This is a genomic window from Aeromonas sp. 602658 (assembly GCF_049173005.1).
GTDB classification, from domain to species: Bacteria; Pseudomonadota; Gammaproteobacteria; order Enterobacterales; family Aeromonadaceae; genus Aeromonas; species Aeromonas veronii_A.
Map to the genome: position 1 here is coordinate 1 of NZ_JAAKRF010000028.1, position 47,908 is coordinate 47,908.

Here is a 47,908-nt window from a genome sequence, read left to right on the forward strand (position 1 = left end):
CTGATATGGCTCAGTCGGTAGAGCGCATCCTTGGTAAGGATGAGGTCCCCAGTTCGATTCTGGGTATCAGCACCATTAAATAGAAAGCCTCCCTGAAAAGGGAGGCTTTTTTGCATCTGTCAGTTTTCTTAATCCCCCTACATTCCCTATTCCCGCAACCCCCTCTGCTTGCAGTCGATACAGTTTATCTGCTGATTTGAGTCCTAATGTGTTACTCATTTGGCTGCTATTGATGGTTTTATCCAGATATTTAACCATGATTGATTGACGTAAAACGTTTTACATGTAAAATCCGGCGCGTTTTGCCTATTACGTGGAGAGAGAGCATGGCGCAGGATAACGAATACTGTTTGGGGGCGGTACCCGCCAAAGGGCGCAAAGGTGTGCTGTCGCTGATGCTGGTGATGCTCGGCCTGACCTTCTTCTCTGCCAGCATGTGGACCGGTGGTGCGCTTGGTACCGGTCTGGTGTTCGATGACTTCATCAAGGCGGTACTGATTGGCAACCTGTTGCTGGGGATCTATACCGCCTGTCTCGGTTATATCGGTGCTTCAACCGGTCTCTCTACCCATCTGCTTGCGCGATACTCCTTCGGCGTCAAAGGTTCCTGGCTGCCATCCCTGCTGCTGGGCGGTACTCAGGTCGGCTGGTTTGGCGTGGGCGTGGCGATGTTTGCCCTGCCGGTGCAGAAGGCGACCGGCATAGATGTGAACTGGCTGATCGCCATTTCGGGCATTTTGATGACGGTGACCGTCTACTTCGGGATCTCTGCTCTGATGGTGCTGAGCTTTGTGGCCGTACCGGCCATTGCACTGCTCGGTGGCTACTCGGTCTGGCTGGCTGTGAGCTCGACCGGTGGCATGGCTGCACTGCAGCAGGTACAACCAAGCAATCCCATCGAGTTCACCACGGCGCTGACCATGGTGGTCGGTTCCTTTATCAGTGCAGGAACCCTGACCGCCGACTTTGTCCGATTTGGTCGCAAACCCTGGGGTGCCGTCATGATTACCATGGTGGCGTTTTTTTTGGGCAACACGCTAATGTTCGTCTTCGGTGCAGCTGGTGCGGCGGTAACGGGGCAGGCCGATATCTCGGAAGTGATGTTGATGCAGGGTCTACTGATCCCCGCCATTCTGGTGCTGGGTCTCAATATCTGGACCACCAACGACAACGCGCTCTATGCCTCCGGCCTCGGTTTTGCCAACATTACCGGCCTCAAGAGCAAGCCGCTCAGCGTGATCAACGGCCTTATCGGTACGGCTTGCGCCCTCTGGCTTTACAACAATTTTGTCGGCTGGCTGGCCTTTTTGAGTACGGCAATTCCGCCGATCGGTGGCATTATCATCATGGATTTCCTACTCAATCGTGAGCGTTACCGTAAGTTTGCCGATCAGCAGTTCGAGACGGTGCGCTGGCAGGCGCTGGTCGCCACGGCAGTCGGGGTGGCTGTCGGCAAGTGGCTGCCGGGCATAGTGCCACTCAACGCGGTATTGGGCGCCGCCTTCACCTATTTCATTCTGGTTCGCCTCACCCAGCGGCCGGTTCTGGTACAGGAAGTTAACAAATGCTGATTCAACATATTCGTTTGGCCGATCGGGCAGGGTTGTGGCAGATCCGCTGTCAGGATGGGGTCATCACAGCCATCGAACCCCATGACGAGCATGCCGTCGCCGGTCGGGTGCTGGACGGGGAGGGCGGTCTGGCGATTGCCCCCTTTATCGAACCCCACATTCACCTCGATACCACCCAGACGGCGGGCGAGCCGAGCTGGAATCTCTCCGGCACCCTGTTCGAGGGGATCGAGCGCTGGGCAGAGCGCAAGGCACTGTTGACCCATGAGGATGTGAAACAGCGCGCCATCCAGACGCTGAAGTGGCAGATCGCTAACGGCATCCAGTTCGTCCGTACTCACGTCGATGTCTCCGACCCCAATCTGGTGGCGCTCAAGGCGATGCTGGAAGTGCGGGAGGAGATGAAGGAGTGGGTGGAGCTGCAGATCGTCGCCTTCCCGCAGGAGGGGATCCTCTCCTACCCCAACGGTAAGGCACTGCTGGAGGAGGCGCTCAAGCTGGGTGCCGATGTGATTGGCGCGATACCCCACTTCGAGTTTACCCGGGAATATGGTGTCGAAAGTCTGCACTACATCTTCGATCTTGCTGAGAAGTATCAGGTTCTGGTCGATGTGCACTGCGACGAGATCGATGACGAGCAGTCCCGCTTTATCGAGACGTTGGCAACCCTGGCCTACGAGCGAGGTATCGGCCATCGGGTGACGGCCAGCCACACCACTGCCATGCACTCCTACAATGGCGCTTATGCTTCCCGCCTGTTCCGGCTGCTCAAGATGGCAGACATCAACTTCGTGGCCAATCCGCTGGTGAACATTCACCTGCAGGGGCGGTTCGATACCTATCCCAAACGCCGCGGTATTACCCGGGTGAAGGAGATGCTGGAGGCGAACATCAACGTCTGCTTCGGTCACGATGACGTGTTCGATCCCTGGTATCCCATGGGCACCGCCAACATGTTGCAGGTGCTGCACATGGGGCTGCATGTCTGCCAGATCATGGGCTACGAGCAGATCAACGATGGGCTGAAGCTGATCAGCAGTCACAGCGCCCGCACCCTGAATGTGCAGGATCGCTATGGTATCGAGGTGGGCAAACCGGCCAACCTGTTGGTCTTGCCCGCCGAGAGCGGCTTTGATGCGGTGCGCCGTCAGGTGCCGGTGCGTTACTCGATCCGCCACGGCAAGGTGATTGCCCAGACCCGCCCGGCTCAGACCGAAATCGTGCTGGGTCAGCCAGAGCCCATCGATTTTCGCCGCTGAGATTTCAATCAGGCTGGATGTCGATTAGTTCCGCCTCTGGGCACAAGGGCCGCCATTGCGACATAATGGCGGCCTGACCCTGAGGGAGTGACACCATGCAAACCTGGTTCTATGTTGCTGCAGGGGGCGCCATCGGCGCCTGCCTTCGTTTTGGGATTGCCGAACTGATGGCCTTGCTGCTGGGGCGCCACTTTCCTTACGGGACTCTGGTGGTCAACGTGGTGGGCTCTTTCATCATGGGGGTGGCATTCGCCCTCATCAGTCATGGTCATGTGGTAGAACACCCGATGAAGCCGCTGCTGATGGTGGGGATCCTCGGTGCCCTGACTACTTTCTCTTCCTTTGCCCTCGATACGGTAGTGCTGGCTCAACATGGGGCCTATCTGAAAGCGCTGCTCAATATCGGTCTCAATCTCTTCCTCTGTCTGGCCATGGTGGTGCTGGGCATGCAGTTGGTTGCGAGCCGGGTTTAAGGTGTCCGGACGCCAGTGGCTCTGGTAAACTGGCGGCCATTCTTTGCTCTATGGGTGTTTAAGGGATGTCAGAACAAGCAACGACAACGCATTTTGGCTTTAAAACCGTGGCCGCGACCGAGAAGGAAACTCTGGTAGCAGGTGTCTTCCATTCGGTGGCAGCCAAGTATGATCTGATGAACGATCTGATGTCGTTCGGCATCCACCGCCTGTGGAAGCGCTTCACCATCGACTGTTCCGGTGTGCGCAAGGGCCAGAAGGTGCTGGATCTGGCCGGTGGTACCGGTGACTTGACCGCCAAGTTCTCCCGCATCGTCGGCGAGACCGGTCAGGTGGTGCTGGCGGATATCAACGACTCCATGCTGAAAGTGGGCCGCGACAAGCTGCGCAATCTGGGAGTCGCCAACAACGTCTCCTACGTGCAGGCCAATGCCGAGGCTCTCCCCTTCCCGGATAACCACTTCGACGTCATCACCATTGGCTTCGGCCTGCGCAACGTCACCGACAAGGACAAGGCGCTCGCCTCCATGTTCCGGGTGCTCAAGCCGGGTGGCCGTCTGCTGGTGCTGGAGTTCTCCAAGCCGGTCAGCGAAGTGATCGCCAAGCTCTATGACCTCTACTCCTTCAAACTGCTGCCGAAAATGGGCGAAATCGTCGCGAATGACAGTGAAAGCTACAAATATCTGGCAGAGTCCATCCGCATGCACCCGGATCAGCAGACCCTGGCAGGCATGATGGAAAATGTCGGGTTCGAGCAGGTGGAGTACTTCAATCTGACTCAGGGTGTGGTCGCCCTGCACCGCGGTTACAAGTTTTAAGGTTGCCTATGCCGATGGATGCCATGGTCACCGCGGTGATCGAAACCAGCCTCAACCAGTTGCTGGCGCTGGACAAACAGAGCCCGGAGCGGCTGCGCAAACTGGTGGGCAAGGTGCTCAAGCTGGAGCTGCGTGAACTCAAGCCGCTCTGGTTTGTCTTCTCCGAGCGTCGGCTGGATGTGTTGGCCCAGCATGAAGGGGAGGCCGATGCGGTGCTCAGCCTGTCGCTGACCGCCCTCGGTCTGCTGAAAGACCCGTCCGCCCTGACCCGCTATATCCGCGAGGAGAAGCTGGATCTGAGCGGTGATCCCCAGCTGGTACAGGCATTCAGCGTGCTGCTGGGTGAGCTGGATATCGACTGGGAGGAGGAGCTGTCGCGCTATACCGGCGACGTGCTGGCCCACACCCTGTTCAGCGGTGCCCGTCAGGCGCGTCGTCTGGTCGGTCGCGAGCTGTGCCGCACCCGCAGCCAGCTGGCGGAATATCTGACCGAAGAGGCCCGCCTCGCCCCCGGTCCGCTGGAGGTGGCGAGTTTCAACGATGACGTCGAGGTGCTGGCCCAGCAGCTCAAGGCCGTCGAACTGCGGCTGGCCCGCTTCGAACAGCAGGTGACCTGATGACCCCGAAGGAGTTCAAACGCCTCTATCGCATCATCACCATCCTGCTGGAGCAGGGCATCGACGAACTGGTGCCCGCCCGCTATCAACCCTGGCCGGGTCGTCTGGCCCGTCGCTCCCTGTTCTGGCTCAAGAACAAGCAACCGGATCTCAGCCGCGGTGCCCGCATTCGCCTCGCCTTCGAGGCCCTTGGCCCCATCTTCATCAAGTTTGGCCAGATGCTCTCGACCCGCCGAGACCTGCTGCCGCCGGATATCGCCGAAGAGCTGGCCCTGCTGCAGGACAGGGTGCCCCCCTTCTGTGGTCAGGCGGCGCGCCAGCAGATCGAGCTGAGCCTGGGTTGTCCCATCGAAACCCTGTTTGACGACTTCGACGAGACGCCGCTGGCGTCGGCCTCCATCGCCCAGGTGCATACCGCCCGCCTGAAGGAGAGTGGCCGCGAGATCGTCATCAAGGTGATCCGCCCCGATATCGAGCCAGTCATCGAGGCCGACCTGCGACTGATGCAGGCGCTGGCCCGTCTGGTGGCCCGCTTCGTGCCCCAGAGCGCGCGGCTGCGCCCCATCGAGGTGGTGGAGGAGTATCGCAAGACCATCCTCGACGAGCTGAATTTGATGCGCGAGGCGGCCAACGCCATCCAGCTACGCCGCAACTTCACCGGCTCCGAGGCGCTCTATGTGCCTGAAATCATCACCGATCTCTGCCGCGAGCAGGTGCTGGTGATGGAGCGCATCTACGGTATTCCGGTCTCCGATATCCCGGCGCTGGAAGCCAACGGCACCAACATGAAGCTGCTGGCCGAGCGCGGGGTAGAGGTCTTCTTCACTCAGGTGTTCCGCGACAGCTTTTTCCACGCCGATATGCACCCGGGCAACATCTTCGTCTCTTACGAACACCCGGAAAACCCGCTCTGGATCGGCATCGACTGCGGCATCGTCGGTACCCTCAATCGGGAAGATAAACGCTATCTGGCTGAGAACTTCCTCGCCTTCTTCAACCGCGACTATCGTCGGGTGGCAGAGCTGCACGTGGAGTCGGGCTGGGTACCGGCAGACACCAAGGTGGACGAGTTCGAGTTCGCCATCCGCACCGTGCTGGAGCCCATCTTCGAGAAGCCGCTCTCCGAGATCTCGTTCGGTCACGTGCTGCTCAACCTGTTCAACACCGCGCGTCGCTTCCATATGACGGTGCAGCCGCAGTTGGTGCTGCTGCAAAAGACCCTGCTCTATGTGGAAGGGTTGGGGCGTCAGCTCTACCCGCAGCTCGATTTGTGGCAGACCGCCAAGCCGTTCCTCGAAAACTGGATGCACGAACAGGTCGGGCCCAAGTCGGTATTGAACGCTATCAAGGAGAAGGCGCCATTCTGGGCGGAGAAGCTGCCGGAGCTGCCGGAGTTGGTCTATGAGACCCTGCGCCAGACCCGTCATCAGCAGCGTCATTTCGACCAGATGTTTGCCGAGTTCCGCCGTCACAGCCGTCGGCAGGGGCAGGCCCGCTACCTCTTAGGGGTTGGAGCCAGCCTGCTATTGGCGGGTGTATTCTTGCTGACCCAAAAACAACACATTGAGTGGGGACAAGCCAGTCTCGCCGGTGCAGCCCTCTGCTGGCTGGTCGGCTGGTTGCGAACCCGTTCCCATTAATCAACAACCGCGCCGTCAGGCGCCTGTTCTGGAGAGAAAATCATGGGTGGTATCAGTATTTGGCAATTGTTGATCATTGCAGTCATCGTCGTGCTGCTGTTCGGTACCAAGAAACTGCGCGGCATTGGCGGTGATCTGGGCGCGGCGGTCAAAGGGTTCAAGAAAGCCCTCTCCGACGAGCCGGCTGATGCCAAGGCCGAGCAGAAAGATGCCGAGTTTCCCCCGAAACAGCTGAACGAAGCGGCCACTCAGAGCAGTGAGACCGCCAAGCAGAAAGACAAAGACCAGGCCTAAGCCATGTTCGATATCGGTTTTTGGGAGCTGGTCGTTATCGGTGTGGTAGCACTGGTGGTACTGGGGCCCGAGCGGCTGCCGGTTGCCATCCGCACGGCTACCCACTGGATCCGCCTCATTCGTTCGACCGCGAACTCGGTCAAGTCCGAGCTGGAGCAGGAGCTCAAGTTGCAAGAGCTGCATAACGACCTCAAGAAGGCCGAACAGTTGCAGATGAGCAACCTGAGCCCCGAGCTGCAGGAGTCCATCGAACAGCTTAAAGCGGCGGCCCAGTCGGTCAATCGCCCCTATCAGGTGGAGAACGAGATCCGTCCGCCGCGCCCCGAGCCGGTCGCCCAGGCTGAGCCTGTCACGCCGGTGGAGCCTGTGGTGCAGCTGAGCCACGACGTGCCGCCGGTCAACAGCCAGCGGGAGAGCGAGCCGGTGCCGGTCAGCGACTCCGCAGTAAAAGGGGAGGTGAAGCCATGAGTCAGGCCGAACAACCCCTGATCAGCCATCTGGTTGAGCTGAGAACCCGTTTGCTGCGCTCCATTACCGCCATCCTCGTGGTGTTTCTGGCGCTGATCTACTTCTCCAACAACATCTACGACTTCGTGGCCCAGCCGCTGCTCAGCCAGTTGCCGGAAGGGACCAGCATGATCGCGACGGATGTGGCGACCCCCTTCCTGACGCCGATCAAGCTGACCCTGGTGGTCTCCTTCTTCGTGGCGATCCCCTATCTGCTCTATCAGGCCTGGGCCTTTATCGCCCCGGGTCTGTACCAGCATGAACGGCGGCTGATCATGCCGTTGGTGGTCTCCAGTGCCCTGTTGTTCTATGCGGGGATGGCGTTCGCCTACTACGTGGTGTTCCCGCTGGTGTTCGGTTTCTTCACCAGTACCGCACCCGCCGGGGTGACGGTGGCGACCGACATCGCCAGTTATCTGGACTTCGTACTGACCCTGTTCTTCGCATTCGGGGTGGCGTTCGAAATTCCGGTGGCCACCATACTGCTCTGCTGGACCGGCGTGACCACACCGCAAAACCTGAAGGAGAAACGTCCCTACGTCATCGTCGGGGTGTTTGTGGTCGGCATGTTGCTGACACCGCCTGATGTCTTCTCCCAGACCCTGCTTGCCATCCCGATGTGGGCGCTGTGGGAGATAGGTCTGTTCTTCGCCCGCTTCTACGTGAAGAAAGAGGATGAAGAGCAACAGGAACAACCGGATGTGGAGAGCTGAGGCTCTGTTCGTCACCTGTTTGCCAGACGGTGAGAGGATGACGAAGTCCGCAGGAATAGCAGAACGAGGGGAGCTGAGGCTCCCTTCCTCTTTTCATGCTCCCGTTCGAGGCGTATGGTAAGACCCCATTCGGTAGATGGTTTTCAAATACCTGATATGTATTCCTTTTGTTCGGAACGTCTCATTCCATGATCGATATCGGTTTAAACCTGACCAGCAGCCAGTTCGCCGGTGAACAGCCTGAGCTGGTGGCCCGTGCCCGTGCCGCCGGAGTGGAGGCGCTGATCCTCACCGGTACCGATCTGACTGGCAGCCGCGAGAGCGCAGAGTTGGCCGCCCGCTGGCCGGGCTACTGCTTCTCTACCGCCGGGGTGCATCCTCACGATGCCAAGAGTGTCGATGAGGCGACCCTGCCCGCCTTGCGCGAGCTGGCGGCACTGCCGCAGGTGGTGGCCATCGGCGAGTGCGGCCTCGACTACAACCGCGACTTCTCCCCCCGCCCGGTGCAGGATGCGGTATTCGACGCCCAGCTGGCGCTGGCCGCCGAACTCGGGATGCCGGTGTTCCTTCACTGTCGCGATGCGCACGCCCGTTTTATCGAGATCCTCCGTCCCTGGTTGCCGAAACTGCCGGGAGCCGTGCTGCACTGCTTCACCGGCTCCGATGAGGAGCTGGACGAGTGTCTGGCGCTGGGGCTGCATATCGGGGTGACCGGCTGGCTCTGCGATGAGCGCCGCGGCCAGCTGCTGCGCGAACAGGTGGCTCGCATTCCGGCCGGTCGGCTGATGATCGAGACCGATGCCCCCTATCTGGTGCCGCGGGATCTGAAACCGCGCCCGAAACGCAACGAACCCGCTTTTTTGCCGCACATCGCCCAGGTGGTGGCGGCCTGTCGTGGTGAAGCGCCCGAGGCCTTGCTGGCCCACACCCGGGCCACCTCCGCCGCGTTCTTCCAACTTCCTCTCCAGGAGTGATTCATGGCTACAACTCTTCCGGGCGCCTTTCCGGGCCGCCGCCTGCGCCGTCTGCGCAAACATGATTTCAGCCGTCGTCTGGTGCGCGAGAACGTACTGACCGTCAACGATCTCATCTATCCGGTGTTCGTGCTGGAGGGGGAGAACCGTCGGGAAGCCGTTCCCTCCATGCCGGGGGTAGAGCGTCTCTCCATCGATCTGCTGCTGGAGGAAGCCGCTGAACTGGTGGAGCTGGGCGTGCCTGCCATTGCCCTGTTCCCGGTGACCCCGCTGGAGAGCAAGAGCCTGATGGCGGAAGAGGCCTACAACCCGAACGGGCTGGCCCAGCGCACCGTGCGTGCCCTCAAGGCCCGCTTCCCGGAGCTGGGGGTCATCACCGACGTGGCACTCGACCCGTTCACCACCCACGGGCAGGACGGCATCATCGATGATGAAGGCTATGTGCTGAACGACATCACCACCGAGATCCTGATCAAGCAGGCGCTCTCCCACGCCGAAGCCGGGGTCGATATAGTCGCGCCGTCCGACATGATGGATGGCCGCATCGGCGCCATCCGCGCGGCACTGGAAGAGAACGGCTTCATCAACACCCAGATCATGGCCTACTCCGCCAAGTACGCTTCCTGCTACTACGGCCCGTTCCGTGATGCGGTTGGCTCTGCCGGCAACCTCGGCAAGAGCAACAAGGCCACCTATCAGATGGATCCGGCCAACAGTAACGAAGCCCTGCACGAAGTGGCGCTGGATATTCAGGAAGGGGCCGACAGCGTGATGGTCAAGCCGGGCATGCCCTATCTGGACGTGGTTCGTCAGGTGAAGGATCAGTTCGGCGTGCCGACTTTCGCCTATCAGGTCAGCGGCGAGTACGCCATGCACATGGCGGCGATCCAGAACGGCTGGCTGAAAGAGAAGGAGACCATCATGGAGTCCCTGCTCTGCTTCAAGCGGGCCGGGGCCGATGGCATCCTCACCTATTTCGCCAAGCGCGTGGCGCAGTGGCTGAAAGAAGATGCCCGTTAAGCCGGGTTGAAGAGATAAACGAGAGGGGGAGCCGATGGCTCCCCCTCTGTCGTTATGGCTCTCTTTTGGTCACGAGCGGATGATTACAGCTTGATCCAGGCATCGCTCCAGTGGCTGCCGGTACCCGGTGCATAGTGGCTGGTCGAACCGCCACACCAGCCACTGTAGGGCCAGGGTTTGCACTCGTAGTTGCCACCGGCATTGCTGACCCGTTCGCCACTCTGATAAGCGGTGCCCGCAACATAGGCCGGGTAGCTGCCGTTACCACCGTCACTGTCACCACCCGGAGCCTGTTCCACCAATGCCAGGGTGAAGCGGCGCTCGAAGCCCTGCTTGCTCCCCTCAGCCATGCCCGCCAGCAGCAGCTCGTAACTGCCGGCCGCAAGGCCCGGCTGCGTCAGCTGCAGGGAACCCTGACCATCGATCAGGGCGCTGCCGGTGGCGACCGGATTGCCATCCTGCAACAGGGTCGCGGTGACGGTCACCGGGTTGGCGGTGGTCAGCGTCAGGCTGAAGTCGAGCGTGCCGTTGACGATGAGATATTCGGCCGCCAGATCGGTGACGGTGAAGTCACTGCTGCTACCGGTAGTGGGCAGAATGAAGTCTCCGCTCAGGTAGGTCAGACCGGTCCAGCCGGAGCTGGTCAGCCAGTGCTTGCCATTGGTCTGATAGACGTTGGGCAACTGGGTGCACTGTTTGTTGTCATTGACGAAGCCGATACCGTAAAAGCCCGCCACATTCTTGTAGCAGAGCTGGCGACCATTCTGGTGCAGCACTGGCTGATCCAGCTTGCCCTTGTGGTGGAGTGACAGCCAGTCAAACTGGTTGATGGCCGAGACCAGCGGCACAAACTGGCCATCGGGCTGACGATAGCGGATCAGGGATCCGGCATCACAGAGCAGACCATCAGCCTGCTGTTCGACGTAGCCGTAATACTGCTCGCCATCCTGGAAGGTGAACCGGCAGAGATTGCCTTTTTCCGACTCCTTGGGGATCCAGCCCATCAGCAGTCGCTCCTGATTGTTCAGGGCCGCCAGCTGCCCAACACTGAAGTCGCTGCCGTTGGCTACCCAGCCTTGCGGCATGGTGGAGAATTGCATGAAGTAGTGGTCGGTATAGTACATGTGGCTGTCAGCGCGGTGCTTGCGAGCCCCCTGACTGACCGAGTTGTAGCGATAGATGTCGTTTTCTGGCTTGTGGAAGCCGTTGAGATCATCGTCCAGATAGGGTAGGTCGCCCTTGCGGATATGGTAGTTGGCTATGCCCGTCATCAGCGGATGCCAGCCGTGGCTGCCACGGGCAAACGCGCTCTCATGGCTGTAGGACTTCCCATCGAAGCCGTGGCCAAATTCGTGGGCAATGATGCCCCAACTGCCGTAGTAGTGGCTGACAAAGTTAAAGGTATCGACCCCGGTGATGCCACCACTCCCCAGCCCGCCCCCCATGGCGGTGATCCCCAGGTTGAGGTAGGGGCGCTTCATCAGGCTGTGGTAGTAGTAGTCATAATCGGCTGCCGTAAAGATCCCGTTCGGCACATAGCTGTTGCCGCCATTGCCGAACATCTCGTAGCCGTTCACCGCCTTGAAGTTGTACCAGACGTGTTTGAACTCCTCGGTCGAGACCATGTAGGCCAGGTTGGTGGCGATGATCAGCCACTCGCGGGCGTAGAGGGCATTGATGGGGCGCCAGGAGCCGCTGGTGTTGGTGGCGAAGCGCACGTTCCAGCTTGGCTTGAGGCGTGCCAGCTTCTGGGCAAACGGATCCGAGTTGGAGCTGAACCTGTGCTCGAACTGGGCAGGCAGATTGATGCTGTTGTCGAGCAGGTTGTTGAGATCAAACACTCCGTCGCGGCTGGCGCTGTTGAAGCGTCCCTGCTCGCCAAAGGCGCTCAGTGGCAGGGTGATTTGGGCATAGGCGGGCAGGCGATCGAGCTGGCCCAGGATCAGCCACTTGTTGATACCGTTCAGGCGTGACTCGATATTGATGTCATGCAGCTCTCTGGCGGCATAGTTGGTAATGCGCACCGTGTCGTTATCAAGCAGCTCAGTCTTGACCAGCGAATTGATGTTGACCGAACGCTGGGCGCGATCGATCAGTACCTCGTAGGGTTCGTCATTGCGCAGTATGTAGCTGACTGCGGTCGGCATCAGCTGATCGAAGATCAGCGGGCGAGCCGGCAACTGCTCGTCGGCCGTGAAGCTGATCTCCTTGCTCAGTAGCTGGTTGAAACCCAGGCCGCGTTCGTTGGCGGTGACAAGCGCCGAGCCCGCCAGCTGGAGATCTTTCAGCGCCGCCACGGGCTGCTGGTTGATCTCTCGGACAGTAAAGGTCGGGTTCTTGAACTGAAAGTCGTTGGCGATCAGGGTATCGGCATCATGCCACTCGATGCGGTCCTTGAAGTTCACCACCAGCCGATCGCCATCCATGTCGATTTTTTGCAGATTGCTGTCTGCGATCACCTGCTCAGGCGCCAGCGGGGTGTTGCTGGCGATGGCATCAGCCAGTTTGCGCAGGTCATAGATGTAGTAGTTTTTGCCTGCGGTGTGGGCCAGGAGATAGTCACCCACCTGATGGAGTTGCACCAGACGGTGGCTGTATTTTCCTTCAAAGGCGAGCCGACCGGCGATGGGGGTCTTGAGGCTGTTCTCCGGCGTCACATCCTGCTGGCGGTAGACCTTGATCTCGCTCAGCGCATCGGCCACCAGCACGTAATCCTGATTGGCAAAGACGGCCTGGGCGCGGTGCAGGCTGTTGCTGCCGGAATCCCGACCGGTTCCCAGGGTGGTGACATGGCGATGTTCATCGGCCAGATCGAAGATATCGACCCGGTGCGAGTAGCGCGAGACCACGTAGAGCTTGTTGTTGCGGACAAACAGTTCGCTGATCTGGTTGTAGGCCGTAGCACTGCCGGTTGCGGTGCCGCGGATCTCGCCAATCTGCTGGCGGCTCGGGATATCGATAATGGCCACATGGCCCGGATTGCCGTTCTGGCTGACATAGAGCCGATCCTGATAGCGCTCGACCGCCGTGATCAGGCTGGCGTCCAGCCCCAGCTGGTCGGCCGTCAGCTCCTCGCCTTTGTCCAGATATTGCAGCGAGGTGGCAAACGAGTTGACGCTGCAGGAGCTGGTCTCCATCACCACACGGGTGCGTTCGCCATTCTGGATCTGGCCGTGGGGGAAGTACTCCAGCAGACAGCCGTTGCCGTAGTCATAGTTGCCAAAGCGCTTGTTGACCGCAACGACCCCACCGTCGTACCAGGTCAGCTCCCACTCCTCATCGAAGAAATCAAAGACGTTACGAATGGCTGTTTCGTCGAAAAAGTGGGGTTTGGGCAGATCGAACAGGATGTGGTTATCCGCCGTCAGCGGGTAGAGCAGGCCGTTGATGGCAAGGTGGCGCTTGCCATCCTTGATGATCACGTTCTGCTCGTCAGCCGCACTCTGATGCAGCGCGGCGAGGCGCGCCGTCATCTGTTCGTAGTGCTCCTGATAGGTTTGTTTGAAATAGGCTTGTTCGCGCTCATCGGCCACAACATGGGCCGACAGCAGCAGACCGAGCAGGGTGGCAAGCTTGGTGGTTCTTGGCATGGTGATTTCCTTATCTTGGTTGTTGTTGGATGTTTTTGGGTGGTTGGCAAGCATGTAAAAGAGAGGGGCTAACCCGTCCGGGTCAGTGCATCCTGCCCATCGGCAGCGTGGCCGACGGGCAAGATATGGGCGGGGGCCTGTCGGCCCCCGTTAGTGGTTGGGGAAAGGTCAGAGCTTGATCCAGGCATCGCTCCAGGCGCTGCCGGTACCCGGCGCATAGTGGCTGGTCGAGCCGCCACACCAGCCGCTGTACGGCCAGGGTTTGCACTCGTAGTTGCCACCGGCATTGCTGACCCGATCACCGGCCTGATAGCTGGTGTTGGGGGCGTAGGCCGGGTAGTCACCTTCGCTACCGCCGTTGCTCTCTTCGGTCAGCGCAACTTGGAAGCGCTGCACCACCGGCTGTTGGCCATCTGCCAGACCGGTGATCACAACGTCGTAGCTGCCATCGGTGACATTGCTGCCCTGCAGTACCAGGGTGCTGGTGCCGTTCACCTGGCTGCTGGTGGTACCGTGGTTGCGGCCGCTCTGCTCCAGAGTCGCGGTGATCTGTACCGGGTTGGCGGTGGTCACGTTGAAACGGATGCTGACCTGACCGTTGACTATGGTGTACTCGCTCGCCATGGCGCTGACGGTGAAGTCGCTGCTGCCTTCGGCGGGTGGCGTTGTGCCGCCGCAGTCGCTGTCGCCCTGTACGCGCCAGACGCCCCAGTCACCCGTGGTGCCCGGCTCTTCGTTCTGGGTCCACCAGCCAGCCAGCCAGTTCTTGCCGTTGTGGCTGACGATGTCGCCGCCCACGTAGACCTTCTTGGCATCCCAGCTGTTTTCACAGACGGCGCCCTGCTCCCTGACAGTCACGTTGCGCTGCTGGGTTACCTGCTGACCGGCGCTGTCGCTCACCTGATAGGTGAGGGTGTAGCGGCCGACCTTGCTGCTGTCGACGTTGCCGCTGACCTTGATTTGGGCGGTCAGGTCGCCATCTTCTTCATCATGGGCGCTGACGCCGGTCATCGGATCGAAAGCGGTACCCAGTTCCAGCGTGGTGTCGGTGACACCGCTGAACACCGGCTTCATGCTGTAGACCTCGATGGTGCGTACCTGCTCGGTGACGTTGTTGTCGCGATCGCTCACCTTGTAGGTGAGGGGGTAGAGGCCGATGCGCTGGCTGTCTACCGATCCTTCCACCTGGATCTGGCCAGTCAGGTCGCCATCTTCCTTGTCGTTGGCGCTGACCCCGGCCAGCGGATCAAAGGCAGTACCCTGCTTGATGCGGGTATCGCTCAGGCCGCTGAACACCGGCTTGCCGTTGTCGACCGGGGGCGTGATCTCCTGATCGTGGATGAAGGGGCCGTAGCTCTTTATGAAGGATTCGTTGTAGGACTGACCGGCGGCGTTGCGGCCCATGTCCCAGTTGATGGACCAGGTCATCACGCCACGCAGCGGTTGCCCCTCGCTCTTCAGGCGGTTGAAGGCGTTGTAGAGCTTCTGCGGATCCTGCACATAGCCAGTGGCTGCGGCGTCAATGTTGGTCGGAATACCGAACACCAGCTTGTCATGGGGGATCTTGTAGAAGCCGCGGGTACCGTTGCTCAGCGAATCCGCCATGTAGTAGATGAACTCTTCTTTCAGGGCATCGTTGTTCTGGGCAATCCAGCCGATGCCATCGATGTAGATACCGTCGCCACCCTGGTTGTAGAACTGGGGGTTGATCCAGTCGTAGTACCCTTCCAGATTGCGGATATAGGGGATGTAGGCGCCAGTCTGGGTCAGATAGGGGAACTCCGGCGCCATGGTGATGAGGAAGTTTTTCCCCTGGGCGCGGTAGTGATCCTTGACCAGACGCAGGGCTGCCGGGATCACGGTCTGGTTGTCGGCGGCGGTGATGGCGGCCTGTTCCAGATCGATATCCAGCCCGTCGAAGCCGTAGGTCTCCACCAGACGGATGATCTCGTCGGCAAAGGCCTGCTCCTGACCCTTGCGCAGCTCGATGTGTGCATCGGCACCGCCCAGCGCCAGCAGCACGGCACGGCCCTGACGGTTCAGCTCGGCGATCTGCTCGATAAACTGGCTTTCGCTCATGCCGATGGCCGGGTCGAGTTTGAAGGTGGGGATGGGATCGCTGCCATAGACCTTCATGAAGGAGACATCGACCACGTTGTATTGCGGGTTGACCTGATCGAGCTTGACGCAGGGGGCGATACCGCCCTTGTAGCCCGAGCCGTCACACCAGTTGTGCCAGTAGCCGACCACTACGCCGGACTGGGGGTTGACCATCGCCTGACCGGCACTGGCGGCATATGCCATGGGGGGGCCCATGCCGAGCAGGCAGCCAAGCAGGGATAATTTGAGTTTGTTCATTGTCTCTCCGTACGGTGCAAATAGGGCGTCGGTTGTGACCGGACGTCCCCGGGGGCAGCCCCGCTGTCATAGGTGTTTTCCCTTAGACCGGTGGCTTTGCGTCGCGCCCTTTCGGGTCACTTTGCCTTTTTCACCCGATTTCTGTGCAGCACAGAGAATCAAGTGACCTGCATGGCAGGCTGCCTATGATAGATGCTTGAAAATAAATTAATCAATAGTTGGTTTTGATTCTAATTAACTGAAATATATTGATAATTTGTTACGCCGCCCACATTCAGTCAGTACCCCTGATTGACCATTACAGTGCCTGGCAAGCAGCGGTGGCGTCGGTAAATGGCGACTTGTTGCCCCTTTAAAGTAGCGGTAAGAGCCAAAAAAGCTCACAGATTCATCCTGTTACTGACTGTTGATGACAAAACAGCGGCAATGGCAGAGATCCGGGTCGCAATGGCTGGAAAAGTACAGGGTTGTGGCGGATTCCCGCTTGATTATTGCGTGGCTTGGCCACATGTTAGAAAGCCATACAGAGCTGCTAAAGCGGTCTGTTCAAGACCAAACAAGAGGTAACCGGGATGAATAACCCTTTGCTGACAATGGATTCTCTGCCCCCTTTCAGCCAGATCAAGCCGGAGCAGGTTCAGCCTGCCGTGATTCAGGCGATTGCTGACTGCAAGCAGAAGATCAGCGATGTGCTGGCCCAGCGTGATCCCCATACCTGGGATAGCCTGATTGCCCCGCTGGAAGAGGTAAATGACCGCCTGTCACGGATCTGGTCACCGGTCAGCCACCTCAACTCCGTACTCAATAGCGAAGCGCTGCGCGAGGCCCATGACGCCTGCCTGCCGCTGCTCTCCGAATTCCAGACCTATGTTGGTCAGCATGAAGGGCTCTATCAGGCCTATCTGGCCCTCTCCCAGAGCGATGATTTCCCGCTGCTGAGCGGCGCCCAGCGCAAGGAGATCCAGAATACCCTGCGTGACTTCCGCCTCTCTGGCATCGGTCTGCCTGCCGAGGCGCAGCAGCGTTACGGCGAAATTCAGGCCCGCCTCTCCGAGTTGGCCTCCCGTTTCAGCAACAACGTGCTGGATGCGACCCAGGGCTGGCACAAGCTGGTGGGCGATGAAGCCGAATTGGCCGGTCTGCCCGACAGCGTGCGTGCCGCTGCCCGTCAGATGGCTGAACTTAAAGGCAAAGAGGGGTGGCTGTTCACGCTGGATATCCCTTCCTACCTGCCGGTGATGATGTATGCCGACAACCGCGAGCTGCGCGCCGAGATGTACGAAGCCTTCACCACTCGCGCTTCCGATCAGGGCCCCAATGCGGGCAAGTGGGACAACTCCGCCATCATGAGCGAGCTGCTCACCCTGCGCCGCGAACTGGCCCAGCTGCTGGGGTTCGCCAACTATGCCGAGCTCTCCTTGGCCACCAAGATGGCGGACAAGACCGAACAGGTGGTGAGCTTCCTCACCGATCTGGCGGCCAAATCCCTGCCACAAGGCAAGGCTGAGCTGGAGGAGATCCGCACCTTCGCCGCCGAGCAGCATGGTCAGAGCGAGCTGGCAGCCTGGGATCTCGCCTACTACGCCGAGAAGCTCAAGCAGCACAAATTCTCCATCTCCGACGAGCAGCTGCGCCCCTACTTCCCCGCCAGCAAGGTGGTGAAGGGGCTGTTCGAAGTGGTGAAGCGGGTGTTCGGCATGAAGGTGCGCGAGCGCCTCGGCATCGACACCTGGCACCCGGACGTGCGCTTCTACGACATCTTCGATGCCGACGACGAGCTGCGCGGCAGCTTCTATCTCGACCTCTACGCCCGCGAGCACAAGCAGGGCGGGGCCTGGATGGATGTCTGTCTGGGTCGTCGCTACCGTCAGGATGGCTCGCTGCAAAAACCGGTGGCCTACCTGACCTGCAACTTCAACGGCCCGGTGGATGGCAAGCCTGCGCTGTTCACCCACAACGAAGTGGTCACCCTGTTCCATGAGTTTGGCCACGGCATTCACCACATGCTGACCCGCATCGACGTGGCCGGCGTGGCCGGTATCAACGGCGTGGCCTGGGATGCGGTGGAGCTGCCGAGCCAGTTCCTCGAGAACTGGTGCTGGGAGTCCGAGGCGCTGGCCTTTATCTCCGGCCACTACGAGACCGGCGAGCCGTTGCCTGCCGATCTGCTGGAGAAGATGCTGACCGCCCGCAACTTCCAGGCGGCGATGCAGATGTTGCGCCAGCTGGAGTTCGCCCTGTTCGACTTCCGTCTCCATCAGGAGTTTGACCCGGCCAATCCGGCACAGCTCCCGGCGCTGCTGGACGAGGTACGCAGTCAGGTAGCAGTGATGACGCCACCGGCGTTCAACCGCTTCCAGCACAGCTTCTCCCACATCTTCGCGGGCGGCTATGCGGCGGGCTACTACAGCTACAAGTGGGCCGAGGTGCTCTCTGCCGATGCCTTCTCCCGCTTCGAGGAGGAGGGGATCTTCAACCCGGCCACCGGCCAATCCTTCCTGAAGAATATTCTGGAGAAGGGGGGCTCGAAGGAGCCGATGGAGCTGTTCCGAGCCTTCCGTGGCCGTGAGCCCAAGGTGGATGCACTGCTGCGACACAGCGGGATCGCTGCCTGAGATTCCTGACCCGCCGCCTGTGTGAGCTTCAAGCAGGTACACTGTTTTGCGGCATAGTGGGATCGAGTCGTGATTTCTGCGACAAAAAGGGACCTTTTGGTCCCTTTTTTCAAGGCTTTTTAATATCTTGCTGATTGCATATTTGCACTGCCCACGGCTCTTCAGTAGAGTCGTGTTCTAACCTTCAAGGAGAGAAAGCCACTTGCCATGAGGCGAGCACTCGATTCCGTCTATCAAATCATCTCCAGTCTGGCTCATTCGAGCGGCCAGGGATATTTCGATACCTTTGTGAGTGAAATCGCCGCTGCTGTGATGGCTGATGTCGTCCTGATCGCCAGCAGGGAATCAAATGCTACCCACCTGACGGTTCAGACCGCCTATCCCTCCTCCCTTGACACCGATGCCCTGACGCTGCCACTGACTGACTCTCCCGATGCCATTACCTGGCAGGAGGGGGAAGCCTGGTTCAGCGATCGTCTGCTTCAGCTCTTTGCCAACGTTCCCCTTGCACAGGAGTGGCAACCTCAGGCCTATGCCGGGATTGTCCTCAGGAATGCAGATGGCGAGACCATAGGTATCTGCGCCCTGCTTTATCGTCAGCCGCAGGCCAATATGAGCAAGGTGATTGGGTTACTCCGGTTGCTGGCTCCGTTGGCGGGTCGTGAGCTGGCGCTGATGCTGCAACGACAGCTGCCCCCCCCTCTGCCTGAACCGTCCCATGCATTGCAGAGCATGCTGTTCCAGGCTCCGGTGGGGATCGGTAAGCTGGATCTGGCTGGCCGTATCCTCTGGGCCAACCCGGCCATCGAGCAGATGCTTGGCTATCCCCTCGACGAGTTGCTGCAGCGATCCATCTCCGACATCAACCATCCCGAGGATTGGCAGGGCAGCCTCGTTTGCTACGAAGAGATCCGCCGTGGCGAGCGCAGCAGTTTCACCCGGGAGAAGCGCTACTTCTGCAAGGGGGGGCAGATCCTGTGGGGGCGGGTAACCGTCACCCTGATCCGTGACAAGCAGCAGCAGCCGGACTACCTGATGGTGCTGCTGGAGAATATCGATCCTCTCAAGCGCCATGCGGAGCAGCTCAAGCTCTCCCACCGGGTCTATGACAATCTCTCCGAGGCGATCCTGGTCTGTGATGCCGATAGCCGCATCATCTCGGTCAATCCGGCCTTCGAGCAGATCACCGGCTACAGCAGTGACGAGGTGCGAGGCCAGCGCCCCAGCCTGCTCAAGTCGGGGCTGCACGACCAGACCTTCTATGCCGACATGTACCATGCGCTGGAGCGGGTGGGGGTATGGCGTGGTGAGGTGTGGAACAAGCGCAAGAATGGCAAGCTCTATCCACAGCAGTTGATGATTAGCACCCTGCGGGAAGGGGGCAGGATCAGCCAGTACATCGCCATCTTCAGCGACCTCTCCCAAACCAAACTGGCCGAGCAGAAGATCGCCGCACAGGCCAACTATGACAACCTCACCAGCCTGCCCAACCGCTGGCTGTTCAGTCGCTGTCTCAGCCGCTTCTGCGAGCGGGGCGAGCGCTTTGCGCTCATGGTGCTCGACCTCAACAACTTCAAGGCGGTCAACAACAGCATGGATCACCATGCCGGTGACGCCCTGTTGCGGGAGGTGTCGGACCGGCTGGTGAGCCGGGTGCGCACCGAGGACCTGGTGGCCCGCATCGGTGGTGACGAGTTCGCCTTTCTGGTGCCAGGCATCGTCACCCGTCGTCAGGCCGAGGTGTTTGCCAAGCAGGTTATCGGTAGCTTTACCCGTCCCTTTATGCTGGCCAACCAGCATCTCTATGTTACGGCAACCGTGGGGATGACCCTCTGCCCCGTCGATGGTAGCGAGAGTGACGAGCTGCTGCGAAACGCCGAACAAGCGCTGTTTGCCGCCAAGCGGCAGGGGCGGTTGATCGGTACCTACTGCTCCTCAATGCGGGAAGAGGTCCGTCAGCGCCACCAGATGCAACAGGATCTGGCGGAGGCGATCAAGCTGGAGCAGTTAACCATGGCCTACCAGCCGATCTGGGACAACCGCAGCGGTCGGGTCGCCAAGCTTGAGGCGCTGGTGCGCTGGTATCACCCCCAGTGGGGACAGGTGTCGCCAGCCGAGTTTATCCCGCTGGCGGAAGAGGCGGGGTTGATTCAGGGGCTGGGTGCGCTGGTGTTGTGGCAATCATGCCGGGATCTGGCTCGGTTGCAGCAGTCCGGCTTCCCTGAGCTGCAGATGTCGATTAACCGCTCCACCATGGAGTTCCAGACTATCGACCCTGAGGCGAGCGAGTGGCTCAAGGTGATCCAGCACTTCGGGCTCGATCCTGCCGACATCGTCATCGAAATCACCGAATCTCTGCTGATGGAGAGCAGTGATCAGCACAGGGTGCGGATCGATGCCCTGCGCGAGGCGGGTTGCAAGCTGGCTATCGATGATTTCGGTACCGGCTACTCGGCCCTCAACTATCTGCGCTCTTTCCCGGTGGATCTGGTCAAGATCGACCGCTCTTTTGTGCGCCATATCCCCTTCAACGAGCAGGATCGGATGCTGCTGGACGGCATCATCAACATAGTGCACAACCTCGGTATGCAGGTGGTGATTGAGGGGGTAGAAACCCGCGAGCAACTCAACTTCCTCTGTCAGAAGGGATGTGCCTTCACCCAGGGTTATCTGCTCAGCCGCCCGCTGGCCTATGACGATCTCACCGAATATCTGCAGCTCAATGACAAGGGGATGTTTCTGCAGATCAGTTAGGGGGTTTACTCCTTCGATGTCATCTCTGCCTGCTTCGTTTGCAGTGTCCGGTAATTCTCGCCGAGATAGCGCAGATAGATGCGATCCAGTACCCCTTCATCCAGCATCTGTTGCAGCGCCTTGTTGTAGGCAGGCAACAGGTCTGCTTTCTGCTTGCCAAAACAGAGGTAGAGCGGTGTCGAGTCGATAAAGGGGGTGAGGGGGCGGATCTTGACGTCCTGCTCCCTGGAGAGGATGGGGGCCGAGAAGTAGTCGAGGATGATGAGGTCAACCCGGCTCTTCTCAAGCAACAGCAGCAACTGCTTGTCTGAATGGGCCTTGATGGGGTCCCATCCGGTGAAGTTCCTGATCTTGTCGGTATAGTCATAGCCCCTGACCATCCCTACTTTCAGCCCCTTGGCCATCTCCCACGAGAAGTTCTGTAGCGGACTGTCACTGCGCACATAGGCGGCCAGCGGATAGAAGGCGGTAGCAAGATCAGAGTGGTAGCAGCCGGGGAGGGGGGCATTGTCGAGGATGCCATCAGCCAGTTGGGTACTCACATACTGTTCGCAGCGCCCCCACGGCAGTTCGAGCAGGGTTAGGGTCATTCCGAGGCGTCTGGTTGCTTCCTGATGGATCTCCACCGATATCCCTTCCATCAGTTTGCCCTGTTCGGCGTAGGAGAAGGGGGGCCAGTCTACACCGCATACCTTGAGACTGGTGCTGCTCTGGGCGGCAAGCAACAGGGCTATCAGCAGCTGCATGGGATTCTCCGGGATATGAGGGGGGTTGTGGTACACTCGCTTCACTGAACTTAGAACGCATCCAGAGACCATGCAAATCCTCCTCGAAGACCCCGCCAAGGCCGCGCAGGCAGACGCGCTGGCCAGCCAGCTTGGCCAAATCGACCTTCCCCTGTTTGCTCTGGTGTTTACCCCGGAGCGGCTGGAGTTGCGCAAGCTGGATGAGCCCAAGCTGGGGGCCGTCTATGTGGATTTCGTCGAAGGGGCCGTCGCCCATCGCCGCAAGTTTGGCGGCGGTCGTGGCCAGTCCATCGCCAAGGCAGTGGGGCTCAAGGCCGGCGCCACACCGACCGTAGTGGATGCCACTGCCGGACTGGGGCGTGATGCCTTCGTTCTGGCTTCTCTTGGTTGCAAGGTGACCCTGATCGAACGCAGCCCTGTGGTAGCCGCCCTGCTGCAGGATGGTCTGGCTCGAGCCGCCGAAGACCCGGAGATTGGCCCCTGGGTGCGCGAGCGGATGCAGTTGCTGCACGGCCCGGCGGTGGAGACCTTGCTAGGGCTAACCGAGCGGCCTGACGTCATCTACCTCGACCCCATGTTCCCCCACAAACAGAAGTCGGCGCTGGTGAAAAAAGAGATGCGGGTGTTTCAGTCGCTGGTGGGGCCGGATCTTGACGCCGATGCCCTGCTGCCGGCGGCGCTGAAGATGGCACAAAAGCGGGTAGTGGTGAAGCGACCGGACTATGCTGGCTGGCTCAATGAGCACAAACCCAGCATGGCTATCGAGACCAAGAGCAACCGCTTCGATGTCTATGTGATGGCGGCGCTGGCGGGATAACGCCGCACGCGAGGGGTAAAAGAAGAGGGCCAACCCGATGGGGTTGGCCCTCTTGCCATCTATTGGCCGTCTGACTGGGCTGGTGGAGCGAAGCGGATCAGCTTCTCCTCTCCCTGCCAGCTGAATCTCATGGTCGCCAGATCCGCCAGACTGAGTTGCTCGCCGCTGTGCAGCTGGAGATACTCTACTCCATCGCGGGCCTCTATGGTGCGGATCCGATCCGCCCACTGACGTCCGTCCCGACTGGTCAGCGCGACCGGCAACTGCCAGCTGGCGGCGATCTCCAGCCAGTCGTAGAGATCGCAACTGATGGGTTGGTAGGTGTTCATGTGCGGGTTGCCCTCTTGTCGCCGGTTACTGGAAATTGATGATGGTGGCGGGTGCCACCACCGCCTGGGCTTTCTGCACCTGTTCCAGTTGCAGCGGGTCGCCAGCCAGCGCCGGATCGTCCTCGTGGCCATTGCAGACCAGCGCCAGATCGTAGCTACCGAGATTAACAAATCCCAACTCGTAACCAAAGCCGCCACCGCTTTGCGGCAACACGGGCGCGCTGGCATAGAAGCCGTTGTCGCTGTCCGCCATGTCGGGGTAGTTGTCGTCACTTCTGGGTTGGTAGAAGTAGACGAAAGCCTTGTCGGTCAGCAGGCCGCCACACAAGCCAGCTGCTACCGTGCCCCTGACGATGGTGACCTGGGTGTTATTCACCAGCCGCACCCCTCTGGGCTTGAGCTTGTAGTACTGCTCGTGGCCGGGCAGCACCATGGCCTGGCGCAGGTCGAACTCGGTGGTGAAGGCGCTGAGGCCGTTTGCTGCGATGGTGAAGGCATCCAGCTTGAGCTCGCTGCTTGGCACTTCCAGCGGCTTGATCCCCCCATCATCCCGTTTGACGTAGGAGTAGGGGGTGCCATTCAGAAATTGGTTGCTGACCTCCCGTCCATCCAGTATCCGCAACCTCATCTGGCTGTAGTCACCGGGCATCACGCTCTGACCGGACAGCAGGGGGCGACTGGCGGATCCTTGATAACTCAGCAGGTCGATGTAGGTGAACTGCGGCCGGTCTGCACTGTCGAGCGGTATCGTCTCGCCGCTCGGGGTGCAGCCATCGTCCTGGGCCGAGGTGAGAAAACTGGCGGTGGTCCAGATCTGTTCGTTGCCGGCGACGGGGTGGATGCTGATGTTGGCGACGGCGATGCAGACCTTGCTGACCGCATCCACCGGGGCGTCGGAGAAGGCCAGCGAGAGCTGGGCTGGTTGTGGTTGGCTATTGCTGTCGCCACCACCGCCGCAGGCGGTGAGCAGGGTGGTCAGTCCGATCAGAGTCAAGGATTTCATGGCGTCCATTCCGGTTGGTTATGAAGACACCCCAACTCTAGTCGAACGTTGGTCATGAAGGGGAGGCTGGGCCCAGACGCAAGGGCGGGATCTGCCCGTCAGCCCAATAACATCAAGGTGCAGGCCTGAGTAGCACCAGTGTTGGCTGCGAAAGAGATTGTCGGAACGCCGGGGCACTGATTGGGCGTGGCCCAATCAGGCTTCCAGCAGGCGGGTGGGCCAGCCCATCTTCTGCTGGCGCTCTACCTCGAGGCGCAGCTCGCTGGCGCGCAGGTAGTGCTCGTCCAGCCACCCCTTGGGCAGGGTCAGGGTCAGTGACTCCTCTTCTGCCTGCAGGGTGAAGCTGGGCACTGTGCCCTGGGTACGGCGCATGCAGAGGATCAGCGCGATGCGCAGGATACGGGCCAGCCGGATCGCCTGACGACCGGTGACGGCACCCTGTTTCTCCAGTGGTTCCAGCTTGAATTCGTCCCGCTGGTTGAACAGCAGGGCCGACAACAGCTTCTTTTGCGCAGGGGTAAAGCCCGGCATGTCGATGTTGTCGATGATGTAGGCGGCGTGTTGCGGCGCCTTCTTGTACTCGATACAGAGGCCGATCTCGTGCAGCAGGGCGGCATAACGCAAGATTGGGCGACCGTAGCGTTTGGAGAGTCGCCAGGCCGGTTGCAGCTGGTTGAACGCCTCGACGGCGGTATCGCGCACCCGTTCGGCGTGCTCTTTATCCAGCTGATAGCGGCTGATCAGGCTGTCGGCGGTACGATCCCGGGCATCACAGTCGTGATTGTTGCCCAGCAGACCGTAGATCAGTCCTTCACGCAGGGCGCCACCCGCGAGGGTCATGCTCTCGATATCGAGGGTTTCGAAGATGGCGATCAGGATGGCGAGGCCGGAGGGGAACACGGTCAGCCGCTCGGCCGCCAGTCCTTCAAGCTGCAGCCGGTCGAGCTTGCCGCAGGCGATGGCCTGACCCATCAGCTCCTGCAGTTTCGGCAGGGTGACCCGTTCGCTCTTCCCTTGCGCCAGCATGATCTCTTGCAGCGCCTGCACCGTGCCGGAGGCGCCGACACAGGTGCGCCAGCCGAGGGCGCGGTAATCTTCCGCCACCTTCTCCAGCACCGCCTTGGCGGCAGCAATCGCCTGCTCGAAACGGGCTTCGGAGAGCTCGCCATCACCAAAGTGATTATTGAGCCAGGTGACGCAGCCCATGTGCAAGCTATTGAGCAGTTTTGCTTCGCTATGTTCGCCGATCACCAGTTCGGTACTGGCACCGCCGATGTCGATCACCAGTCGGTTGCCTTCCCCGGCAGAGGTCCAGGAGACCCCTTCATAGATGGTCTTGGCCTCTTCCTCGCCCGAGATGATCTCGATGCTGTGGTTGAGCACCCGTTCCGCTTCGCTGAGGAACTCGTCGACATTGGTGGCAAGCCGCAAGGTTGCGGTGCCCACCACCCGGATATTGTCGGCCGGGATGTCCTGCAACTGTTCGGAGAAGAGACGCAGACAGTCCCAGCCCCGCTCCATGGCGGCACGGCTGAGACGAAATTCCGGATCGAGCCCGGCTGCGAGGCGAACCTTGCGCTTGACTTTGGCCACGGTGCGCAGGGCACCGGCGACCTCGCGCACCACCAGCATATGAAAGCTGTTGGAGCCGAGGTCGATGGCGGCATAGAGAGGCGAGTTGTGCAACGGGCCTGTCCTTAGCTCTTGCGCGGCGGACGACGACGGTTGTTGCTGTTGCCACCGCCCTGACGATCCCGCATGTTGCGGTTCACCGGCTGACGGTTGCGGAACACCCGTTTCGGCGGGGTCACATCATCCAGCAGTGCTTCGCGATCATATTTGCTGACCGGAATGGCATGGTGGATGTACTCCTCGATGGCTGGCAGGTTGAAGGCATAGTCTTCACAGGCCAGGCTGATGGAGTGACCGCTCTTGCCGGCACGACCGGTACGACCGATACGGTGTACATAGTCTTCGGCGTCGTCGGGCAGGTCATAGTTGAAGACGTGGGTCACGTCAGGGATGTGCAGACCACGGGCGGCCACGTCGGTGGCGACCAGAATATCGAGCGCACCCTTGGTGAAATCCTCGAGGATCTTCATCCGCTTCTTCTGCGGCACGTCACCGGTCAGCAGGCCGACGCGGTGGCCGTCATTCTCCAGCCACGCATGCACGTCTTCACAGACATGCTTGGTGTTGGCGAAGACGATCGCTTTCTCCGGCCACTCCTCTTCCATCAGGGAGAGCAGCAGCAACATCTTGTCTTCGTTGGAGGGGTAGAACAGCTCTTCCTTGATCCGCACGCCGGTCATCTGCTCAGGCTCTACCTGCACATGTTCCGGATGGTTCATGTGTTCGTAGGCCAGCTCTTGCACGCGCAGGGAGAGGGTGGCTGAGAACAACATGCTCAGACGCTCGGTCGCGGGCGGCATGCGGCGGAACAGGAAGCGGATGTCCTTGATGAAGCCCAGATCGAACATGCGATCAGCTTCGTCCAGTACCACGACCTGAATGTTGCTCAGATCGATCACCTTGGATTTGAAGTAGTCGATGATGCGGCCGGTGGTGCCGATCAGGATGTCGACGCCCTGCTCCAGCACGGCCAGCTGCTTGTCGTAACCTTCGCCACCGTAGGCGAGGCCGAGTTTCAGGCCGGTAGAAGCGGCGATGTTGTCGGCATCGTTATAGATCTGTACTGCCAGTTCCCGGGTGGGTGCCATGATGATGGCTCTGGGTTGGTTAACCAGACGGGGCTTGGTCAGCGGGTGAGTCAGCAAATAGTTGAATGTCGCGGCCAGGAAGGCAATGGTCTTGCCGGTTCCTGTCTGGGCCTGACCGGCGAGGTCATGACCTTCTACCAGCAGTGGCAGAGACAGTGCCTGGATGGGGGTGCAATAGTGAAATCCCTTTGATTCCAGACCAGCCAGAACTTCGGGTTCGAGGCCCATTTGGGCGAATTTGTCGGTCGTTAAGTGTGTTTTGCTCATGGCGGTAGGTTATCAGGTTAGGCTTGCAATAATAAACAGGATCATTTCAAATAGGGCAACTATTGCCTTTATTGACGAGTCAATAAAGCCTTATTTACTGACTGGAGTTGGAGATGAGTGACAAGATTGTTCAGCTGAGCGATGCCAGCTTCGAGGCAGATGTAATCAAAGCCGATGGCGCCGTTCTGGTCGACTTCTGGGCCGAGTGGTGTGGTCCGTGCAAGATGATTGCCCCGATCCTGGAAGAAGTTGCCCAAGAGTACGAAGGTCGCGTGACCGTAGCCAAACTGAACATCGACCATAACTCTGATACTCCGCCGAAGTACGGCATTCGTGGTATCCCGACCCTCTTGCTGTTCAAGAATGGCGAAGTGGCAGCGACCAAGGTCGGTGCTCTGTCCAAGACTCAGCTGAAAGAGTTCCTGGACGGCAACCTGTAATAATCGAAGAGGAGCGCATTGCAATAATGCGCTCCTTCTGTTTTATCACCTAGACGCTCACCCCGATTGGTGCTAATTTATCGCTCGTTTGCTAACCTTTTTGCCTGACTCTTTGCTCACACATCAGCCTGGCAAATCAAATCCGATCAGCATCAATCCAGCAGACTGTCTCCTCATTTCAATCCTTGCTTACAGACTTTCACCACTATGAATCTGACTGAATTAAAGAACACTCCTGTGTCCGAGCTGGTCAAGCTTGGCGAATCCATGGGGTTGGAAAATCTGGCTCGGGCGCACAAGAAAGATATTATTTTTGCAATCCTCAAGGCGCACGCCAAGGGTGGTGAAGATATCTTTGGCGACGGTGTGCTGGAAATCCTGACCGATGGTTTCGGCTTCCTGCGCAGTGCAGACGGCTCCTATCTGGCGGGCCCTGACGATATCTACGTCTCCCCGAGCCAGATCCGCCGTTTCAACCTGCGTACCGGCGATACCATCTCCGGCAAGATCCGGCCACCGAAAGAGGGCGAACGCTACTTCGCACTGCTCAAGGTCAATGAGGTCAACTACGACCGTCCGGAAAACTCCCGCAACAAGATCCTGTTTGAAAACCTTACCCCCCTGCATGCCAACGAACGTCTGCGCATGGAACGGGGTAATGGCTCTACCGAAGATATCACCGCCCGTGTACTGGACCTGGCTTCCCCCATCGGTAAAGGCCAGCGCGGCCTGATCGTGGCGCCGCCCAAGGCCGGTAAGACCATGCTGCTGCAGAACATCGCCCAGAGCATCGCCTACAACCACCCGGACTGTGAACTGATCGTTCTGCTGATCGACGAGCGTCCGGAAGAAGTGACCGAGATGCAGCGCATGGTGAAGGGCGAAGTGATCGCTTCCACCTTCGACGAGCCTGCTTCCCGTCACGTTCAGGTTGCCGAAATGGTGATCGAGAAGGCCAAGCGTCTGGTCGAGCACAAGAAAGACGTAGTGATCCTGCTGGACTCCATCACCCGTCTGGCCCGTGCCTACAATACCGTTATCCCGTCATCCGGCAAGGTACTGACCGGTGGTGTGGACGCCAACGCCCTGCACCGTCCCAAGCGCTTCTTCGGCGCCGCGCGTAATGTGGAAGAGGGCGGCAGCCTGACCATCATCGCCACCGCGCTGATCGATACCGGCTCCAAGATGGATGAAGTCATCTACGAAGAGTTCAAGGGTACCGGCAACATGGAACTGCACCTCTCGCGCAAGATTGCCGAGAAGCGTGTCTACCCGGCCATCGATATCACCCGCTCCGGCACCCGCAAGGAAGAGCTGCTGACCACTGGTGACGAGCTGCAGAAGATGTGGATCCTGCGCAAGATTGTCCACCCGATGGGCGAGATCGACGGTATCGAGTTCCTCATCGACAAGCTGGCGATGACCAAGACCAACGACGAGTTCTTCGACGCCATGCGGCGCCAGCAGAAGTAAGTCAGGTCAGAAAATGACGAAACCGCGGCCCTGGTCGCGGTTTTTGTTTATCTGTTTTCCGGTTGCCCTAGTAGTATGAGATCCCGATGTCGCATGGATGGAGACGTCATGAAGCCTGTTGTCTGGTTATTGCTGGGATTGCTGAGTGCAATGCCAGTCTGTGCGCAGAGTGCTCCGGCTACGGTGACAGCCGAGACGCTGCAGACTCACCAACGCTATCTGGCGGGCCGTCTGCAGCAAGGACAATTTGCCGCCATCGACTCTCTGCTGGCGACCCTGAGCCGCGAGCAGCGGGAGTTCCTGCTGTTGCAGCTGCTGCGGGATATTCCCGCTACCGCTCCTGCGTCCCCCGCGTTGCAACTCTGGGTCGAGGCACAGGCCGACAAGGCTCCCGAGTGGCTGCAGGAGCAGCAGGTAGACGGTTTTCTGGTGCAGCAACCTGTCTACGATTTTGCCGCGCAGGCCCGTCAGTTGCTGGGCGAATGGCAACTGCACTCATTGGTGCAGCGCTATCGGCAACAGCTTGCCCAGGGCAGCTTCCCGCTAAAGTCCATTTACTACAGCAGTAACCCCGATCTCGCCATGCAGCAGCAAGCCCTGTTACTGGCCCTCGACGCCTTGCCGCAATCGATCTGGATGCGGGAGGCGCAAGCGCTGGCCAGCCGGAATATCTATCTGCCCGACAATCAGCTGTTGCTCCATCTGCTGCTGCGCACAGGTGAACCGGCGCTCTATGGCATGTTGTGGCGGCGGCCGGCAGATCAGGATGCGCTGCGCGCACTCGCCACCATCAACCGCTTCCATCATGGCAATACGGCCAGCTCCCTGCTGATTGCCGCCAGCGGCAATCCCGGTTTGAGAGAGCCGGCCCTGCGCCAGCTGAGCGCCCTCTCTCCTTTGCCGCCACAAGCCCAGAAATACCTGCTGGCCGAGCTCTCCAACCGCCAATACGGGGCGCTGGTGGCCGGTCTATTGATGGAGGTGGATGAACCTCAGTTGCTCTCCGGCCTTGCCAGACGCCTCGGCCAGCGTGCTCTCCCCCCCGCAGCACCGAGTCTGTTGCCCGATTCGGGTACACCCGATGAGCAGCCAGGGTTATAATGCGTGACCTCCTGAACCCGGTTGGGAACTTGCATGAAATACAAGGATTTGCGTGATTTCATCGCGCAGCTGGAACAAAACGGACAACTCAAGCGCATCACCCGCGAGATAGATCCCTATCTGGAGATGACCGAGATCAGCGATCGCACCCTGCGTGCGGGTGGCCCGGCTCTGCTGTTCGAAAATCCCAAAGGCTACACCATGCCGGTGCTGACCAACCTGTTCGGCACCCCGGATCGGGTTGCCATGGGCATGGGGCAGCCCGATGTGGGCGCACTGCGTCAGGTCGGGGTCTGGCTCTCCTATCTCAAGGAGCCCGAGCCGCCCAAGGGATTCAAGGAGCTGATGGAGAAGCTGCCGATCTTCAAGCAGGTGCTCAACATGCCGACCAAGCGCCTCTCTTCCGCCCCCTGCCAGCAGGTGGTGCAGGAGGGCGATGCGGTCGATCTCGACCAGATCCCGATCCAGCACTGCTGGCCCGGCGATGTGGCACCGCTGGTCACCTGGGGCCTCACCATCACCCGCGGCCCCTACAAGAAACGCCAGAACCTCGGCATCTATCGCCAGCAGAAGATCGCCAAAAACAAGCTGATCATGCGCTGGCTGGATCATCGTGGCGGTGCCATCGATTTTCGCGAGTGGCAGGAGGCCCACCCGGGCGAGCGATTCCCGGTGGTGGTGGCACTCGGTGCCGATCCGGCGACCATTCTCGGCGCGGTGACGCCGGTGCCGGATACTCTCTCCGAATATGCCTTTGCCGGTCTGCTGCGCGGCAGCCGTACCGAGGTGATCAAGGCCATCAGCTGCGATCTGGAGGTGCCCGCCAGCGCCGAGATCGTGCTGGAAGGCTATCTGGAGCCGGGGGAGATGGCGCCGGAAGGGCCCTATGGCGACCACACCGGTTACTACAACGAGGTGGACGAGTTCCCGGTCTTTACCATCACCCACATCACCAAGCGGCGCGATGCCATCTATCACAGCACCTACACCGGCCGTCCGCCCGATGAACCGGCGGTACTGGGTCTGGCGCTGAACGAGGTGTTCGTGCCGCTGCTGCAGAAGCAGTTCCCCGAGATTGTGGACTTCTATCTGCCGCCGGAGGGGTGCTCCTACCGGATGGCGGTGGTGACCATCAAGAAGCGTTACCCGGGCCACGCCAAGAGGGTGATGCTGGGAGTCTGGTCATTCCTGCGCCAGTTTATGTACACCAAGTTCGTGGTGGTGTGTGACGATGACGTCAACGCCCGCGACTGGAAGGATGTGATCTGGGCCATCACCACCCGGATGGACCCGGCACGGGACACCACCTTGATCGAGCATACGCCGATCGACTATCTGGACTTCGCCTCGCCGGTCTCCGGCCTCGGCTCCAAAATGGGGCTGGATGCCACCAACAAGTGGTCGGGCGAGACCAATCGGGAGTGGGGTCAGCCCATAGTTCAGGATGAGGCGGTGAAGCAGAAGGTCGATGCCATCTGGGATGAGCTCAATATCCTCGGATGAGGCAAACATGACAGCTTTGCTGCAAAAAGTGATGCGATCCGCACTGATTTGAGTATTCTCGACTGACGGGGCCAGGGCTGCTGGTCGTCACTCCATAGTGAAACAATGAGCGAAGCGGGCCGAGCGAGCCCGCCACAAGGACAAGAATGCAACGTATCAAATGCCGCGTAGAGGAACTGCGCGAATATGTCGACACCATCTGGCATGTGGCTCTGACGCCGCAGCAAGCGATCAGCTTCAAGCCGGGCCAGTATCTGCTGGTGGTGATGAGCGATTCGGACAAGCGCCCCTTCTCCATCGCCAACTCGCCGACCCGCCCGGGCGTGCTGGAGCTGCAAATTGGTGCCACTCCCGAGAACGCCTATGCCGGTCAGGTGCTGGCCTGCATGCGCGAGCAGGGGGAGATCGAGGTCGAATTGCCGGCTGGCAAGGCGTTCCTGCGCGATGAGTCTCCCCGTCCGCTGATCCTGATGGCGGGCGGCACCGGCTTCTCTTACGCCCGCTCCATTCTGGAATATCTGATCGACACAGGCAGCAAGCGCCCGGTGTTCTTCTACTGGGGGGTACGTCAGGCTCACTGGCTCTACGAACTGGAGCAGATGCAGCAGTGGGAGCGTGACTATGCGCCGCTCACCTTTATCCCGGTGGTGCAGGAGCCGGATGCTGACTGGACCGGCAAGAGCGGACTGGTGCACAAGGCGATCATGGATGACTTCGTCAGCCTCCACGACTACGACATCTATGTCGCCGGTCGCTTCGAGATGGCGGGGGCCGCGCGTGAGGAGTTCAAGATCCTCGGCGCCGAGCCGGAGCGCATCTTCGGTGACGCCTACGAATTTATCTGACGGGATCCCCGCTTGGATGACGCAGCCCCCGGTTTTGCCGGGGGCTTTTGTTTTTGGGTTGTCGCAGTACCGGATCGCCCAGAATGGTTGGATTATCGCGGCGTTATCCCATTATTTTTCAATATTTTGACTATGAATGGCTACTAATCAAACGTAGCTGATGGCATCTTTGTGAGGGATTGACAAGATCATCTATAGAGCAAGCACAAGGGGGCGTAGTGTTGAGTGAAGAGGGCAGGGCATCTGCGGAGGATGACAGGGGAGAGACCGGCTCTGTCGAGCGGGTCGCAACGCTGATCCCGTCCCCTCATGGCGGTGAAATGGCCCGTTTGCAGGCAGAGATCGCCGCTTTGAAGCATGAAAACGGCCTGTTGCAGGAGAAGCTCAATGCCGCCCTCGATGGCACCGGCATCTGTCTCTGGCAGGGCACCATTCCCACCGGCGAGCTGCGGGTCTTCAATCTGCAGAACTTTCAGGCCGGTGACATGGCCCCTCATTTCGATCAGTGGAGCGCCAAGCTCCATCCCGACGATCGCGCCCATGCCATGGGCAGCTACTTTGCCCACCTTGAGGGTAAAACCCCCTTCTATGAAGCCGAATACCGCACAATCAATCCGCAAGGCGAGGTCACCTGGCTGTGGGATCGTGGTCGCGTCGTGGAGTGGGATGATGAGGGCAGGCCATTGCGGATCATGGGCTCCCATATCGATATCACCCAGCGCAAGGCTTATGAGCAGCGGCTGGCAGAGCGTGCCAACTGCGATGCGCTCACCGGCCTGCTCAACCGGCAGGGATTTGGCAAGGCGTTCGCTCTACAGCCGCCACAAGGGACGGGGGCACTGCTCTTTATCGATCTGGATGACTTCAAGGGGATCAATGACCAGTTGGGCCACGCTTGTGGTGATCAGGTACTGCAGCAGATGGCGGAGTGGTTGCGTCTCATTATGCCGGGTTCTGCCCTGTGCGGCCGTTACGGCGGTGACGAGTTTGTGGTTTATCTGCATCGTGATGTATCAAACCATGCTCTGGCTCATCTGGCCGATGCCCTGATCTGCCGGATGCATGGTTACGTGCCCAAACCCGGTTGCCCGCAGCGGGTGGGGCTGAGTATCGGCATCGCCCTGTGGGAGGAGCAACCATTGAGCTTCCGACAGGCATTGGAGGTGGCCGACCGGGCCATGTACGAGGCCAAGGCGCGCGGCAAGCGGGCCTGGTATCTGCTTCAGGTGTGATGCTTTTTACAGGTTCAATACAAAGCAAAAACCCCAGCTGAGCTGGGGTTTTCGTTATTCGCCTTTGGCGCCGAGCTGCTGCTCGAGCTGAGCCAGCTTGCTTTCGAGGGCGGCCAGTTTTTCCCGGGTACGCAGCAGCACCTTGGTCTGCACGTCGAACTCTTCACGGCTGACCAGATCCAGCTTGCCCAGCTGCGCTTGCAGTACCTGACGCATCTTCTTCTCGGCCTCTTCACCCATGCTGCGAATGCCGGGTGGCAGGGAGTTGTGCACCTGCTTGGCGATCTCTTCCAGTTTCTTCGGGTCGATCATGATGTCCTCCTTAAGCGTTGGCGGACATTCTACCGACAATTCCCTCACTTTGCCGAGATCGCGGCGGCTTTTTAGTCGTGATGGTGCCCGCTGGCTGGTCGGGTCTGGTTAATCACTCACTGTTGTTACCCTTGCGCCCCTTTGTTGACGTAAAACCTTGATTCTCTCCACAAACCTGAGCAGAAGATGACCAACATGAGTCTCGTTGGTTGTTGGTTTTATGTTAACGTATTGCAGTCGCGGTCGTGATGGCCTCGTTGGCTGGTGATGGATAACAACCCTATAAAAAGAGAATAAAAAATGAAGAAGAAGCTAATTTATGCAGCTGTTGTCAGCGCTCTGCTGAGCGGATGTGGTGGAGATGACAACAAGGGAGATACTACCAGCTCCCTGGACTATGCCCTGAGTGGAGCCAATGGACTTCGCCCGAGTGTGCTGGCCCCCCGCGCCAGCGATGGTACCCTGAAGTTTTCGACAGAAACTGCTGATCTGTCGAACCCGGTATCTGCCCTCTCCACCCTTGATGGCTGGTCAACCACCCAACCCGTCCAGCTGGTACCGGCGACCGTGACCGGTGTCTCTGTGCCGGCCCCGGCGGCCAGCGAGTATGTTTCTGCCATTGCGCCCCTCTACCTGCTCGAGCTCACGCTGGATCCGGTCACTCTGCAACCCAACGGAGTCAAGGGCGGCAAGCCACTGGTTTATGGGGCCGACTTTGTGGTCACTGGCGGGGACGGCAAGCTTAATCTGGTTCCGCTCAAGCCGCTCAATCCCTCTTCCTACTACATGATCGTGGCGACCGACTCCCTCAAGGACAGTCGTGGTACGCCGCTCAAGGCCGGTGGTGATTACAGCAACTTCAAATCGACGGCTGGTGCAACCGCGCAGGAGCAGAGCATCAGCAGCCTGATTGCGCTGCAGGAAGCGTTGTTCAAGGCCGCTACCGGGATTACTGGCGATCGGGTGATCTTCTCCGACTGGTTTGCCACCCAATCTGGCGCCGATGTGCTGCTGGCTGTCAAGGGAGCTGCGGCCACCGTGTTGCAGAGCCCGACCCTGGATGCCGCATCGTTGTGGAAGCAGGACGCCAAAGGCAACACCAACCTGCCGGGGACCTATACGATTGATGCGCTCAATGGCGGGGTACCCTTCCTGACCCAGCTGGCGAACGAGCCATTCTTGCCTCAAGATGATCGGGATGCGATTGCTGCCGCTGTCGCTGCCAATGCCACATTGAACGGCATCGCGGCGGTGACCAAGGTGTATACCGGTGCCGTCAAGCTCCCTTACTTCCTCTCTACTCCAGCGATAGCTGGCTCATGGGACAAGGCCAAGACCCAATCCTGGCATGGCGCCATTCCCAGCCTCTATGCCATCGCCAACGCGCTGAAAGCGGGTGATAGCGAAGTGATCGGTGGGCTGGTAGGCGCCGGAGTGAATCCGGATCTGCTGGGTGAGCTGATTGCCGATCCGAGCCGTCAGGCCGATCTGCTGAGGGAGGCGAGCAAGCTGATCGGGGTGACCCTCACCTCGGGTGGCAAGCCGCTGGATGCTGAGCGCAATATCGGTCGTTTCAACCCGCTGCCGACCCTGACCGAAGTACAATCTGTACCGCTGCGGATCTTTGCCCCCACCACTGACCTCAGCACTGTCACCGATGTGATCATCTATCAGCACGGGGTCACCTCCATCAAGGAAAACGCCTATGCGCTGGCGCTGAGCCAGATAGGTGCCGGGTTAGACCCATCAGTGAACAAGGTGGTTGCTGTGGTGGTGATCGATCACCCGCTGCACGGTGAGCGTGGCTATGCCCTGAGTGGCAGCATGGATACCGTCACCACCTCCGAGAACCCGACTCCCTATCTGAATTTGGGTTATCTGACGGTGGCGCGGGACAACCTGAAACAGAGCGTGGCCGATCTGCTTGGCCTTCGCCTGGCTGTCGGTCTGGCCAATGCCAAGGGGCTGGGTGGCCAATTGGGTGGTGCTGGTCTGAAGGTGCATTTCCTCGGTCACTCACTCGGTGCCATTACCGGGGCCAATCTGCTGGCTGTTGCCAACCAGACCACCGGCAGTGCTCAGGCTGATGCCCTGTTCAAGTTCGATACCGGCGGTCTGGCGATGCCGGGTGGCGGCATCGCCCCGCTGCTGCTCCACTCGCCGAGCTTCGGGCCGACCATCAAGATGAGCGTGCTCACCTCGGGCAGTCCTGAGTTGAAGGCCGGGTTTGAGGCTTATGCTCCCGGTTGCCAGACGGGGGTGCCGACCTGTTTCGTGAACGAGTTCCTGCCCAGTCTGGATGCGGCTACTCAGGCGGGGGCTGCGAGCACCTTGCAGAGCTATACCTTTGCCGCCCAGTCAGTGCTGGACTCTGCGGACCCGATCAATCTGGGCAGTGGCGTCGCCAAGAGCTTCCCGCTGTTCGCCACCGAAATTGTTGGTGATGGGGCGCTCAGCTTACCGGATCAGGTGATCCCCAACAGCATCGCCTCCGCGCCTTTGGGTGGTACCGAGCCGCTGTTCCGGGTACTGGGTTTGCAAGAGCTGAAGGGTTCCGGCGTGCTCCCGGCGGGTCACCATGCTGCGCGCTTCCTGAAAGGGGGCCATAGCTCGCTGCTGGCCCCTGACGAGAACTTTGATCCGACTGGCGCGGTCACCACCGAGAGCCAGACCCAGTTCGCCAGCTTCTTTATGAGTGGCGGTGCGGCGGTCAAGGTGACTGACGACACCCTGCTCAAGCAGTAACTGCGCAGACCATAAGCAAACGCCGCCCTTCGGGGCGGCTTTCTCGTTTCTGAAACTGCTGAATAATCAGGTCGGCTGGTGGTTGCGATCCAGCCAGCCTTGCAGCAGGCCGGCCAGCAGACCGGTCAGGTGGGCGATGTTGGCGGTGCTGGTTCCGAGCATGTCGAAGAAGCCGAGCACCATCCAGAACAGCATAAAGCCCATCAGCGCCGGTGGCAGAGTCAGGCCACAGGCCGGTTGCAGCTTGCTGCGCAGCCAGCAGTAGCCGAGCAGGGCATAGACCACGCCGGAGAGGCCGCCAAACAGCGGGCCGCTGGCGAAGAACTCGGCGATATTGGGCAGGGCGGCGCCCACCAGCAGCAGGATCAGCAGCTTGCCGCTGCCGAGGCGCTGCTCGATCTGACCGCCGAGATACCACCACCACAGCAAGTTGAACACCAGATGGAGCACCGAGAAGTGGATCAGGGCGGGGGTGAAATAACGCCATGCCTGCCAGTCGGTGAACTGGGCCAGCGTCGGGTGGAATGCCAGTTCATCGTAGATGGGCAGGCCGATGGCCTCGATGCCGTAGATGGCGAGACAGGCGATGATAACCACCAGCGTCAGTGGCCCCGCCTGATGGAGGAAATCGGTGATGGGGTCCGTCATCCCCTTGCTGTAGTCGATGCGAGCATCGGCGCGGCCGGATTGCCAGGAGGCTTCCATATAGCGCGGGTGGCCCGGCTCGGCCAGAAAGCGCTTCACCTCCAGCTGGGCCTGAGCGAGGCGTTGCTCGTCCGCCAGCCAGATGGTGACCCCCAGCTCGGACTGGGTCAGCTCGCAGGAGATCCCTAGCGTCGCCAGATAGTCCACCAGCGCCTGCGCCATGCGGGCGTTGTCGAGCACCAGCAGCTGGATCATGCCTCGCCTGCCTCGATGGGAAACTCCCTGCGCCACGCCTCGAAGCCGCCATCCAGACTGTAGACCTCGTCATAACCCTGTTGCAGCAGGTATTGGGCCGCCCCTTGACTGCTGTTGCCGTGATAGCACATCACGATGACCGGGGTATCGAAATCCACTTCATTCATAAAGCGCACCAGGGTGCCATTGGTGAGGTGGAAGGCGCCGACCGCGTGGGCCGCTTCAAAGGATTGCGGGTCGCGAATATCCACCAGACGGGCTTCACCCGCGCTCAGTTTCTGGTGGGCATCATGGGCATTGATATGGGCAAACTGGTCCATCGGGATGTCCTGCGATTAGGTTGATTACGGGCCAGTGTACCGCAAGCTTGGGCGCAAACTAACCCCACAAAAGATAAGGGAGCCAGCGGCTCCCTTGTTGATATGGCATGCGGGTCAGTGGGTTAACCGCCCAGATAGGCCTGCCGCACTGCCGGGTTGGCCAGCAGGGCGGCGCCCGTGTCTTGCAGCACCACGTGGCCGTTCTCCAGCACATAGCCGCGGTCGGCCAGCTTGAGCGCCTGGTTGGCGTTCTGCTCCACCAGAAAGATGGTCATCCCCTTCTGGCGCAACTGCTCTATGGTGTCGAAGATCTGCTGGATGACGATGGGGGCCAGCCCCAGCGAGGGTTCATCCAGCAGCAGCAAACGCGGTTTGCTCATCAGGGCGCGGCCGATGGCCAGCATCTGTTGCTCGCCGCCGGACATGGTGCCTGCCCGCTGTTCCAGCCGTTCGTGCAGGCGCGGAAACAGGGTGAACACCTGATCCAGCAGGCCATGCTGCTCGGCCTTGTCGACGAAGAAGGCGCCCATCAGCAGGTTCTCCTCCACCGTCAGGCGGGCGAAGATACGGCGCCCCTCCGGCACCACGGCGATATCCTTGCGCATGATGCGGGCGGTGGTGAGGGTGCTGATCTGTTCCCCCTCAAACCAGATGGAGCCGCTGCTGGGCTTGGGTTCACCGCAGAGGGTCATCAGCAGGGTGGTTTTGCCAGCGCCGTTGGCGCCGATCAGGGTGACGATTTCCCCCTCTTTCACCTCGACGCTGACATCGTGCAGTGCCTGAATTTTGCCGTAGTGGGTCGATACGTTGCGAAGTTCTAACATCTTTTTGTCCTTACGACTCGCCCAGATAGGCCTTGATCACTGCCGGGTTGTTGCGGATCTCATCCGGCTTGCCGTGGGCCAGCGGGGTGCCCTGGCTGACCACGAAGATGCGGTTGGAGATGCCCATCACCAGCTTCATATCGTGTTCGATCAGCAGCACCGAGACACCGAATTCGTCCCGCAGGCTCATGATGAGCTCGTCCAGTTCGTCGGTCTCCTTCGGGTTGAGGCCGGCAGCCGGTTCATCCAGCATCAGCAGCTCGGGACGGGTCGCCATGCAGCGGGCGATCTCGAGGCGGCGCTGCTGACCGTAGGCCAGATTACCGGCAGCGCGGTTGGCGAGATCCTTGAGGCCCACTTTATCCAGCCAGAAGGCGGCCCGCTCCAGCCCCTCCTGCTCGGCACGGCGGAAGGCCGGGGTCTTGAACAGGCCGGCGATAAAGCTGGTGTTGAGGTGCTGGTGCTGGGCAACAAGCAGGTTCTCCACCGCTGTCATCTCCTTGAACAGCCGCACATGCTGGAAGGTACGCACAATCCCCTTGCGGGCAATGAGGTGGCCGGGCAGCCCCTGGATCTCCTCACCCTTGTAGCGGATGGTGCCGCCGCTCGGGCAGTAGAAACCGGTCAGGCAGTTGAAGATGGTGGTCTTGCCCGCGCCGTTGGGGCCGATGATGGAGATCACCTCGCCCTTGTCGATATCCAGTTTTACCCCGTTGACGGCCAGCAGGCCCCCGAAGCGCATCGACAGATCAGAGACTTCCATTAACTTCTGATGAGTACTCATTTCTTCAACTCCAGATGCGGACGGGTCATCGGCAGCAATCCTTGTGGCCGCCAGATCATCATGAACACCATCAAGAGGCCGAACATCAGCATGCGGTACTCGTTGAATTCGCGGGCCAGCTCCGGCAGCACCGTCATCACGATGGCGGCCAGCACAACCCCGATCTGGGAGCCCATGCCCCCCAGCACCACAATCGCCAGCACAATAGCCGATTCGATAAAGACGAAGGATTCCGGGCTGATAAAGCCCTGCCGGGAGGCAAAGAAGCTGCCGGCAAAGCCCGCGAAGGTGGCGCCTATGGTGAAGGCGGTCAACTTGATGATGGTGGGGTTGAGCCCCAGCGATTTGCAGGCGATCTCGTCCTCCCGCAGCGCTTCCCAGGCGCGGCCAAGGGGCATCCGCAGCAGGCGGTTGATGACGAACAGGGTCACCACCACCAGCACCAGCGCCATCAGGTAGAGAAAGATCACCTTGTGGTTGGCGTTGTAGGTAATGCCGAAGAAGTTGTGGAAGGTATCAAAGCCCCCATCCTTGACGGTGCGGTTGAACTCCAGCCCCCCCAGCGTCGGTTTGGGGATGCCGGATATGCCGTTCGGGCCGCCGGTCAGGGTGGTCATGTTGTTGAGCAGGATGCGGATGATCTCGCCAAAACCCAGGGTGACGATGGCCAGATAGTCCCCCCGCAGCCGCAGCACCGGGAAACCGAGCAGGAAGCCGAAGGTAGCGGCCATCAGCCCGGCGATGGGCAGGCACTCCCAGAAGCTCAGTCCGAAGTAGGTGTTGAGCAGGGCATAGCTGTAGGCACCGACCGCGTAGAAGCCGACATAGCCGAGATCGAGCAGACCGGCGAGGCCGACCACCACGTTCAGCCCCAGCCCCAGCATGATGTAAATCAGGGTGAGGGTGGCGAGATCGATGGCGCCGCGAGAAGCCATAAAGGGCCAGCTCACCGCAAACAGCAGCACCAGCACGGCGGTGAGGTTATAGAGCTTGGGCGCCTCTTCCGGGCTCGGCAGCACCAGCTTGGTGAAGCCGACCGAGAAGCCGCTGATGGAGGCCTGAAACAGCTTGGCAATCTGGCCGCGCAGCATCTGGAACCAGAAAACAATGGTGGCGCCCCCCAGTAGCCAGGCCAGCGACACATCGAGGCGGCTCACTACCTGCAGGCTGGAGCCATCGGTCTCCAGCTTGAAGCCGAGCAGCCAGAAAGAGAGCACCAGCAGCACCAGGCTGGCGATACAGGCGTGGATCAATTGATGTTTCATCACACTTTCTCCACTTCCGGACGACCCAAGATGCCAGTAGGCATAAAGAGCAGCACAAAGATGAGCAGGGCAAACGCCATCACATCTTTGTACTCGGTGCTGAGATAACCGGCGGTGAGCGCTTCAACCACCCCCAGCAGCAGGCCGCCCAGTACGGCGCCCGGAATGCTGCCGATACCGCCCAATACTGCGGCAGTGAAGGCCTTCAGACCGGCCATAAAGCCGAGGTAGGGGTTGATGACGCCGTAATACATGCCGAGCAGCACCCCGGCCACGGCGGCCAGTGCAGCCCCCAGCACGAAGGTGATGGAGATGACTACATGGGTGTCGATGCCCAGCAGGTTGGCCATCTTGATATCTTCCGAACAGGCGCGGCAGGCGCGGCCCATGCGGGAGCGGCCGATGAACTGGGTCAGCGCCAGCATGGTGATGAAAGTCACCACGAAAATGATCAGCTGCATATAGGAGAGGCTGGCCTGAAAACCATCCTCACCCCCCAGGGTCCAGCCACCTGAGATCAGGCTGGGCATGGCGATATCCCGCGAGCCCTGAGCCATGCGCATCATGTTCTGCAAGAAGATCGACATGCCGATGGCGGAGATGAGGGGGATCAGCCGGTTGCCACCGCGCAGTGGCCGGTAGGCGACTCGCTCGATGCTCCAGCCATAGGTGCCGGTGATGATGATACTGACCAGGAAGGCGCCCCCCAGCAGTAGAAAGGTGCTGTCGATGCCCATCATCATGAGCCCCGCCATCACCATGAAAGCGACATAGGAGCCGATCATGTAAACCTCGCCGTGGGCGAAGTTGATCATGCCGATGATGCCATAGACCATGGTGTAGCCAATGGCGATCAACGCATAGGTGCTGCCTATGGTTAATCCGTTCAGCAGTTGCTGAACGAGATAAAGGAGGTGTTCGGACATACTGCGTTCCCTGTACTTGCCCGCAAAGAGAGGAGGGGGTGAGCGTACTCACCCCCGATCGGCAGATTATTTGACTTGGCTGGAAGTACCGTCAGCGTGCCACTGGAACACACCAAATTCGAAGCCTTTCAGGTCACCGTTAGGTGCCCAGGTCAGGGGGCCCATCACGGTATCGATCGGTGCGGCCTTGATGGCGGCGGCAACGGCGGCCGGGTCATCTTCACCCGCCTTGGCGATACCGGCAGCCAGGCTCTGCACCGCGGCATAGGTGGTCCAGACGAACGGGCCGGAGGAGTCCTGACCCTTGGCCTTGAACGCTGCGACCAGCGGGGCGTTGGCAGGTACCAGATCGTATTTGTTCGGCAGGGTCACCAGCAGGCCTTCGGAAGCCGGGCCGCCGATGGCGGAGATATCCTTGTTACCGACCCCTTCCGGGCCCATGAACTTGGCTTTCAGCCCCTTCTCGCCAGCCTGACGCAGGATCAGGCCCAGCTCAGGGTGATAGCCGCCGTAGTAGACGAAATCGACGTTCTCTTTCTGCAGCTTGGCGATCAGGGCGGAGAAGTCCTTGTCACCGGCGGTGATCCCTTCATAGGCCACCACCTTCACGCCAGCCTTGTCGAGTGCGGCTTTGACGCTGGAGGCGATACCTTCACCGTACTGCTTCTTGTCGTGGATAACGGCCACGCGCTGGGGTTTGACCTGCTCGATGATGTACTTGGCGGCAGTCGGGCCCTGATCGCTATCCAGACCTATGGTGCGCAGGGTCAGCTGGTAACCGCGTTCGGTGATCTTGGGGTTGGTGGAGGCGGGGGTAACCATCAGGATCCCCTCGTCTTCATAGATGTCGGAGGCGGGCAGGGTGTTGTCGGAGCAGAGGTGACCGACCACGAACTTGACGCCATCATTCACCACCTTGTTGGCGATGGCTACCGCCTGCTTGGGATCACAGGCATCGTCATAGATGACGGCTTCGATCTGCTTGCCATTGATGCCGCCAGCCTTGTTGATCTGCTCGACCGCCATCTTGCCGCCGGTGAACTGCATGTCCCCGTACTGGGCAACCGGGCCGGTGAGCGGGCCTGCGATACCTATCTTGATTGTGTCTGCCGCGTGTGCGATGGAGATCGATCCAAACAGAGCCAAAGAAACCGCTGCGCTTACTGTAATTTTGCTCAACTTATGCATTGATTCGTCCCTTAATCAGTGGATTGTTTCATTTACGAGTGCCATTCCGGATCGACATCCCGTGCATCCGGCTATAGGTATGGTTCTATCATTCCTCACGGGGCAATAACAAGCTGTTAAAGATACTAACCAGAGGGGGTGGGGTGGGCTTATTTTGAAATAAATGACCTGTCATTTGTGTTTAATTGGAATTTAGTATCGATTCTTCGCCTTAACATCTTGGTAACCAGAGGTGATTATGATGAAGCACAGAGGATTAGTCTGGTGATATTTTACTCTGATGGTGCTCCCATTTTGACCATTAATCGTTTGCGCAAACAGAAATGAGCGCCTAAATTAGCCGGCATTGACAATTCCGTGGCAGAGCCCGTTAAAACCAAGCCTTTATTCGGGAAATCTGCTAATGTTCCGCCTTTGACAGTCAGGAGACAGAGATGGCCACTATCAAGGATGTCGCCTCGCGCGCAGGCGTATCCATCTCCACCGTCTCACATGTGCTCAACCACACTCGGCGGGTCAGCGAAGACGCGACCCAGAAAGTGATTGAGGCGGTGGCAGAACTCAACTACGCGCCCAACTCGGTAGCGCGCAGTCTTAAGATAAATTCGACCAAGACCATTGGCATGCTGGTCACCACCAGCGTAAACCCCTTCTTCGCGGAAGTGGTGCAAGGGGTTGAAGCGTACTGCTTCGAACAGGGCTACAGCCTGATCCTCTGCAACACCGAAAACCAGCCGCCTCGCCAACAGCATTACCTGAGAATGCTGATGGAAAAACGGGTGGATGGTCTGCTGGTATTGGGGACCGATATCGACACTCCGTTGCGCGACATGCTGCGCATCCACAAGAACGTGCCGCAGGTGGTACTGGATTGGGGGACGGAGTGCGATTTCGCCAACGTCATCAACGACAACGCCCGCATCGGCGCCCGCATGGCCGTACGCCATCTGCTGGAGCTGGGGCACCGCGACATCGTCTGCATCACTGGCCAGCTCTCCAAGCCGACCACCCAGCAGCGGCTGGACGGGGTACGTGATGCGCTGGGCGAGCACGGTCTGACCCTCAAAGATGAACAGGTCTTTGAAGGGGATTACGAGAGCCAGAGCGGCTTCGATGCCATGCAGCGCATTCTGGCCCTGCAGCCTCGTCCGACCGCGGTCTTTGCCTTCGACGATCCCATGGCGATCGGCGCGATTTGCGCTGCCTGGGAAGCGGGAGTCAAGGTGCCGGACGATATCTCCATCATCGGCTACGACGATGTGGAGATGGCGCGCTTCTCCAGCCCGCCGCTGACCACCATCCGTCACCCGAAGGCGGAATTGGGCCAGCTGGCGGTGAAGCATCTGGTCAGCCGGATCCGCAACAAGGAGCTGGAAGTGGAATCGATGACGGTACAGCCGGAGCTGATCGTCCGTCGCTCGGTCAAACCGTTGCGTTAATCCGCACCCGTTGCCAACACGAAAAACCCCCTCTGTCACGAGGGGGTTTTTGTTTATGGGCAAGGTGAGGCAATTCCTGAAGATTGAGACAAGGGAGTTGGGCGATCTGGTGCAGATTGCCCAACTCCCCTACCCATGCAGATCAAAATAATCAACTCAAATGTTAGTTATCCTTGCTGCCGGATCCGGATGTAGGCAGTGGGGGATGCATGAGCGTGATTGAAGCGATAACCATGGTGGCCGGTATGGTTTATCTGGTGTTGTTGGCGTGGCAGGTGCGCACCGGCTGGCCGGGGCGTCTTGCGCTCGGCCTGCTGGGGCTGGTCTGGTTGCTGGCGGCCGACAGCCTGCTCTGGCTCGCACTGGGGACGGTCACCGCCGTGCTTGCCCTCCGGCATCAGAGGCGGCCGCTGCCCGTGTTCGGGGCGATCGACAGTCAGCAGTTGCGGGCAGGCACTCGCCATCTGCTGCTGCTCTGCTGGGGGCTGGTCACAGTGCAATACAGCCTGCATATCTGGCAGTTGGGACAGGGGATGAGCCCCTGGCTGGTGCGCCCGGACGTGGTGGATGCCTTCCTGCCCATCGCCGGTGGCCTCGGGCTGCGGGCCTGGTTCGCGCAGGGGTTGGTGGATCCCCACCATCCGGCGGCCACCGTCACCGTACTGGTACTCTCCCTGTCGGCCCTGCTGCTGGGGCGGGCGTTCTGTGCCTGGTTCTGTCCGCTCGGGCTGGTGGGGGAATGGCTACATGGTCTGCGCCACCGGTTGCTGCCGGGGGAGTGGAGCCCGCCGCGCTGGCTGGATCTTGCCCTGCGCACCCAGAAATTTCTGGTGCTCGGCTTTCTGCTCTTCATCATTCTGCTGGCGGTGCCGGCTGCTGCCCTGCCCGGCTACTTCACCAGCCCCTACCATCAGGCGGCGGATATGAAGATGGGGGCTTTCTTCTTCAACCTGACCCTGATCTCGGGTCTGTGCCTCGGCTGGGTGTTGCTGCTTACCGCGACCTTTCGTCAGGGATTCTGCCGCTACCTTTGCCCCTATGGCGCCTGGCTAGCCCTGCTGGGGCTACTGACGCCGCTGCGCATTCGCCGTGACTCGGCCCGCTGCCTGCGAAGCCAGGGTCATGACTGCGACAAGTGCAGCCGGGCCTGTCCATCGCGCATTGCGGTGCACCAGCTTATCGCAGTTCGCAGCCTGGAGTGCACCGGCTGCCTGAGCTGCGTGGCCGCCTGCCCCAAGCGGGTCGAGGCCCTGCACCTTGGCAGCAAGGTGCATCGGCTTGCACCGAGCCGTTTGCTGGGGCTGCTCTGCCTGTTGCTGCTGGTGCTGCCGTTGCTCGCGTATGGCCTGCTGGAGATCTGGGTCAGCCAGACGCCGCTGGCGATACGGGCTCACCTGATGCAACTGTTGCCACAGCTGACCCATTAACCGGGGAAGGTGACAGTGTGACCATGGCGCAAGGTCACAGGGTATGCACATGGACACCCTTGGGTGTCCGTTTTCTTTATTCGGGCGGGAGTGGGCTGAGGGGGAGGCAGTGCAGACCGACTGGCTTACAGGCTGGCGAAATCCACCTCGGGCAGGTTTTCAAAGCCGGGGCCGGCAAACAGATAGCCCTGCATCAGGCTGACGCCCATCTCCCGCAGGCAGGCCATCTCTTCGCGGGTCTCGATCCCCTCTGCCAGCGGGATGATCTGCAACTCGGCAAACAGCGCCAGAGAGTGGCGCACTATGGCTTGCCGGGTCGGGTCATGGTCGATGCCGCGCAGCAGGTGCATATCGAGCTTGACGATGTTGGGGTGAAAATTGGCCAGCAGGTTGAGGCCCGAGTAACCGGCGCCAAAGTCATCGATCGCCGTCTTGAAGCCGAGCGCCTGATAGTGATCGACGATACCGCGAAGATGCTGGCTATCCTGCACCTGCTCCACCTCGGTCAGCTCGAACATGATCTGCTCGATGGGGAAGAGATGCTCGCGGGCCGCCTGCAGGGTGGTGCGGATGCAGCGCTCCGGGCGGTAGACCGCATTGGGCAGAAAGTTGATGCTCAGCATGCCCCGCATATCGAGCCGGGCGGCCAGCGCGATGGCCTTGATGCGGCACAGCTGATCGAAACGGTAGCGATTGCCATCGTTGACCCGGGCAATCACGCTCTGCGCCGGCTCGTTGTTGATCCCCCGCACCAGCGCCTCGTAGCCGAAGATGGTGCGCTGGCTGCAATCGACGATGGGCTGAAAGGCCATGGTGAAGTCGAAGTCGAGATCTGCTTTTTCCTGACACAGCTGGCAGATGGCGGGGGATGGGGCGGCAGGTATATCCATGACTTTCCTCTTGGGCGTGGCGGCGCTGGGCACTGTCTCAAATGATAACAGCTCATTACCCCCCTGTAGGTTCGATTAGCGAAGCGTAATCGGACGAACGAGACGATTTGATCGTACAGTAGAGGTGGCCAACCGGAGGGGAGAATTCGGCTGGCCGTGATGGCGGGAGAATCCATTTACGCGAACGTCCGATTACGCCTGACGGCTAATCGAACCTACGGGCTAATGATTATATTTATTCTTTGCCGCTGCTTCTTGTTGTCTATTAATGCGCATTTCGAGTTCGTCAGCTAATCCTTTTGGTATCGTATCTGATTTTCTTGGAAAACGTTCTTCTGGTGGGGTTCCTCTTCCAATACATCCGTTTTCAAAGTTTATTTCTGTAATTGCTGAACAGCGGTCAGCATTTTCGCGTAGTAGATAAAATAACTGACCGGCATCAAGAGATATAGCCTGAACGGAAAATCTCCCATCTGACTGGAATAAATGGAAACGAATTTCAGTCCGAGGTGCTGGTTGGTTTTTATTGACGTATGTGAGCATTTCCAAAGAGCTCCGATAAGAGTCATCTTCATCTAAAAGTGGAATTATATCGAAGGTTAATAACTGACTTCCGGGATGTAGTATGGCATCAGAATCATTCCTAAGTCTCACTTTTGTCGCTGCAGCTAAGTATTCACTATCAACCCATGCTTTTATTAGCGATGCAGGGGCATCACCATGATTCATTGCAACTACTCTTAGTGTTGTTCCATCGAATGATGGCATTGTTAATGTTGCCTCAGATGTAGGCTTATGAATTATTTTATAGACAGCAGGAGCTGCAATGCCAATAACAGAAATAAGAGCGGTGAGAAGGGCAAGAGCGGTATTTGAGAATGGGATTAAGCTCCTCCAATCTTGATAAGAATTACATGTTGAGCATATTCGAGCACCCGATGGAATATCGGATTTACATTGTTTGCAATGTGATTCCATTTTAGTAGCATTTTTGGTCACGAGACCCCAATAGTATATTTAATAAAAAGGCGCCTCGCGGCGCCGTTTTTAATATCACTTACTCAACCAAGATCACTGCAGCAGCGAGATATCCGCGACTTGCAGGAACAGGTTGCGCAGGTTGTTCAGCAGTGCCAGACGGTTGGCCTTGAGGGCCTCGTCGTCGGCCATCACCATCACTTCGTTGAAGAAGGTGTCGACCGGCTCGCG

At 59.6% G+C, this 47,908-nt stretch carries 40 protein-coding genes and 1 riboswitch; of the genes, 23 read left to right on the forward strand and 17 right to left on the reverse strand.

Going from position 1 to position 47,908, the window contains the following annotated elements; translation table 11 throughout:
- Positions 1–326 precede the first annotated feature (326 nt).
- From codB to hemB, 11 genes are all read left to right on the forward strand, one after another.
- Positions 327–1,571, forward strand: coding sequence for a cytosine permease (gene codB, locus G5253_RS16045; protein WP_421203728.1), 1,245 nt, complete (start codon positions 327–329; stop codon positions 1,569–1,571).
- Positions 1,565–2,830 carry a cytosine deaminase gene (locus tag G5253_RS16050; RefSeq protein WP_266135493.1) on the forward strand — a complete coding sequence of 422 codons (1,266 nt, stop codon included), beginning with the start codon at positions 1,565–1,567 and terminating at the stop codon, positions 2,828–2,830. The genes codB and G5253_RS16050 overlap by 7 nt, the downstream gene beginning before the upstream one ends.
- Positions 2,831–2,925: 95 nt before the next feature.
- On the forward strand, positions 2,926–3,303 hold the full coding sequence (gene crcB / locus G5253_RS16055) for a fluoride efflux transporter CrcB (protein ID WP_005339378.1): 378 nt from the start codon (positions 2,926–2,928) through the stop codon (positions 3,301–3,303).
- A gap of 65 nt (positions 3,304–3,368) precedes the next feature.
- A complete protein-coding gene (gene ubiE, locus G5253_RS16060; RefSeq protein ID WP_005342396.1) occupies positions 3,369–4,121 on the forward strand; it encodes a bifunctional demethylmenaquinone methyltransferase/2-methoxy-6-polyprenyl-1,4-benzoquinol methylase UbiE in 753 nt (250 codons plus the stop codon).
- An 8-nt stretch (positions 4,122–4,129) separates the two neighbouring features.
- A complete protein-coding gene (locus tag G5253_RS16065) occupies positions 4,130–4,738 on the forward strand; it encodes a ubiquinone biosynthesis accessory factor UbiJ (RefSeq protein ID WP_005339380.1) in 609 nt (202 codons plus the stop codon).
- Complete coding sequence (gene ubiB, locus G5253_RS16070) at positions 4,738–6,378, forward strand: ubiquinone biosynthesis regulatory protein kinase UbiB (RefSeq protein WP_005339383.1); 1,641 nt, start codon at positions 4,738–4,740, stop codon at positions 6,376–6,378. The genes G5253_RS16065 and ubiB overlap by 1 nt, the downstream gene beginning before the upstream one ends.
- A 42-nt stretch (positions 6,379–6,420) precedes the next feature.
- Positions 6,421–6,672: a Sec-independent protein translocase subunit TatA gene (gene tatA, locus G5253_RS16075; RefSeq protein WP_005339385.1), complete on the forward strand. Its 252-nt coding sequence runs from the start codon at positions 6,421–6,423 to the stop codon at positions 6,670–6,672.
- A 3-nt stretch (positions 6,673–6,675) separates the two neighbouring features.
- A complete protein-coding gene (gene tatB / locus G5253_RS16080; protein ID WP_421203730.1) occupies positions 6,676–7,140 on the forward strand; it encodes a Sec-independent protein translocase protein TatB in 465 nt (154 codons plus the stop codon).
- Positions 7,137–7,892 (forward strand): twin-arginine translocase subunit TatC, encoded by a 756-nt coding sequence (gene tatC, locus G5253_RS16085; protein ID WP_040098487.1) that lies wholly within the window; start codon positions 7,137–7,139, stop codon positions 7,890–7,892. Before tatB ends, tatC begins: the two co-directional genes overlap by 4 nt.
- Before the next feature lie 188 nt (positions 7,893–8,080).
- The gene (locus G5253_RS16090; RefSeq protein ID WP_266135495.1) at positions 8,081–8,866 is read left to right on the forward strand and encodes a TatD family hydrolase; all 786 of its coding nucleotides are present in this window, start codon (positions 8,081–8,083) and stop codon (positions 8,864–8,866) included.
- A gap of 3 nt (positions 8,867–8,869) precedes the next feature.
- Positions 8,870–9,886 (forward strand): porphobilinogen synthase, encoded by a 1,017-nt coding sequence (gene hemB, locus G5253_RS16095; protein ID WP_005357271.1) that lies wholly within the window; start codon positions 8,870–8,872, stop codon positions 9,884–9,886.
- 83 nt (positions 9,887–9,969) lie between these two features.
- Here the strand turns inward: hemB and G5253_RS16100 are convergent, their stop codons facing one another.
- Together G5253_RS16100 and G5253_RS16105 are read right to left on the reverse strand one after the other, a co-directional pair.
- Complete coding sequence (locus G5253_RS16100; RefSeq protein WP_266135496.1) at positions 9,970–13,476, reverse strand: hypothetical protein; 3,507 nt, start codon at positions 13,474–13,476, stop codon at positions 9,970–9,972.
- 168 nt (positions 13,477–13,644) lie between these two features.
- Positions 13,645–15,834 (reverse strand): immunoglobulin-like domain-containing protein, encoded by a 2,190-nt coding sequence (locus G5253_RS16105; RefSeq protein ID WP_266135497.1) that lies wholly within the window; start codon positions 15,832–15,834, stop codon positions 13,645–13,647.
- Between the two features lie 50 nt (positions 15,835–15,884).
- Positions 15,885–15,970, reverse strand: a riboswitch (cyclic di-GMP riboswitch).
- 436 nt (positions 15,971–16,406) lie between these two features.
- Between G5253_RS16105 and prlC the strand changes: the two genes are divergently transcribed.
- Both prlC and G5253_RS16115 read left to right on the forward strand, forming a co-directional pair.
- Positions 16,407–18,449, forward strand: coding sequence for an oligopeptidase A (gene prlC, locus G5253_RS16110; RefSeq protein ID WP_266135498.1), 2,043 nt, complete (start codon positions 16,407–16,409; stop codon positions 18,447–18,449).
- A gap of 207 nt (positions 18,450–18,656) precedes the next feature.
- Entirely contained in the window at positions 18,657–21,203 is a 2,547-nt protein-coding gene (locus tag G5253_RS16115; RefSeq protein ID WP_266135499.1) for a putative bifunctional diguanylate cyclase/phosphodiesterase, read from the forward strand.
- A 5-nt stretch (positions 21,204–21,208) separates the two neighbouring features.
- Here G5253_RS16115 and G5253_RS16120 read toward each other — a convergent pair whose 3' ends face one another.
- Positions 21,209–21,949 carry a substrate-binding periplasmic protein gene (locus G5253_RS16120; RefSeq protein WP_227341664.1) on the reverse strand — a complete coding sequence of 247 codons (741 nt, stop codon included), beginning with the start codon at positions 21,947–21,949 and terminating at the stop codon, positions 21,209–21,211.
- A 70-nt stretch (positions 21,950–22,019) separates the two neighbouring features.
- Here G5253_RS16120 and G5253_RS16125 point away from each other — a divergent pair, with 70 nt between their 5' ends.
- A complete protein-coding gene (locus tag G5253_RS16125; protein ID WP_216952437.1) occupies positions 22,020–22,766 on the forward strand; it encodes a class I SAM-dependent methyltransferase in 747 nt (248 codons plus the stop codon).
- Positions 22,767–22,825: 59 nt separating this feature from the next.
- Here the strand turns inward: G5253_RS16125 and G5253_RS16130 are convergent, their stop codons facing one another.
- From G5253_RS16130 to rhlB, 4 genes are all read right to left on the reverse strand, one after another.
- On the reverse strand, positions 22,826–23,095 hold the full coding sequence (locus G5253_RS16130; protein ID WP_266135500.1) for a Rho-binding antiterminator: 270 nt from the start codon (positions 23,093–23,095) through the stop codon (positions 22,826–22,828).
- Between the two features lie 25 nt (positions 23,096–23,120).
- Positions 23,121–24,098 (reverse strand): DUF4382 domain-containing protein, encoded by a 978-nt coding sequence (locus G5253_RS16135; protein WP_266135501.1) that lies wholly within the window; start codon positions 24,096–24,098, stop codon positions 23,121–23,123.
- A gap of 195 nt (positions 24,099–24,293) precedes the next feature.
- On the reverse strand, positions 24,294–25,784 hold the full coding sequence (gene gppA / locus G5253_RS16140) for a guanosine-5'-triphosphate,3'-diphosphate diphosphatase (protein ID WP_064339043.1): 1,491 nt from the start codon (positions 25,782–25,784) through the stop codon (positions 24,294–24,296).
- Between the two features lie 11 nt (positions 25,785–25,795).
- Positions 25,796–27,085: an ATP-dependent RNA helicase RhlB gene (gene rhlB, locus G5253_RS16145; RefSeq protein WP_266135502.1), complete on the reverse strand. Its 1,290-nt coding sequence runs from the start codon at positions 27,083–27,085 to the stop codon at positions 25,796–25,798.
- 113 nt (positions 27,086–27,198) lie between these two features.
- Between rhlB and trxA the strand changes: the two genes are divergently transcribed.
- From trxA to G5253_RS16175, 6 genes are all read left to right on the forward strand, one after another.
- Complete coding sequence (gene trxA / locus G5253_RS16150) at positions 27,199–27,525, forward strand: thioredoxin TrxA (protein WP_005339416.1); 327 nt, start codon at positions 27,199–27,201, stop codon at positions 27,523–27,525.
- Positions 27,526–27,732: 207 nt separating this feature from the next.
- Positions 27,733–28,998, forward strand: coding sequence for a transcription termination factor Rho (rho, locus tag G5253_RS16155; protein ID WP_005342418.1), 1,266 nt, complete (start codon positions 27,733–27,735; stop codon positions 28,996–28,998).
- Between the two features lie 108 nt (positions 28,999–29,106).
- The gene (locus G5253_RS16160; RefSeq protein WP_266135503.1) at positions 29,107–30,099 is read left to right on the forward strand and encodes a hypothetical protein; all 993 of its coding nucleotides are present in this window, start codon (positions 29,107–29,109) and stop codon (positions 30,097–30,099) included.
- Between the two features lie 33 nt (positions 30,100–30,132).
- Positions 30,133–31,602 (forward strand): 4-hydroxy-3-polyprenylbenzoate decarboxylase, encoded by a 1,470-nt coding sequence (gene ubiD, locus G5253_RS16165; RefSeq protein WP_266135504.1) that lies wholly within the window; start codon positions 30,133–30,135, stop codon positions 31,600–31,602.
- 146 nt (positions 31,603–31,748) lie between these two features.
- On the forward strand, positions 31,749–32,447 hold the full coding sequence (fre, locus tag G5253_RS16170; protein WP_266135505.1) for an NAD(P)H-flavin reductase: 699 nt from the start codon (positions 31,749–31,751) through the stop codon (positions 32,445–32,447).
- Between the two features lie 218 nt (positions 32,448–32,665).
- A complete protein-coding gene (locus G5253_RS16175) occupies positions 32,666–33,679 on the forward strand; it encodes a GGDEF domain-containing protein (RefSeq protein ID WP_266135506.1) in 1,014 nt (337 codons plus the stop codon).
- 54 nt (positions 33,680–33,733) lie between these two features.
- Here the strand turns inward: G5253_RS16175 and ubiK are convergent, their stop codons facing one another.
- Positions 33,734–33,991 (reverse strand): ubiquinone biosynthesis accessory factor UbiK, encoded by a 258-nt coding sequence (gene ubiK / locus G5253_RS16180; RefSeq protein ID WP_005339429.1) that lies wholly within the window; start codon positions 33,989–33,991, stop codon positions 33,734–33,736.
- A gap of 300 nt (positions 33,992–34,291) precedes the next feature.
- Here ubiK and G5253_RS16185 point away from each other — a divergent pair, with 300 nt between their 5' ends.
- Positions 34,292–36,736, forward strand: a complete 2,445-nt coding sequence (locus G5253_RS16185; protein WP_266135507.1) for a VolA/Pla-1 family phospholipase — start codon at positions 34,292–34,294, stop codon at positions 36,734–36,736.
- 66 nt (positions 36,737–36,802) lie between these two features.
- Here the strand turns inward: G5253_RS16185 and glpG are convergent, their stop codons facing one another.
- The 7 genes from glpG to G5253_RS16220 all read right to left on the reverse strand — a co-directional run bounded on the left by glpG (position 36,803) and on the right by G5253_RS16220 (position 42,943).
- Positions 36,803–37,636: a rhomboid family intramembrane serine protease GlpG gene (gene glpG / locus G5253_RS16190; RefSeq protein ID WP_236297786.1), complete on the reverse strand. Its 834-nt coding sequence runs from the start codon at positions 37,634–37,636 to the stop codon at positions 36,803–36,805.
- Positions 37,633–37,956: a thiosulfate sulfurtransferase GlpE gene (glpE, locus tag G5253_RS16195; protein ID WP_005355913.1), complete on the reverse strand. Its 324-nt coding sequence runs from the start codon at positions 37,954–37,956 to the stop codon at positions 37,633–37,635. Before glpE ends, glpG begins: the two co-directional genes overlap by 4 nt.
- A 122-nt stretch (positions 37,957–38,078) precedes the next feature.
- On the reverse strand, positions 38,079–38,780 hold the full coding sequence (locus tag G5253_RS16200) for an ABC transporter ATP-binding protein (RefSeq protein ID WP_266135508.1): 702 nt from the start codon (positions 38,778–38,780) through the stop codon (positions 38,079–38,081).
- A 10-nt stretch (positions 38,781–38,790) separates the two neighbouring features.
- Positions 38,791–39,564: a high-affinity branched-chain amino acid ABC transporter ATP-binding protein LivG gene (gene livG, locus G5253_RS16205; RefSeq protein ID WP_005339435.1), complete on the reverse strand. Its 774-nt coding sequence runs from the start codon at positions 39,562–39,564 to the stop codon at positions 38,791–38,793.
- Positions 39,561–40,829, reverse strand: a complete 1,269-nt coding sequence (locus tag G5253_RS16210) for a high-affinity branched-chain amino acid ABC transporter permease LivM (protein ID WP_216952426.1) — start codon at positions 40,827–40,829, stop codon at positions 39,561–39,563. Before G5253_RS16210 ends, livG begins: the two co-directional genes overlap by 4 nt.
- Complete coding sequence (livH, locus tag G5253_RS16215) at positions 40,829–41,755, reverse strand: high-affinity branched-chain amino acid ABC transporter permease LivH (protein WP_005339439.1); 927 nt, start codon at positions 41,753–41,755, stop codon at positions 40,829–40,831. Before livH ends, G5253_RS16210 begins: the two co-directional genes overlap by 1 nt.
- Positions 41,756–41,821: 66 nt before the next feature.
- Entirely contained in the window at positions 41,822–42,943 is a 1,122-nt protein-coding gene (locus G5253_RS16220) for a branched-chain amino acid ABC transporter substrate-binding protein (protein ID WP_005342436.1), read from the reverse strand.
- Between the two features lie 434 nt (positions 42,944–43,377).
- Here G5253_RS16220 and G5253_RS16225 point away from each other — a divergent pair, with 434 nt between their 5' ends.
- Positions 43,378–44,382 carry a substrate-binding domain-containing protein gene (locus G5253_RS16225; protein ID WP_005355925.1) on the forward strand — a complete coding sequence of 335 codons (1,005 nt, stop codon included), beginning with the start codon at positions 43,378–43,380 and terminating at the stop codon, positions 44,380–44,382.
- A 209-nt stretch (positions 44,383–44,591) separates the two neighbouring features.
- Positions 44,592–45,809, forward strand: coding sequence for a 4Fe-4S binding protein (locus tag G5253_RS16230; RefSeq protein ID WP_266135509.1), 1,218 nt, complete (start codon positions 44,592–44,594; stop codon positions 45,807–45,809).
- A gap of 125 nt (positions 45,810–45,934) precedes the next feature.
- Here G5253_RS16230 and G5253_RS16235 read toward each other — a convergent pair whose 3' ends face one another.
- Together G5253_RS16235 and G5253_RS16240 are read right to left on the reverse strand one after the other, a co-directional pair.
- Positions 45,935–46,699 (reverse strand): EAL domain-containing protein, encoded by a 765-nt coding sequence (locus G5253_RS16235; protein WP_266135510.1) that lies wholly within the window; start codon positions 46,697–46,699, stop codon positions 45,935–45,937.
- 222 nt (positions 46,700–46,921) lie between these two features.
- Complete coding sequence (locus G5253_RS16240) at positions 46,922–47,698, reverse strand: hypothetical protein (RefSeq protein WP_266135511.1); 777 nt, start codon at positions 47,696–47,698, stop codon at positions 46,922–46,924.
- Positions 47,699–47,908 lie beyond the last annotated feature (210 nt).

Coding starts and splice junctions, on each gene's coding strand:
- codB (WP_421203728.1), top strand. CDS start 327: ATGGCGCAGGATAACGAATACTGTTTGGGGGCGGTACCCGCCAAAGGG.
- G5253_RS16050 (WP_266135493.1), top strand. CDS start 1,565: ATGCTGATTCAACATATTCGTTTGGCCGATCGGGCAGGGTTGTGGCAG.
- crcB (WP_005339378.1), top strand. CDS start 2,926: ATGCAAACCTGGTTCTATGTTGCTGCAGGGGGCGCCATCGGCGCCTGC.
- ubiE (WP_005342396.1), top strand. CDS start 3,369: ATGTCAGAACAAGCAACGACAACGCATTTTGGCTTTAAAACCGTGGCC.
- G5253_RS16065 (WP_005339380.1), top strand. CDS start 4,130: ATGCCGATGGATGCCATGGTCACCGCGGTGATCGAAACCAGCCTCAAC.
- ubiB (WP_005339383.1), top strand. CDS start 4,738: ATGACCCCGAAGGAGTTCAAACGCCTCTATCGCATCATCACCATCCTG.
- tatA (WP_005339385.1), top strand. CDS start 6,421: ATGGGTGGTATCAGTATTTGGCAATTGTTGATCATTGCAGTCATCGTC.
- tatB (WP_421203730.1), top strand. CDS start 6,676: ATGTTCGATATCGGTTTTTGGGAGCTGGTCGTTATCGGTGTGGTAGCA.
- tatC (WP_040098487.1), top strand. CDS start 7,137: ATGAGTCAGGCCGAACAACCCCTGATCAGCCATCTGGTTGAGCTGAGA.
- G5253_RS16090 (WP_266135495.1), top strand. CDS start 8,081: ATGATCGATATCGGTTTAAACCTGACCAGCAGCCAGTTCGCCGGTGAA.
- hemB (WP_005357271.1), top strand. CDS start 8,870: ATGGCTACAACTCTTCCGGGCGCCTTTCCGGGCCGCCGCCTGCGCCGT.
- G5253_RS16100 (WP_266135496.1), bottom strand. CDS start 13,476: ATGCCAAGAACCACCAAGCTTGCCACCCTGCTCGGTCTGCTGCTGTCG.
- G5253_RS16105 (WP_266135497.1), bottom strand. CDS start 15,834: ATGAACAAACTCAAATTATCCCTGCTTGGCTGCCTGCTCGGCATGGGC.
- prlC (WP_266135498.1), top strand. CDS start 16,407: ATGAATAACCCTTTGCTGACAATGGATTCTCTGCCCCCTTTCAGCCAG.
- G5253_RS16115 (WP_266135499.1), top strand. CDS start 18,657: ATGAGGCGAGCACTCGATTCCGTCTATCAAATCATCTCCAGTCTGGCT.
- G5253_RS16120 (WP_227341664.1), bottom strand. CDS start 21,949: ATGCAGCTGCTGATAGCCCTGTTGCTTGCCGCCCAGAGCAGCACCAGT.
- G5253_RS16125 (WP_216952437.1), top strand. CDS start 22,020: ATGCAAATCCTCCTCGAAGACCCCGCCAAGGCCGCGCAGGCAGACGCG.
- G5253_RS16130 (WP_266135500.1), bottom strand. CDS start 23,095: ATGAACACCTACCAACCCATCAGTTGCGATCTCTACGACTGGCTGGAG.
- G5253_RS16135 (WP_266135501.1), bottom strand. CDS start 24,098: ATGAAATCCTTGACTCTGATCGGACTGACCACCCTGCTCACCGCCTGC.
- rhlB (WP_266135502.1), bottom strand. CDS start 27,085: ATGAGCAAAACACACTTAACGACCGACAAATTCGCCCAAATGGGCCTC.
- trxA (WP_005339416.1), top strand. CDS start 27,199: ATGAGTGACAAGATTGTTCAGCTGAGCGATGCCAGCTTCGAGGCAGAT.
- rho (WP_005342418.1), top strand. CDS start 27,733: ATGAATCTGACTGAATTAAAGAACACTCCTGTGTCCGAGCTGGTCAAG.
- G5253_RS16160 (WP_266135503.1), top strand. CDS start 29,107: ATGAAGCCTGTTGTCTGGTTATTGCTGGGATTGCTGAGTGCAATGCCA.
- ubiD (WP_266135504.1), top strand. CDS start 30,133: ATGAAATACAAGGATTTGCGTGATTTCATCGCGCAGCTGGAACAAAAC.
- fre (WP_266135505.1), top strand. CDS start 31,749: ATGCAACGTATCAAATGCCGCGTAGAGGAACTGCGCGAATATGTCGAC.
- ubiK (WP_005339429.1), bottom strand. CDS start 33,991: ATGATCGACCCGAAGAAACTGGAAGAGATCGCCAAGCAGGTGCACAAC.
- G5253_RS16185 (WP_266135507.1), top strand. CDS start 34,292: ATGAAGAAGAAGCTAATTTATGCAGCTGTTGTCAGCGCTCTGCTGAGC.
- glpG (WP_236297786.1), bottom strand. CDS start 37,636: ATGATCCAGCTGCTGGTGCTCGACAACGCCCGCATGGCGCAGGCGCTG.
- glpE (WP_005355913.1), bottom strand. CDS start 37,956: ATGGACCAGTTTGCCCATATCAATGCCCATGATGCCCACCAGAAACTG.
- G5253_RS16200 (WP_266135508.1), bottom strand. CDS start 38,780: ATGTTAGAACTTCGCAACGTATCGACCCACTACGGCAAAATTCAGGCA.
- livG (WP_005339435.1), bottom strand. CDS start 39,564: ATGAGTACTCATCAGAAGTTAATGGAAGTCTCTGATCTGTCGATGCGC.
- G5253_RS16210 (WP_216952426.1), bottom strand. CDS start 40,829: ATGAAACATCAATTGATCCACGCCTGTATCGCCAGCCTGGTGCTGCTG.
- livH (WP_005339439.1), bottom strand. CDS start 41,755: ATGTCCGAACACCTCCTTTATCTCGTTCAGCAACTGCTGAACGGATTA.
- G5253_RS16220 (WP_005342436.1), bottom strand. CDS start 42,943: ATGCATAAGTTGAGCAAAATTACAGTAAGCGCAGCGGTTTCTTTGGCT.
- G5253_RS16225 (WP_005355925.1), top strand. CDS start 43,378: ATGGCCACTATCAAGGATGTCGCCTCGCGCGCAGGCGTATCCATCTCC.
- G5253_RS16230 (WP_266135509.1), top strand. CDS start 44,592: ATGAGCGTGATTGAAGCGATAACCATGGTGGCCGGTATGGTTTATCTG.
- G5253_RS16235 (WP_266135510.1), bottom strand. CDS start 46,699: ATGGATATACCTGCCGCCCCATCCCCCGCCATCTGCCAGCTGTGTCAG.